This window comes from Flavivirga rizhaonensis (genome assembly GCF_004791695.1).
GTDB classification, from domain to species: domain Bacteria; phylum Bacteroidota; class Bacteroidia; order Flavobacteriales; family Flavobacteriaceae; genus Flavivirga; species Flavivirga rizhaonensis.
The window spans coordinates 1-57,671 of sequence record NZ_SRSO01000029.1 but is presented as its reverse complement, the minus strand read 5'-3'; the positions used below and the strand labels follow the sequence as shown (position 1 = coordinate 57,671).

Sequence of the window (57,671 nt, the reverse complement as noted above, 5' to 3'; positions counted from 1 at the left end):
CCTAAAACCTCAACAACATTCTCATTAGACACTTTAACATTATAATCTTCTTCCATTGCAATATTTTTGGCCGCATAGCGTACCATTTTTGCAATTTGCTTTTCTAAACCACGAACACCCGATTCACGTGTATAACCCTCTACAATTTTTTCTAATTGGGCTTTACCAATCTTCAAATGATCAGCTGATAATCCATGCTCTTTTAATTGCTTGGGTAATAAGTGACGTTTAGCTATTTCTACCTTTTCTTCAATAGTATATCCTGTTACATTAATAATCTCCATACGATCACGTAATGCTGGCTGAATGGTAGACAAACTATTTGATGTCGCTATAAACATAACTTTAGAAAGGTCGTATCCCATTTCCAAAAAATTATCATAGAACTCGCTATTTTGCTCTGGGTCTAAAACCTCAAGCATAGCCGATGATGGATCTCCTTGATGCGAATTGGATAGTTTGTCTATTTCATCTAAAACAAAAACAGGGTTAGATGTCCCAGCTTTCTTCAAACTTTGGATAATACGCCCAGGCATAGCTCCAATATAGGTTTTACGATGCCCTCTAATTTCTGCTTCATCACGTAAACCTCCTAACGAAATACGCACATACTCTCTCCCTAAAGCTTCTGCTATAGACTTACCAAGCGAGGTTTTACCTACTCCTGGAGGTCCGTATAGACATAAAATAGGTGATTTCATATCATTACGCAATTTTAATACCGCTAGATATTCTATGATTCTTCTTTTTACGTCTTCTAATCCAAAATGATCTCTGTCTAGAACCTTTTTAGCATGTTTTAAATCGAATTTATCAGTACTAAACTCATTCCAGGGTAAATCTAAGAACAACTCTAAATAATTACGCTGTATAGAGTATTCTGCAACCTGCGGATTCATACGTTGCATTTTAGCTATTTCTTTATCGAAATGTTTTGCTACTTGCTCATCCCATTGCTTTTCGCTGGCTCGTAACTTCATTTCTTCAAGCTCTTCATCGTGGCTTACGCCTCCCAATTCTTCTTGAATGGTTTTCATTTGTTGATGCAAGAAATACTCCCGTTGCTGCTGGCTCATATCCATTTGAACTTTAGACTGAATATCGTTCTTAAGTTCTAATTTTTGAAACTCAACATTCATGAATTTAAGTGTAGCCAAAGCACGTTTTTTAAGATCATCCATTTCTAAAAGTGACTGCTTTTCAGCTACCGAAAGATTCATGTTAGAAGACACGAAGTTTATTAAAAATGAATTGCTTTCTATATTCTTTATCGCGAAAGAAGCTTCACTGGGAATGTTTGGACTTTCCTTAATAATTTCCAATGCCAGATCTTTTATAGAATCAATAATTGCCGAAAACTCTTCATTATCAACCGTTGGTTTTGCCTCTGCTAAGTCTCTAATAGTTGCATTCATGTATGGTTCTTCAGTAAGAACCTCTGCCACTCTAAAGCGTTTTTTTCCTTGTATAATAACCGTTACGTTTCCATCTGGCATTTTTAAAACACGTAGAATTCTAGCAACTGTACCTGTTTCATTAATATCTTTCGCGGTTGGGTTTTCTATAGACTCATCTTTTTGTGATACTACACCAATAACTTTTCCGCCTTTATTAGCATCATTTATTAGTTTAATTGATTTGTCTCTGCCTGCTGTAATAGGGATAACAACTCCAGGAAACAATACTGTATTCCGCAATGATAATATAGGGAGCGTTTCTGGTAATTCCTCATTATTGATGGCTTCTTCATCTTCTGGTGTCATTAAAGGAATTAATTCTGAGTTTTCATCAAATTCCTGTAATGACAAACTGTCAAGGGCTATAAAATTAGATTTCTTCATGTATATATTTAGGTCAATCTGTCATTAAAACAGAATCGATCATTTATTATATTTATTTTACAAAAAATTAAATCAATGAATATCAAATACTTAAGCATAAAATAAAGATACGCATTACTACTATAAATTCAATAGCTATGCCACAGTATATAATACAGTTAAATATTTTTAATTTCAACAGAAAGTTTGAATTGTTAAATAATGAGATTCGCGTTTGGTAGACAATACTGCCTCTAAAAAATGTAAAGATGATTTTATAACTCGCAAACAAAATTAACATAGACAAATACTACTTCTATGAATAGAAATTTAACGACAGAACCCCCACACTTACATCTTCCCCATTTTCTTTAAAATAAATAATAAAACTATAGGTATTGCCAACAAACCAATCATAAGTAAATTGGTTTTAAACAACCCAGGCGATAATACCAAAGTAATGGCATAACCTCCTATAGCACCACCAAAATGTGCATCATGTCCTATATTACCTATTCTGTTTTTCATTCCATAAATAGAGTATAATAAATAGCCTATCCCAAAAATATATGCTGGTATTGGAAATGGAATAAAAAACATGTACAAGTCCATTTCTGGTCGTAATAAAATAGCAGCGTATAAAACTCCTGTAACGGCACCACTAGCACCAACAGCACTATAGTGATACTCATTTCTATGAAAATACAGTGATAATAAGCTACCTACTAATAAACTGCCCCCGTAAATTAAAATAAAATATAGTGGACTTAAAAGCGTAATAACCACTCCTGCAAAGAAATATAGAGTAAGCATATTAAATAACAAATGCTGTGTATCTACGTGTAAAAAACCAGAACTAAACATTCTAATTTGTTCTCCTCTTTGTACGCCTCCTACATGAAATTTATACTTATCAAAAAAACTGTAATCACCAAAACCTTTATAAGATATGATGATATTTGCAGCTATTATAATTATGGTAACTAAGTCTAATTTGCCCATTTGTGTAAACGTTTAAAATCTATTTAGCATATATTTGCCGCTACAAATCTAAAATTAATTAATGCAATTTCTAATTTATATTATTGTTTATCCTTTTTTATGGAGTATCTCTAGACTTCCTTTTAAATTATTGTATCTAGTTTCGGATGGATTATACATTTTGCTTTATCACATAGTAGGCTACAGAAAAAAGGTGGTCTCTAATAATTTAAAACTTGTTTTCCCTAATAAAGCGGATAAAGAAATTGCTACTATCAGAAAAAAATTCTACAAACATCTATGTGATATGTTTTTAGAAATGGCAAAAACCATGTCTATTTCTGATAAAGAACTAAAAAAACGCTTTAAAATAACGAATCCAGAAGAGTTTAAACGCTTAGAGTCTTTAAATAAAAGTATTATTTTAATTTTCGGCCATTATGCTAGTTGGGAGTGGTCAATAGTGCTTCAAAATTATATAAACTTTAAAGGTTTAGCGGTTTATAAAAAATTGGCAAACCCTCATTTTGATAAGTTGATTAGAGACATTCGATCTAAATTTAACACAACGCTTATTAGTACTAAAGAAATTATAAATATTATAAACCAAAACGAGTCTGAAGGTATTAAAAGCATTACGGGTTTTTTAAGTGATCAATCACCTAAACTAACTAAAGAGGTATACTGGAGCAAATTTATGGGGATTAATACACCATGCTTTACCGGTGCAGAACGCTTAGCAAAAAAATTAGATTTATCTACTGCTTACTTAAAAGTAAACAAAGTAAAACGAGGGTTTTATGAAGCCGAAATTATAACACTTGCAGAAGACTCTAATAAGTATAAAAATTACGAATTAACAGACATGTTTCTTAAAGAAGTAGAAAAGCAAATTCATGAAGCTCCTGAATATTATTTCTGGACTCATAAACGCTGGAAGCATAAAACCAACGAGAGTGTTTAAAAAGTGTTAATCTTGTCATTTTGAGCGCAGTCGAAAAATCTCAACACTGAGATAAATAAGTATTCAATTTTCAAGAGATTCTTCACTACGTTCTGAATGACACTTTTTAGCCCCCTCATTCGTTTTTAATTATTCTTAAAATCACCATCTAAAGACAATTATGCTTTGGCAATGTCTCCAATTTCTTCAATAAATTTATCAGCTAAAGTGTCTGCTTCAGATTGTGATTTTGCCTCAGTATAAATTCTAACAATAGGCTCTGTATTACTTTTACGAAGGTGAACCCAGCTTTCAGAAAAATCTATTTTCACACCATCTATAGTCGTTAATTGTTCATTTTTGTAACGGTTTTCTATGGTGTTTAAAATACCATCAACATCTAAACCTGGTGTTAATTGAATCTTCTTCTTACTCATAAAATAGTTAGGATATGTCTTTCTAAGCTCACTAACGCTTATATTTTTATCGGCTAGTAAACTTAAAAACAAAGCAACTCCCACCAATGCATCGCGACCATAATGAGACTCTGGATAAATAATTCCTCCATTGCCTTCTCCACCAATTACTACGTTGTTCTTTTTCATAAGCTTTACAACGTTCACCTCTCCTACTGCACTTGCTTCATATGTACCACCATATTTTTCAGTTACATCACGCAATGCTCTTGTTGAACTCATATTACTAACAGTATTTCCTGGTGTTCTGCTTAATACGTAATCCGCACAAGCTACTAAAGTATACTCCTCTCCAAACATCTCTCCATTTTCATCCATAAAAGCCAAACGATCCACATCTGGATCTACTACAATTCCAAAATCAGCACCATGTTTTTTTACCGCAGCAGAAAGATCTGTTAAATGTTCTTTTAAAGGCTCTGGATTATGAGGAAACTCCCCATTAGGCTCACAATATAATTTTATAACATCTACACCTAATCGTTCTAAAAGTAATGGAATTGCTATACCGCCCGTTGAATTCACACCATCTACCACAACTCTAAAACGTGCTTGTTCGATGGGCTTTACTGTTACTAATGGCAAATCTAAAACCTCAATAATATGTAAATCTATATAGGCTTTGTTTTTTGTTATTTTTCCTAAACTATCAACATCTGCAAAACTCATATTATCGCTTTCTGCTATATCTAAAATTTTAGCACCTTCAACAGCATCCAGAAACTCTCCTTTTTCGTTTAATAACTTTAAAGCGTTCCATTGTTTTGGATTATGGCTTGCTGTTAATATAATTCCGCCATCTGCATGTTCCATAGGCACCGCAACTTCTACTGTCGGTGTTGTAGAAAGCCCTAAATCAATAACATGAATTCCCATACCTACCAATGTATTCATTACTAAGTTCTGAATCATTTTACCAGAAATACGAGCATCTCTACCAACAACTACACGATAATTTTCTTTTTCTCTATTCTGTTTTAGCCAAGCACCATAAGCTCCTGCAAATTTAACAGCGTCTATAGGTGTAAGGTTTTCACCTACTTGACCACCAATAGTTCCTCTAATTCCCGAAATTGATTTTATAAGTGTCATGTTATTATTTTTCAAAATTTTAGCAAACCTACATATTTTTTTTAGCTTGTATTTTAATTAAACCTAAAAAATGATAAATGGAATAATTTTAAAGTTAAAATACCATTCTAAAATTTGAATTCGTAAATTTCACAAATGAACTACTTAGCACATATTTATCTTTCGGGAGAAAATGATTTAGTTACTATTGGTAATTTCATTGCAGATAGCATTAAAGGAAAAGACTATAAAAAGTACTCCAAAGACATTCAAACTGGCATTTTATTACATCGAAATATAGATACTTATACAGACGCTCATAAGACTGTTAGATTGAGTACAAAAAGATTACACGAAAAATACGGACATTACTCAGGGGTTATTGTAGACATTCTGTACGACCATTTTCTCGCTAAAAACTGGAGCAAATATAGTACAGTTCCTTTAGACGAATATGTAAGTGCTTTTTATGATTCTTTAGAAGAACACTATAACGTACTTCCTTTGCGAATACAAAAAATAATGCCATACATGATGGCCGATAATTGGCTGCTAAGCTATGCTTCCATCCGTGGTATCTCTAGAGTTTTAGATGGTATGAACAGAAGAACTAAAAACAGGTCTGGAATGAATGAAGCCATTGTTGAGCTTAAAGAATTTTATAAAGAATTTGAAGATGAGTTTACAGCATTTTTTAATGAATTGATCACCTTTTCTAAACAAAAACTCAAAGAATTAAACAAAGCATAAATTATGAAACGCTTACTGTATACTCTCTTATTTTTCAATCTTTATGTTTCTTGTAAAAACCCTATAGAAACTAGAAATACAGGCTTAATCACTAAAAATGCCATGGCAGTTTCTGCAAGAGTAGAAGCATCAATAATTGGTAATGACATTCTTAAAAAAGGAGGCAATGCATTTGATGCTATGGCAGCTATGCAATTAGCTTTAGCGGTTGCTTATCCATATGCTGGAAACATAGGAGGTGGCGGGTTTATGGTTTACAGAAAAGCAAACGGAGACATTGGATCATTAGATTATAGAGAAAAAGCACCCTTAGCTGCTACAAAAGATATGTACCTGGATAAAAATGGCAATGTTATACCTGAAAAAAGCACCTTAGGAGCCATGTCGGTAGGCGTACCTGGATCTGTAGCCGGCATTTTTGCTGTTCATGAAAAATTTGGCAGTTTACCTATAGAAGATATTATAAAACCATCTATTAACTTAGCTTATAAAGGTGTGGTAGTCACAAAAAAACAAGAAGCAAAAATAAAAAGATATCAACCTTTTTTTTTAAAAGCTAATAAAGATTCCATCCTATTTAACAAAGTATGGAAAATGGGAGACACCATAAAATATCCTGCGCTTGCAAAAACATTAGAGCGGATTTTAGATCATGGAAAAAATGAATTTTACAAAGGAGAAACCGCCAAAAGGTTGGTGAATTTTATTCAAGAAAACGGTGGTATTTTGACTGAAGAAGATTTAGCAAAATACACCGTTAAATGGCGTACACCTACTACATTTATGTACGATGACTTAAAAATTATTTCTATGTCTCCGCCCTCTAGTGGTGGTGTTTGTTTAGCACAAATAATGACCATGATTGAACCGTATGATTTAGACAATTTTGGACATAATTCAGTTAAATCCATTCAAGTTATTACAGAAGCAGAACGTCGCGCGTATGCAGATAGAAGCTTTTATTTAGGCGACCCAGATTTTGTTAACATTCCTGGTGAAACATTAATTAGCAAAACCTATTTAAACGATAGAATGAGCACTTTTTCTTTCGAAAAAGCTACGGTATCTAGCGACGTATCCCATGGCAATGTGCAAGTAGTTGAAAGCAACGAAACAACTCACTACTCCATTGTTGATCCGTTTGGGAATGCTGTATCCGTAACCACAACCATCAATGGCGCCTATGGCTCAAAACTATACTGCTCAGATTTAGGCTTCTTTTTAAACAATGAAATGGATGATTTTAGCAGCAAGCCCGGAATTCCTAATATGTTTGGACTTATAGGAGGTGATGCCAATAGTATACTGCCAGAAAAACGCATGCTAAGTGCTATGACACCTACTATTGTTGAAAAAAACGGGAAACTTTTTATGACACTTGGAACTCCAGGTGGATCTACCATAATAACGTCTGTTTTACAAACCATCCTCAATGTACACGAATATAATATGACCATGCAAGAGGCTGTAAACGCACCTCGTTTTCATCACCAATGGTTACCCGATGAAATTAGAATGGAACCGAATTCATTTGATACTACGTTAATTTTTCAACTTGAAAAATTAGGATATACCATAAACGAAAAAGATTCTCCTGTAATTGGCAAGGTCGATGGAATACTTGTTTTAGACGATGAATTGTTAGAGGGTGGTGCAGATCATCGAGGTGATGATGCAGCCGTCGGTTTTTAAAGTTTTTCTTTTACTAAGATAATAGTATTTAATAATTTAGGCTTCTAATTCAGAAAAACTACAAGTAAGTTTTATGACTAAGAAATCAAAAAAAATATTAAAAATAATATCTGGGATCGTTGTATTTCTCACCTTACCCAGTTTATTATTCTTTGGTTTTTTATTCTTTAAATTCAATGAAGATTTACCAAATGGTATTCAAGGAGAAGAAGCCGATGCTTTAGCTTATAAAATGCTTGAAGCTTTAGACTACGATGCCTTTAAAAAAACGAATTACATTGAATGGACATTTAAAAAAAGGCATCATTATGAATGGGATAGATCCAAAAACACCTGTGAAGTTTATTGGAAAGAATTCAAAGTAAATTTAGATTTAAATGATCATAGCCAAAGTAAAGCTTTTATACACAGTTTTAAAACCGAAAATGAAATGGGTAAGGAGTTGATAGCTAAAGCCTTCGATTTCTTTAACAACGATTCGTTTTGGTTAGTAGCTCCTTATAAAGTTTTTGACAAAGGTACAGAACGTAGACTTGTAAAACTTGAAAATGGAGACGACGCTCTTTTGATTACTTATACCACTGGTGGATCTACACCCGGAGATTCTTACTTATGGTTGCTTGATAATACAGGTAAACCTACAGCCTGCAAAATGTGGACATCTATATTGCCTATAGAAGGCCTTGAAGCCTCATGGAGTGATTGGACGACTACAGAAAGCGGCGCTCAATTACCAACATTTCATAAACTACTTGTTTTAGGCATAGAGATAAACCATATAAAAGGAACACAATAACTTTTATCACATTGCTCTACTTAAAGGCAAAATCTATGGATTAGCAGGAATACACCATATCATTCAAAAGATAAAATCCACGATTGGGGCATCATATTATACAAGTCCACCTATTGCATAAGAGTCTGTCCTGTAAGAATAGTACCTCAAAAATACACTATTCTCCATAAATGTGAGGGTTTTTATTCAAATAAATCCCTTTAAGATAAGTATTTATCCGTTAGAGACAAATTTTATATCGTATTTTTATTAGTAATAGTTAAGGTTAAAACCTAAAATGAATAGAGTACAATCTAAACTTTTAAATACATTAATCATGAAAACAATTATTAAAACCTTAGGGTTAAAAACAATGATCTTATGTCTATACTTTGTGTGCACAGGAAGCTTAACATCTCAAAATCAAACTATTGAAACCAACAAAACTAATAAATCAACCATCGCAGAGAAAAGTAGTGTTACTTACTCTCTCCAGTCCAACTTAGATTCAGTCAGCCAGGGACAAAGTATCATATTTGTTGTGTTTAATGATGAAAATGGTGGTCCAGCTGAGTTTACAAATTATGACTGGACCGTTTATGATTATGACACTGGTTCTCCATTAGAATATTATTATGATCAAACAAGCCCATATTTTTCAATAAAATTTGATACCCCTGGAACGTTTCTAGTAACAGCAGAATACGGTAATGGAAGTGGTAATGTAGATAAAACCGTTACAATCACCCCTTGATCCAAACCTTTGATTGAAGTTTACAAAAATAACTTCGCAGTATTTCTACATAAAAGAGAAACCACCTTATATGGGTGGTTTTTTATTATGGTAACGATTGTTTAGCCTTAAAATTTTGAATCACATTATCAAATCAAAAAGAATAATTTACATCTGGTCTACACCGTCTAGCTGCTTAATATCCCAAAATTGAATGAATATTAAAGGTACTCAAAAACCTTTAAATAAATGATAGGTATCAAACTAAAGCTATAGAAGTACAGGTTGTTAATAGAAATCATGTTTTCTAACAAGTAATGTTCACAACTTTAAAACCATTTATTTACTCCTCTGCCCTACAAAATTGTGATTCTTCGATTTAAACAACACATTAAAACTCGTTAAACTACCATATATTCTGGTAATATATTGCTGTAAATCTATTTTACCCTGTTCATCCAAATTGCTAGAATTTATACGCTGTTCCATGACACGTAAACGGTCTCTAACCATAGTTATTTTATGAAAAAAAGTGTCTATTGGTAATTCGTAAGACTTTAAACTCTCATCTGCCGGTTCTAAAATGAGTTTGCCTCCTTTGTATTTATCTGCAATAGGTACAATTTCACTGGCATCACTCCACTTTTTTAGAATATTGACTAAGCTACTTTCAACATCAAAAAAGCTAACGGTATCAACATCACCATCCGCAGCCTCAATAATATCAAAATCACTATCTAAATCTATGGTTTCTAATCCTCCTTCTATAAAAGTTACCCAATAATGTTGTGTAGTCACATTGGTTACTACACCTTTACCGTATTCTGAGTGATTTATCCTTGAGCCTATTCCTAATAATTTCATTTTAATATTTTTAATTTTATAAAAGTGTAAACTTTAAATTAATAATGCCATGAAAACAAAATGAAAGATTACACTTAGGTTTATTGATCAAATATGCTAAATATTTTTATAAATTCTTGTTAAAACCGTAATAAAAACAGTTTTCTAATACCCCAAAAAAAAGACAGTATTAAATAATAAAAAATGGATTCATTTAACGTTAACACTTACTAAAAAAACGTCTACCAACACAAACATATACTTTTCTCTAAACACACCCTATTTTGTAGAGGTTTAAGGTAAATTTAAGTACTCAAAAAACATTATAACCTCTAGGGTTATTATTGGCAAAATGGCAATAAACACTTATCTTTATTCTAACCTTTTGTTTAAGCTAAAAAGCGCCTTTATTTATGAGAAATTTAATTTTTGCAATGTTACTTTTATGTTTTTGCTTTTTTGCAAATGCACAAGATATACCTAAAATTGGAGACGAGTTAGTTATAAACACTCCTCATAGTGCAAGCTATAACCATATAGATTTTCCCAGACTCAATTTTTTAGTTAAAAAAGGTAAATTAGCTAACTATAAAAATGTTTATGGCAATAAGGTCATTATTAAGGATGTTATAAATGAAGATAATGGCATCACTTATGTCATTCTTGAAAAAAAGAATGGGAAAAAGTTCTTTGGATTTCTTAGTGATGTAAAAGCGAATTATAATAAATCTATAGAATCTGGAGAATTATCAACAATAAAACCCTAGCCTCACAAGAATTCTAATATTTAAACTCTAACAAACTTAAGAGGCTGTCTAAAAAGTGTCATTCTAAATGGAATGAAGAATCTCTTTAAAATATATAACTCTGATTATGAGTGAAATAAGATTCTTCGCTTTGCTCTGATGACAAGATTAACCACTTTTCAGACAGCCTCTTATTTTTTAAAACAGTATTCTTGAAATTATTTCATATTAACTCAAAAAGAGTACTAAGTCTAACTAGAAGTTTACAAAAATTTAACAACTAAAATCGTAACTTCGCAGTTTTGTGATTTTTATGAGCCAATTTGACGATTTTATTGAAGTAAAAGGTGCCCGCGCACATAACCTTAAAAATATAGATGTATCTATCCCTAGAGAAAAACTGGTAGTCATAACAGGACTATCAGGAAGTGGTAAATCATCTTTAGCCTTTGATACTATTTATGCTGAGGGACAACGACGATACATTGAAACATTTTCAGCTTATGCAAGGCAGTTTTTGGGTGGTTTAGAAAGGCCAGACGTTGACAAAATTGATGGACTCTCCCCTGTCATTGCCATAGAACAAAAAACAACGAGCAAATCACCACGTTCCACAGTAGGCACCATTACCGAGATTTATGACTTTATGCGTTTATTGTTTGCGAGAGCTAGCGATGCTTATAGTTACAACACAGGAGATAAAATGGTAAGCTATAGTGATGAGCAAATTAAAGAACTCATTATTAGTGATTTTAGTGGAAAACGTATTAATATATTAGCTCCTGTGGTTCGTTCGCGTAAAGGGCATTATCGTGAATTATTCGAACAAATAGCAAAGCAAGGTTTTGTAAAAGTAAGAACAGACGGTGAGATCAAAGACATTACGAAAGGAATGAAACTAGATCGTTACAAAACTCATGATATTGAAATCGTTATTGATAGGTTAGTAATAGATACCTCTGCAGATAACGACAAACGTCTTACTGAAACTATTAATACAGCCATGTATCATGGTGAAGACGTACTCTTGGTTATTGACCAGGATACTAACGAAACGCGTTATTTTAGTAGAAATTTAATGTGTCCTTCTTCTGGAATTTCGTATCCAAATCCAGAACCAAATAATTTTTCATTCAATTCACCAAAGGGTGCTTGCTCAAATTGTAATGGTATTGGAGAATTATATCAAGTAAACGAAAATAAAATTATCCCGGATGATAGTTTGTCAATCAAAGCAGGTGCATTAGCGCCCCATGGCCCCGAAAAGAAAAGTTGGATATTCAAACAGTTTGAAACCATTGCACAACGTTTCAATTTTAAATTAACCGATGCCTATAAGGACATTCCCAAGGAAGCCAAACAAATGATTTTATACGGAGGAAATGAAAAGTTTTCTGTAGAAAGCAAATCACTTGGAGTTACCCGAGATTATAAAATAGATTTTGAAGGCGTTGCTAATTTCATCGAAAATCAATACAAAACAGCCGAATCTACTTCATTAAAACGCTGGGCAAAAGATTATATGGATAAAATTAAATGTCCAGAATGTCATGGTACCAGACTAAAAAAAGAATCACTTTATTTCAAACTAAATAATAAAAATATTGCAGAACTTGCCAATACAGATGTTGTAGAATTAGCAACTTGGTTTGGCAGCTTACAAGAGCATTTATCCACCAAACAGCTAAAGATTGCGGAAGAAATTTTAAAAGAAATAAAATCAAGATTACAATTTTTACTGGATGTTGGCTTAGATTACCTATCATTAAATAGAAGCTCTAAATCATTATCTGGGGGAGAAGCACAGCGTATTCGTTTAGCAACTCAAATAGGTTCTCAATTAGTAGGTGTACTATATATACTGGATGAACCTAGCATTGGCCTACATCAACGAGATAATGAAAAATTAATTAATTCTTTAGTATCACTTCGAGATATTGGAAACTCGGTTATAGTTGTAGAACACGACAAAGACATGATTGAACGCGCCGATTATGTTATTGATATAGGGCCAAAAGCAGGAAAACATGGTGGTGAAATAATTAGTATTGGTAATCCAGATGAATTAAAAACACATAATACTTTAACTGCCGATTATTTAAACGGCAAAAAAGAAATTGAAGTTCCTAAAAAACGTAGAAAAGGCAATGGTAAACTTCTAGAACTTAAAGGCTGTACAGGAAACAATTTAAAAAATGTGTCTGTAAAATTTCCTTTAGGAAAAATGATAGGAGTTACTGGTGTTTCAGGTAGTGGAAAATCAACATTAATTAATGAGACCCTATACCCTATTCTAAATGCACATTATTTTAATGGCGTAAAAAAACCCATGCCCTACAAAAGCATTAAAGGCTTAGAACATATCGATAAGGTAATTGATATTAATCAATCTCCTATTGGGAGAACTCCACGTAGTAATCCTGCTACATACACAGGTACTTTTAGCGAAATTAGAGCACTATATGCCAAAATCCCAGAAGCCATGATTCGTGGCTATAAAGCAGGTCGTTTCAGCTTTAATGTAAAAGGCGGGCGTTGCGAAACCTGTCAAGGTGGCGGATTACGAGTTATTGAAATGAATTTTCTACCAGATGTATATGTTGAGTGTGAAACCTGCCAGGGCAAACGTTTTAATAGAGAAACATTAGAGATTCGTTATAAAGGAAAATCGATTAGTGATGTTTTAAACATGACTATTAATGAAGCCGTTGAATTTTTTGCGCACATTCCTAAAATCTATAATAAATTAAAAACTATTAAGGATGTTGGCTTAGGCTATATTACTCTAGGACAACAAAGTACCACATTATCGGGAGGAGAAGCACAACGTATTAAATTGGCGACAGAATTAAGTAAACGCGATACAGGAAATACATTTTATATCCTTGATGAACCTACCACAGGGCTGCATTTTGAAGATATTCGAGTGCTCATGATTGTACTTAACAAACTTGCAAACAAAGGAAATACAGTTCTTATCATTGAACACAATTTAGATGTCATAAAAACCGTTGACCACATTATTGATATTGGTTATGAAGGTGGGCAAGGTGGCGGACAAATTATTGTTGAAGGCTCGCCAGAAGAGGTTATTAAGCATAAAAAAAGCCACACTGCTAAATTCCTTAAAAAAGAATTGAATTAGTAAATAGTATTAATAAAGGCATTCATTAAATCAATTAGAAAATAATTAAATTTGGAAAAGTTGATATTTATGCAAAACTCAAATATGCTAAAAACAGATAAAAACATAAACTAATATACATGAGAAAAGAACAACATCATAAAGGGTGGAATGAAATAAAAACAAACGATTCTTGGGCTATTTTTAAAATAATGGGTGAGTTTGTTAATGGTTTTGAAAAGATGAGCAAAATAGGTCCCTGTGTGTCTATTTTTGGGTCAGCCAGAACAAAACCAGAAAACAAATACTATAAATTAGCAGAAAATGTAGCAAAAAAGATTGTAGAGGCAGGATATGGTGTTATTACTGGAGGTGGCCCTGGAATTATGGAAGCAGGAAATAAAGGAGCCCACTTAGGTGGTGGTACTTCAGTAGGCTTAAATATTGATTTACCTTTCGAGCAACATGACAATCCATATATAGATTCCGATAAAAGCTTAGATTTCGATTACTTCTTTGTTCGTAAAGTTATGTTTGTAAAATACTCACAAGGTTTTGTTGTTATGCCAGGTGGTTTTGGTACATTAGACGAATTATTTGAAGCCATAACACTCATACAAACACATAAAATTGGGAAGTTTCCTATTATTCTTGTAGGTAAAGATTTTTGGGAAGGCTTATTTGATTGGGTAAAAAAAACTTTACTAGATTCCTTCTCAACCATAAGTGCAAAAGACTTAGATTTGATTCATATGGTAGACACCGAAGATGAAGTCATAAACATTCTTGATGCATTCTATAAAGAATCTGGTTTAAGCCCTAATTTCTAAATAGTATAACTTTTTTACGACTAAGTGTTTACACATTGTAAATATTGATAAATTTTAAAACCACGATATTTTGCTATACTGTAATGCCTTGCTTGAATTATTAACCGTTAAATGTTATATAATAAATTGAAATTACATCTCTCTAATTACTTCATTATTGTACTAATAAGCTTTACAAGCTTTAGTCAAAATAAGATTGACGTGAAAGCGGTATTTGATATTGAAAACAAACAAATCAAAATATCGCAAACCATTCAATATCAAAACACGACGCAAGACGAGTTACAAACTATATATTTAAATGATTGGAGCAATAGTTATTCAACAAAAAAAACACCATTAGCGATACGAATTGCCGATGAATATAAAAATGTTTTTCATTTAGCAAAAAACGAAGATAGAGGATTCTCTGCTATTACGTCTATTAAACAAAATAATCAAGACTTAGTATTTCAGCAGCTAAAAGATCAGATAGATGTTATTAAAGTCGAATTAAAAGATCCTTTAAAACCAAATGAATCATACAACATTAAGCTTGAATATATTGTTCAAATTCCAAATGCAAAATTCACAAGTTACGGGATAACAGATTCCGGTAATTTAAATTTAAGATATTGGTACATCACACCAGCCGTTTATGATGGCGAATGGCAATATTACAGCAATAAAAACTTAGATGATTTATTCATACCCAAATCGGATATTACTCTGGAAATTGAACATCCTAACAATTATATTTTAACTTCAGAATTAGATTTAATTAACAAAGAACAATTAACTGACAAACAAATAGTTAAACTTGAAGGAAAGAACAGAAATAGCAACAAGTTATTTTTGAGTAAAGGCTCTGATTTCAAAACTATACAATCTGACCATTTTGCGATAGTTTCTAATATAAGTGATGAAGGACTACCTGTATTGGATAGAGTTTTAATTACAGAAAAAGTAACAAATTTTATTCTAAAAAACTTTGGAGAATATCCACATAAGAGACTCTTGCTAACAGAAATTGACAATGTAAAAGATCCAGTTTACGGTATTAATTTTTTACCAAAACTCATAAAAACATACCCTAGCAATTTTAAATACGAACTTAAATTATTAAAAATTGCATTACATAATTATTTAGAAAATACATTATTTGTAAATCCCAGAAAAGAGCAGTGGCTATTAGATGGTATTCAGATTTATTATTTAATGAACTATGTACAGGAACATCATCCAGACATGAAATTTCTTGGAAATTTAGCGAAAATCTGGGGTGTCAGGTCTTTTCATATTGCAGACATGAAGTTTAACGACAAATATACACTAGCTGCCATGTCTGCGGCAAGAACAAACAGAGACCAACCACTTACCATGCAAAAGGACTCTTTACTTAAGTTTAATACTAATATTGCTAATAAATACAAAGCTGGTATAGGACTTAAGTATTTAGACGACTTTATAAACGAACAGGTATTAGAAAACAGTATCACATCATTTATATTAGATAATAAATTAAAACAAACCTCCACTAAAGACTTTGAAACTTATTTAAAATCTAAAACCAACAAAAACATTGATTGGTTTTTCAAAGATTACTTAACTACGCGAAAACAAATAGATTTCAAAATAAAACAAGTATCTAAAACAGAAGACTCTATTACTCTTACTATTAAGAATAAACGAGATAATAGCATGCCTATATCTTTGTATACTTTAAATAATGACAGTATTATCTCTAAAACATGGATAGAAAATATTACTAAAAGCAAAACGCTCACTATCCCTAGAAACAAAGCAAATAAGCTTGTTTTAAATTACGAAAAAATAGTTCCTGAAATCAATCCAAGAGACAACTGGAAATCATTAAAAGGCTTCTTTTTTAACAACAAACCTTTACAATTTAGACTTTTCAAGGATATTGAAGACCCTTACTATAATCAAATATTCTTCATGCCTACTGCTGAGTTTAATAATATTTATGATGGCTTCACTTTAGGAATGAGAGCCTATAATACTACGGTTTTAAGAAAACTTTTTAAATACAAAATAGAACCATCATATGCTTTTAAATCCAGATCTTTAACAGGTTCTGCTTCTCTTCAAAGAGTACATTATTTCAACAATGATCTATTTGCCATTAATTATGGTATTGTTGGAAGTTATACATCCTATGCAGAAGACTTATTTGTTAGGCAAATAAAACCTTCTGTAACACTATTCTTTAGAAGAAATGATGACTTGCGTTCAAATAAAAGACAAACATTGAAGTTTCGATATTTAGATATTAAAAGAGATGAAGATGTCAATAATATTACGACCGATTTCAGGCCAAACTATAAACTTTTTAATATTCGCTACCGAAATTCAGATGATAATTTAATAAATTTCAATAAGTGGCATGTCGATTTTCAAGTTGGAGAAAAATTCAGCAAAATGTCCTTTAATTATGAATACAGAAAACTGTTTCAAAGCAATAGACAATTAAACTTACGTGTATTTACTGGTGTTTTTCTAAAAAACAAAACGGACATAACTTCAGATTTTTTCAGTTTTGCTTTAGACAGACCAACAGATTACTTGTTTGACCTGCCTTATTTAGGTCGTTCTGAAGCTACTGGAATATTTAGTCAACAATATTTAGATGTTGAAGGAGGCTTTAAATCTAAACTAGAAATACCGTTTGCTAACCAATGGATTAGTACGCTTAATGCAAGTACGACACTATGGAAATACATATTGGCATATGGAGACATCGGATTTCTTAAAAACAAGTTTGATGACCCTCATTTTGTATATGACTCTGGCGTGAGAGTTAATCTAGTTACAGATTATTTCGAAATTTACTTTCCTATATATTCTAACCTTGGTTGGGAAATCGGACAACCAAATTATGATGAAAAAATAAGATTTAAATTTACTGTTGACCCACAAATACTTTTAGGTTTATTTAGAAGAAGATGGTACTAATATTTTATTGAATATTCATTTTTAAACGCTTTTTATTAAATAATCATTATTTTTAAACGCTTTTTTTGACTATTTTTAATAATGCATCAACAATTTAGACGTCTAAAAAATTGGAAAAACGACAAAGTTTTGCTACTTTTGCACGAGCAAAAAGCACAGCTAAATGCAAACTATTCCAAATTTGAAGAACGACATATCATTCGATGATTTTAAAGCAGAAGTAATAAATGACTATAAAATTGCTATTAAAAGTCGTGAATGTAGTTTACTAGGCAGACGAGAGGTATTAACAGGTAAAGCCAAATTTGGAATTTTTGGAGATGGTAAGGAAGTTCCACAATTAGCCATGGCTAAAGCCTTTTTAAAAGGAGATTGGAGGTCTGGTTATTATAGAGATCAAACATTCATGATGGCAATTGGCGAATTAACAATTGAACAGTTTTTCGCTGGTTTATATGCAAATACAGATTTAGAATTAGAACCTATGTCTGCTGGTCGTCAAATGGGAGGTCATTTTGTAACACATAGTTTAAATGAAGATGGCAGCTGGAAAGACCTTACCAAGCAATATAATTCAAGTGCAGACATCTCACCTACCGCAGGACAAATGCCACGTTTGCTAGGTTTGGCACAAGCATCAAAAATCTTTAGAAATGTCGATAACCTTAACAAGAACAACTTTTCTGTAGATGGTAATGAAGTTGCTTGGGGTACTATAGGAAATGCAAGTACCAGTGAAGGTTTGTTTTTTGAAACTATAAATGCTGCAGGCGTTTTACAAGTACCTATGGTTATTAGCGTTTGGGATGACGAATACGGTATTTCTGTACATGCTAAACACCAAACAACTAAAGAAAATATATCGGAAATCTTAAAAGGATTTCAACGAGATAATAAACATAAAGGCTACGAAATACTACGTGTTAAAGGTTGGGATTATGCCAATCTTATAGAAACGTATCAAGAAGCTTCTAATATAGCCAGAACAGAACATGTACCTGTACTTATTCATGTGTTAGAATTAACACAACCACAAGGTCATTCAACTTCTGGATCACATGAAAGATATAAATCTTCAGAGCGTTTACAATGGGAATCCCAGCACGATTGTAATCTAAAAATGCGTGAATGGATCATAGAAAGTGGTATTGCCACAAATGAGACACTTACGGAAATTGAAAGAACTATTAAAAGGGATGTTCGAGAGGCTAAAAAAAAAGCTTGGAATACTTTTTTAAAGCCTATTGTAAAAGAGAAGCAAGAATTAATTTCTATATTAACACAAGTCGCTTCATCTAGCCCTAACAAGGCTTTCATTTCTAAAATTAAAGATGACTTAAATCTTATTGACGAACCTACCAGAAAAGACATTCTTTCTAGTGCCAGGAAAGTTTTAAGATATGTTATAAATGAAACATCCAAAGAAAAGCAACAACTTGGCGATTGGGTTAACAACATCTTTGAAAAGATACAACCTGACTTTAGTTCACATTTATATTCTGAAACTGATAGATCAAACATCCTTATTAAAGAGGTAAAACCAATTTATGATAACGATGCGACCCTAGTAGATGCTCGTATCATTTTACGTGATAACTTCGATTCCATTTTAAACAATCATACAGAAGTGCTTGTTTTTGGAGAGGACACAGGTAACATTGGTGACGTAAATCAAGGTCTAGAAGGCTTACAAGAAAAATACGGTGAATTACGAGTAGCAGATACAGGTATAAGGGAAGCTACCATTATAGGGCAAGGTATTGGTATGTCATTACGTGGTTTAAGACCTATTGCTGAAATTCAATATCTCGATTATATTTTATATGCCCTGCAAATAATCAGTGATGATTTAGCAACTCTACACTATAGAACAAAAGGCAAACAAAAAGCACCTCTAATAATAAGAACCAGAGGACACAGACTTGAAGGTATTTGGCATTCAGGCTCTCAAATGGGAGGTATTCTTAATTTAGTTAGAGGCGTACATGTTTTGGTACCAAGAAATATGACCAAAGCTGCTGGTTTTTATAATACACTTTTACAAGGAGACGATCCTGCCATAGTTATTGAGTGCCTAAATGGCTACAGGTTAAAAGAAAAAATGCCAAACAACTTAAGTGCTATTAAAACGCCTATAGGTGTTGTTGAAACTGTTAAAGAAGGTACAGACATTACATTGGTATCTTACGGGTCTACGTTACGCATCGTTGAGCAAACCGCAAAAGACCTTTTAGCCATTGGTATTGATGCAGAAGTTATAGATGTACAGTCATTACTACCTTTCGATCTAAATCATGACATTGTAAAAAGTATTGCCAAGACAAATCGTGTTATGATAATAGATGAAGATGTTCCAGGAGGAGCTTCGGCCTATATTTTAAACGAAATATTAAATACTCAAAATGGGTATCAGTATCTTGACAGTCAACCAAAAACACTAACAGCAAAAGCGCACAGACCAGCTTATGGAAATGATGGAGACTATTTTTCAAAACCTTCAGCAGAAGACATATTTGAAGCTGTTTACGACGTTATGCACGAATTAAATCCTGCAGATTTTCCTAAATTACGATAAAACAAAAAACAAAATATTTTTTAAAAACCTTTCCTAACCAAATTGGAAAGGTTTTTCTTTTTATATTTATATACGAAACACCTATTGCATGTTAACAAAGCTAGATAAAGAACAATTTCGAGGAACCATTTTTAGGCATCTAGACGGTATTGCAACAGCAACAACCGCCCACTCACTCAACCAAGCAGGTGTACTAGAATATTTGTTAAGTAATGAAAAATCTAGCATTGAAAACCTATCTAAAATGTTTAATGCAAACGAAGGCTATCTAAATGTAGGCCTACGCGTATTATCCTCTCAAGGTTGGCTAAATATGTACATTAACAATACTGATAATACGGTACATTATGAAACAAATCCCAAAAGCGAAAAAGCCTTTAAGTTAGTATCGATATATGCAGATGCAGTAAATTTACTAAACTACTCCGTTAAATTTCCAAAACAAGGTATAGGACCAGATGCATTTAACGCTTTGGATAAAGTATTTATAAAATATGAACAAAATTTTGGTCTTTCTACAGTTAAAAAAAACACTATTGAATATCAAATATTAAAACATATAGAAGGCGTTATAGCAGCCCCTATAATTGTTTTACTAGGTCTTAATGGGTTTTTCCATAAATACTTTATGGAAGCCTCTTTTAGAGCTGAAGAATTTCATAAAGAGCCCGAAAGTTTTAAAAAAATACTAGATTTCTTTTCACTCTTAGGATGGTTCTCTAAAAAAAAAGCCACCTATCAATTTACTGATAAAGGCTTATTTTTTGCAAAACGCGCCAGCGCATATGGCGTAACTATTTCATATTTACCGACATTTATGAAATTAGATGACCTCATTTTTGGAAACCCTTTAGTCTTGAAAACGGAATCTCCCGATGAAAAAGAAAAGCATGTAGATAGAGAAATGAATGTTTGGGGAAGTGGTGGTGCACATGCCACTTACTTTAAAATAATAGACGGTATTATTATCGAATTATTCAATAAACCTATTGAAGATCAGCCAAAAGGAATTTTGGATATGGGCTGCGGAAACGGTGCTTTTATCCAACATGTCTTCGATGTTATTGAATTTAAAACATTAAGAGGTAAAATGCTTGATGAGCACCCATTATTCCTCGTTGGTGCAGATTTTAATCAAGCAGCTTTAAAAGTAACAAGAGCTAATTTAATCAAAGCAGACATCTGGGCAAAAGTCATTTGGGGCAACATTGGCAGACCAGACATTTTGGCTAAAGATTTAAAAGAAGACTACAATATTAATTTAAAGGATTTATTAAATGTTAGAACGTTTTTAGATCACAATCGTATCTGGGAAACACCAAAACAGATTATAAAATCCGTAAGTGATTCAACGGGAGCCTATAGCTACCAAGGGGAACGAATAAGCAATAATTTAGTTGAAAGCTCTTTATTAGAGCATTTACAAAAATGGAAACCCTATGTAGAGCGGTTCGGTTTGCTAATTATAGAATTGCATACCATAGATCCCGAATTAACAGCTAATAATTTGGGTAAAACAGCAGCCACAGCATATGATGCAACACACGGTTATAGCGATCAATTCATCTTAGAAGTTGATGTTTTTAATAAAATTGCTACCAAGGCTGGATTGCATCCCGATCCAAATTATTTCACAACATTCCCCAATAACGAATTAGCTACAGTAAGTGTTAACTTATTAAAAGGTCATTAAAAATGAAGGCTGTTACATTAAGAGAAATCAAACAAGAATTAAATACACTCTCAACACAAGAAATCCAGGAACTTTGCCTTCGTTTATCAAGGTTTAAAAAAGAAAACAAGGAACTATTAACCTATTTACTCTTTGAGTCTCATAACGAATCCGGTTATATTGAAAGTGTAAAAAGCTATATAGATGAGGAGTTTAAATTAATTAATAGAGATAGCTATTTTTACATTAGAAAAAGTGTTCGGAAAATTTTAAGAAACATCAAAAAATACATTCGTTATTCACAAAATAAAGAAACAGAAGTAGAACTCCTACTCTATTTTTGTCAGAAATTAAAAGACTTTTCTCCTAGTATTAATAGAAGTGTACAATTACAGAATATGTATAGCAGACAATTACTACTCTCAAAAAAAATCATTTCAAAATTGCATGAAGATCTACAGTACGATTATAATGTCATGCTGGAAGACTTGTAAATTTTATTATTACTATTTAAAGTTTCCATTTATGACTCCTTCAACCAGATCTAAACAATATAATTTCAAAAATGAAAACGTAATCTTATTCTACTCAATTTTCATGATATTATAATCAAAAACAAATAGTCCTTTCTTGTTTATAATTTTATTTTGAAATTTCATCTTACAAACATTTAAAACTATTCTCACATATTATTTGATATGATTTTATAAGTATTTGATACTCATTTATAAGTTTACGAATAGCGTATAATCTAAATTTGTTAACACAATATTCATGATTTATTAATTTTTGATTTCGTACGTTAAAAAATTTTGATCCTATAATGTTTAAAATCATGAAGTTTTCTGGATTTACCAGAGCAATTATCAATGTAGAAAATGAAGTTTTAACCGCTTCAAAAGTATTATAAAGTAATTATAATGACTACCTGATAAAGCAAACAAAGTTGGTCGATAAAACTAATAAATATAGACCACTTAGATTAGACAAAAATTACTCTTAGATTAGACAAAAATTACTCCACAATGTAATAGTTCCAAAAATTGAGCTCATTGAAAAATAGCTTAGGAACATAGGTTCAAAGAAAACATGTTTGTTTTCCTAAACATTCAATATCATGAACCTATCTATTACTCCAAATAAAAAAAGCCGATAACAAGGCATATATAGTAACTAAAACTAGGTTGTTTTAGAACGTTTGATGTTTTTAATATACAACATCAAACGCTTATCACTCCCTATACTTTTTTACTATGTATTAAACTATTAATTAATCATTTAAATCTACAAAAATGAATTTAAAAAAACTTTTCCCCATTTTATTACTTCTATTTTTTTCATCATCAATCTTTAGTCAAACACTACTCCCTCAACAGAACAATTTAGTTTTAGGAGGCAGAAAGATGATTATAGTTAGGGGCGTAGATACTGCTACACATACCTGGCAAGATACCGATCAACACCTTCAAAACCTTAAAACCGAATTCGATAGTTATCTTCGCAAGGTTTCCTTTGAAAAAACATGGATCGAGACTTATGATATCACACCTGTATATAATTTTACTGTCGACCCTAACAATAATGGATATACCGCATTATCGGATGCGTTGTCTGTTATAGCGACAAATGACGGTTACAATCTAGGTGATTATAATATTGTTATGTACTTGCATTCGTCAAGTATAGACTTTGGCGGTGGCGGAGCATTAGGTACTGGTAATGGTCTTAATGGAACCATTTGGGCCAATAATGCCTTAAGTTGGTATTATGCCGGTAATATCCATGAAGGGTTCCATGCCTTGGGTGTTGGGCATGCTGAAACTATTGAAGGGGGTGCCGATGTATTTCCTGGCAAGGTTACTGGAGGCCATGATCCTTACCATTTTATGGGAAGTCAGGGAGATGCTGGTTTAAATACAGACATACCAAATTACATGCAATATCTTTTAGGATGGATTACGCCTCAAAGTGTTGAACTTGTAACCAGCCAAACTCTAAACACACATACTTTAAAACTATATAAATCTTCACTTGTTAGTAATTATAACAATCAACGTTTATATAGTGCGCAATTAGACGATAATTTGTGGATTAGTTACGAGCCTGATAATTCAAATACACGCATCACTAAAAAAGGGCTTCTTTTTCACTATATACCAGGCCCCAAATCTGGAGTTTGTAGACTTTTAGACACGCGCCCTCAATCTATCACAGAGTTACCTCCAGGCATTGGGACTAATTATTTACCAGTTATTGATTTTTGGGATGCAGCACTCATTGAAAACGAAACATTCAATTGGGGTAATACTGAAATAAAAATAATCAATACCGGAGGTACAGAAGATGATAAATGGGTAGAAATTCAATTCCAAAACTGCATCATTACTTCTGGAGACTCAGATAACGATGGAGTATGCGATGCCATAGATAAATGTCCTGGAGGTGATGATTCAGTAGACACCGATAATGATTCTATCCCTGACTTTTGCGATGCATGCCCACTTGACCCTTTTAACGATTCTAATGGAAATAATATTTGCGACAATGAGGAATGCCTTGTCGAACTAAGTCAAGATGATTTTGATTATGACCCTACCAAACCTTTAAATGAGGCAAACGGAGGCATAGGTTATTCAGGGGCTTGGGAACTCACTCCTCTTAATGGAACTATAGAAATAACTCAAGGATCTTTAGAATTTCCTAACATAAAAAGTCAAGGAAATAAACTAAGGTTAGCACTTCAAGAAGAATCAAGTTCAAAAGCTTGCACTAGGTCTCTTTCTAAAGAGATTACAACCGGAAACACATTATGGTTAAGTGTTTTAATTAGAATAGAAAAACTAGCTGACGGAGGTTTCTGGATAAAACCAAATAGTCTCCAGTCCATAGCCATAGGAAAAAGATGGGGTAATCAATTGAGTATTGATAATAATTATACAACTAAAACAGTGACAGAAGGTGAGGTCGTTAGGTTAGTTGCGAAATTCATTTTAGCACCAACCGAAACACGTGCCTATTTATGGGTAAATAAGCTCAATAACTTTGAAGAAGATCAGGCAGATGCTACAAAAACTGCAGGACCTATAGAACGTATAGATCATATTAGTGTTTCCATGGAAAGATGGGGAAGCGGTATAGCAGAATTAGATGAATTAAAAATGGGGTGTGATGGGTTACCAATCATCGGTGATGTAGATAATGACGGGTTCTTTTCTGACGTAGACTGTAATGATGAAGATCCTTCAATCAACCCAGATGCTACCGAGATACCAAATAACGGTATTGATGAAAACTGTGATGGGCAAGACACGACCTTATCAATTGATAAAGCAGACAAATTAAAAGTGCAAGTGATTCCAAACCCTGCTCGATTAGATATTCAAGTTAAAACTGATAAAAACCTAAATTACAGAGTAGAATTGTTCAACATACTAGGACAACTCAAATTATCAGCCGATAAAAAGGAGTCAATAGATATTCAACACCTTCCAAATGGTATCTATTTTCTAAAAATTTTAGATTTGGAATCAAACAAATCCACAGTTAAAAAAATAGCGATCTCAAAATAATTATTTATTTTCAAAAAGATGTCAGATAGTAATAGCCCCGTAAAGGGGCTATTTTTTTGTATAAAAGTCCTTCTTAATCAATAATATTGTTAAAAACTTTTGCTGTAGAAACAGATAACTGAATCATATCAACTAGATATGACTATTGCCAAAAGGATATTATTAGAAATAACCAATAAAACCTATAGGTCAGGTCTTATAAGCTTTTAAAAGTAATAGGAATTCCATAAGAGACTGTAACTGGTTGGCCATCTTTTTCAGCAGGCTTCATTTTAGGTAATAGCTTAATAATACGTACAGCTTCTTCTTCTAAACTTTTATCTGGCCCTCTTGATCGGATATTAGCAATATCTCCGTTATAATTTATATTGAACAAAACGAATACACGCCCCTCTATATTATTTTCTTGTGCCGTTTTTGGATAACGAAAATTTTCAACTATATGGGATCGCATTTCCTTTTGAAAACATTCTTTAGATTCTTCTTTTGCAACCCGATCGCATCCTGGAAGTGTAGGTGCTTTTTCAATAAGGTTAAAGGGTATGACAATATCTTTATTTATTATGACTTTCTTTTTGGCTATTTTATTCTCAATTTCTGCTTTTTTAGCATCGGCAATAAGTGTTTTTGAACGGTTACCCTCAGAAAACATATTCAAAAATTCTTTATTAGCATACCAATTTTCCATAGCTGTGTTATTAGAATTATCTTTTGACAATACATATCCTACACAATCTTTGAAATGCACATCTGTAATTTTAATTTTTTCTAAGTTTTCTTGATCTATCAGAATTTTATCTTCTAATACAATTGCCGGCTTAAAACCAGAAATCATACTTTTATTTATGCTAACTAAAGTATTATGTCCCACATAAACACCTTCTTTTATCAAACCTGCCTGAATATCAAATTCTAAATCTTTACTATTATTAATAAATTTTAAATTTTCAGCAACTAAAGATGTGCCCTTTTTAGAAAAATCAATATTTTCTTTCTTGTCATAAGACCTTAAATCTAAACATCTTGCGCCTCTACTATTGGATGTGTAAGGAAATCTAATAGCCAATGAATTATCTAACTGAGTTTTAGTACCAAAATTAAGGCTAAAATCATTTCCGCTAGATTTATAAGAAACCATATTCTTTAAATTGACCTCTCCTCCCCAAATTTTAAAAGAGTCTCCGGCAGAATAACTTACCATCACATTTTCTATAATAGTTTCATGACCTACACCTGCCAATAATAAACCGCTAAAACCACCACCAGCTCTATATTCTTTTTTACCCGCATATTCAATTCTTACAAATCTTAAAATACCTGAATTCTTTATTACATTTTCACCTCCATAATTTGTATTTTTGTAAAATTTAGGCTCTAATTTTGAATAAAAAGAAGAAACAGAAGCTCTTCCAAATTTATTTGAAGGTGCATCACCTAATAAAATTATACCGCCCCAATCTCCAGCTTTTTTAACACTGCTATTTGATGTAAAAACGATAGGATCTGTTGCTAAACCATCTGCAATTATGTTTGCTCCTTTGGCTATAGTTAAAGATGCTTTTGTTTCATAATCACCAATTATTACTGTGCCAGGTTCTATAGTAAGCGTAACACCTTCTTTTACAAAAACATGCCCTAATAATAAGTACGTTTCTCTTTTATAAAGTTTAATATCTTCAGTAATTTCTCCTGATAATATCTCCGAAGGTTCATTATTATCGGTCAAATTTGGTTTAAACTCTGTCCAATGTTTTAACCATTCATTCTTTGTTATTATTTCCTCTTCCTGCTGAGCATTTGTATTGTAAATTAGCAAAAAAAAGATCCAGAATATTGTGAAAAATTTTTTCATGTTAAATAATCGTTAATAATAGCACCTGCCAAACTTACAATTTTAATCGATTAAAAGCAAATTTTATCGATTAAAAGCATTATTGATGTGTGTTTTTTGAAACCAAATACATTCAAGATTGCCTAATATATCTATAATACTGGTTACATTTTGATCCGCTTTGTGAAGTCTGTAGCTTTGTAGAAGTTAGGAGCCTATTCTTATAGAAACAATGACGGTAATAGAAAATGCCATGAAAACACTACTAGATAAAACTGCCAAGGTTATGAGATTGAGCATAGAAAAAGTAAGGCAATTATCCACATCTGTCAATGCGGTCAAGGATCACAAATTAAGAGAACTTCTTAGCTTCTTAACTTTTAAATAATTTTTTACGCTGAAAAAACTCTAAACTTTTCATATAAACTTAAATATAACTACAGCCGAGACATGTATTAAGCCCCTTTAAATTATTCACTAAGCAATCCATTAACAAACACCTCAAACAACTCTTTAAACGCCACATACCTATCTTCAGTTGCTGGTCCGTTAAAACCAGTATGAATTTTTCTAACACACCCTTTTTTGTCAATAAAAATAGTAGTAGGATACGATAATACATGATTAAGCATAGGTAATTTCTCTTGCGCTTTTACTTTACTTGAAGAACCGTACTGCGCTAGTAAAACAGGATATGTAATGCCGGTCTTATTCTTTAAACGCCTAATATTGTTAAAAGCAGATTCCTCAGTTTTTGCATACTCAAAAGCCAAAGCTATTATTTCAATATCTTTATCCTTATTGTTTTTATAAAATTCTGAATAAAATTTGCTTTCATCCAAGCAATTTGGACACCAGGTTCCCATAATTTGTACTAAAACGACCTTATCTTTAAAACGTGCATCTTTTAAAGAAACCATGGTTTTGTTTTCATCAGGAAAAGAAAATTCGACTTTATCATAGCCTTCTTTTAAAAAGGTTAGACTGTTAGCATCTGGCAATTCATAAGTATCGTTACGTTTGGCTGTAAAAGGTTCCTGAAAATGATTTCCAGAATAAAACGTACCGACCATAGAACTATCCGTAACTGAGGCAGTGAATAGAAACGCATGCGCGCCATCAAAAGTAGATAGTTTTAATTGTTTACCATTTAACACACCTTCCAGATAACGGTAATCACCTGTAGTTGTTCTGAAAGTTCCTGTAACAACATCCTCTTTCTGGCTAAAAATGCCTTTCGCTATATAAGTATCTTCTTCAGAATCTGGACTAAAAACAGTTTCCCAATGACCAGAAACGTCGTGTTTAGGTTTTTCAGAAGTATTAAAACGTGTTGTATTTTTTTCTGCTGAGAATCCCATGACTCTATTTAAACCAGCCTTAACAAAACTACCAGTTAGTTTATCATTTTCAATCTTTGCAACCAAATACCCTTCAAAAACAGCCATTTTAATATACACAGAATCATTTTTATAAGTGATATCATCAACCTCTATAATCTCTTCAGCATTAAAAATATTTAATTTATTTTTAGAAACCACTTCAAAATTAAATGGTAAGCCCTCAGTCTCATTTACCTTTAATGAGGCTCTGTATATTCCTGTAGTTAACTTATTTATTTCATTATTCTGTTTACAGGCAAAGACAAAAAGAATTAATAGTCCTACGATAATATATCTCATAAAAGTTTATTTCAATTACATTATTCGAAATAACAACATTATACTAACAAATAAAAAGATAATAATTATACTTTTTAAGTCCACAAATTACAAGCAATGTTTGAATGCTAGCTTCAATATTTTATCTTTGCACTCTTAAAATAGTAAATTTTTTATGAAAATTTCTTACAATTGGTTAAAACAGTTTTTAAAAACTGAGTGGACACCAGAACAAACCAGTGAATTACTTACAGATTTAGGACTTGAAGTTGAAGGAGTAGAAACATATCAATCTATTAAAGGTGGCCTGGAAGGTGTTGTTGTTGGTGAAGTATTAACCTGTGTTAAACATCCTAATGCTGATAAACTAAAAATTACCACTGTAAATATAGGGGGCAATACACCTTTACAAATAGTTTGTGGCGCGCCTAATGTAGCTGCTGGACAAAAAGTACTGGTCGCTACTATTGGAACAACTCTATATACTGATGAAGATGAAGCCTGGACTATAAAAAAAGGCAAAATCCGTGGAGAAGCAAGTCACGGTATGATTTGCGCTGAGGATGAATTAGGTTTAGGAAAATCTCATGATGGTATTATGGTTTTAGATGATGCCATTAAAATAGGGACACCAGCTGCTGATATTTTTGATATTGAAAACGATCAGGTATTCGAAATTGGGTTGACTCCCAATAGAGCTGATGCTATGAGTCATTTAGGCGTTGCCCGTGATTTAAAAGCTGGTTTAGTTCAAAAAGATATTAATTTGGAGCTTATTACGCCATCAGCAAGTGCATTTCGCATAGATAATCGCACGCTTAAAATTGATATTGATGTAAAAAATAAAGATTTAGCACCTCGTTATTGTGGCGTTACCATATCTGGATTGAAAGTTAAAGAATCCCCAGAATGGTTACAGCACCGATTAAAAGCTATTGGCCTAAACCCTATAAATAATATTGTTGACGCTACTAATTATGTATTGCATGAGTTAGGGCAACCTTTGCATGCCTTTGATGCTGTGAAAATTTCTGGGAATAAAGTTGAAGTAAAAACGTTAAACAAAGGAACCAAGTTTATAACTTTAGATGGTATAGAACGTGAATTGCATGAAGATGATTTAATGATTTGTGATGCCGAAAAACCAATGTGTATTGCTGGTGTTTTTGGAGGTATCAATTCTGGTGTGACCGAAACCACCACAAGTATTTTTCTAGAAAGTGCCTATTTTAATCCAATTAGTATTCGTAAATCTGCGAAAAGGCACGGCTTAAATACAGATGCTTCTTTTAGATTTGAACGCGGTATCGATCCTAATATTACAGAATACGCATTAAAACGTGCTGCGCTATTGATCCAAGAGATAGCTGGTGGCGAAATTACCAGCGATTTGGTTGATGTGTATCCAAAAAAAATTAAAGATTTTGAGGTTAGATTAAGTTTTGAAAATGCGAAAAAACTAATTGGTGAAGAAATCCCGAAAGAGATCATCAAACGTATTTTAGCATCGTTAGACATAAAAGTAAATAATGTTACCGAAGCTGGTTTGGGTTTAACGGTTCCTGCATATAGAAATGATGTGCAACGAGAAGCCGATATCATTGAAGAAATACTGCGTGTTTATGGGTATAATAATATCAAAACGACAAAAAAGTTAAATGCTTCTATTTCTGGCATATCAAAATTTGAAGATTACAAAATACAAAATATTATAGGAGATCAATTAGTGTCACAAGGTTTCTATGAAATCCTTTCTAACTCATTAACAACTCCAAATTATACGACTTTAAGCGAACAATTAAAAGACGAACACAATATTACCATACTAAACGCCTTAAGTAATGATTTATCTGTTTTAAGACAATCCTTATTATTTTCTGGATTAGAAGCCATATCGTTTAATATCAATAGAAAACGTGCAGATTTAAAGTTTTTTGAATATGGTAAAACATATCATGGTTTTGGTGATAAAAGAGAGGAATTTAAACATTTATCACTTTTTGTAACTGGAAATCAAACATCAGAAAACTGGCATAACTCTAGTAAAAAAAGTGATTTCTTTTTAATTAAAGGCTATATTATTGCTGTATTACAGCGTTTAGGTATTTCAAGATTTAATGAAACCCCAATTAAAAATGATTTGTTTAGTGAAGGAATAGAATTTAGTCAAGGAAAAACTAAATTAGTTGACTTCGGTTTAATTAAAAAACCAATACTAAAGTACTTTGATATTTCTCAAGACGTATTATTTGCCAATTTTAATTGGGATGTTATTTTAAATTTGGTAAAGTATAACACAATTAAATTTAAGGCTATTCCTAAATACCCTGAAGTACGACGCGATTTTGCTTTATTATTAGATGATAAAGTTACTTTTGAATCTATTTATAAAATTGCAAAACAAAGTGAGAAACAATTATTGAAAAATGTTAATTTATTTGATGTTTATCAAGGTAAAAACTTACCTAAAGGGAAAAAGAGCTATGCCGTTAGTTTTACGTTACAAGATGAAAATAAGACCCTTACAGATAAGCAAATAGATAAAATAATGAATACGTTACAAACTAATTTTGAAAAGCAGCTTGGTGCAGAACTTAGATAATATATGACATTGCAAAAAAAGTGCTTTCTAATAGTTATATGCTGTGTATCTTTAAAATTGAGCGCACAGGAAATATCATTAGAAAAAACCAAAGACAGTGCTTCCATAGGTCAATTAGCTATCTATGATGCTAAACAAGCCTTTCTAGGTGTTAAACATGCCTTTACAAGACCTTTTCATTGGAAAAAGAAAGATTTTGCAACTTTAGGGACTATAGCACTTGGATCCCTTGCTCTTTCTACTATAGACGATGAAGGTAGTGCTTTCTTTATTCGCCAGGAGCCCGATGTACCAAATGTTTTTATGGAAGCTGGTACCAGGTTTGGAAGTCCACAAGTCTATTTTATTGCAAATGCTGGATTATATGGTTTTGGTTTGTTGACTAAAAATGAAAAGCTTAGAAAAACTAGTGTATTAATTATTTCCTCTTCATTTACTACCGGAGTAATACAAAGTTTGAGTAAAACTGCTTTTGGTAGGGCTCGCCCAGGAAACGGTCATAAAAGTACAGAATTTAGGTTTTGGTCAAATGAACCTGGATTTCACTCATTTCCATCTGGACATACTGTTTTATCTATCACAATGGCTCATGCTATCGCTAAACAGTTTGACAATATATGGTCTAAAGTTGGTGTTTACACATTAGGCTCGGTAGCTCCAATTTCAAGATTATTTGCTGGATCCCACTGGCTAACAGATATTGTATTAGGAGCCGTAATTAGTATTGCTGTTGTTGATTCTGTAGATAAATTTCTATTCAAAACAAAAGCTTATAACTATCCTGTAAAAGAAAAGAATCGTATTTCTTGGAAACTTCAGTTTACAGGAAATAAAATTGGCGTTATAGGACTGTTTTAAACTGTTTTTTCAATCACCTATACATAAATATTATAGTTACAACCTAAAACAAACTATAGAATACATTAAAAACAGCCTTTTGTGAGTAGAAATAAAAAAGAGGTCTAAAAAGTTAAAAAGACTAGTTAACTTTTTAGACCTCTACTAATAATTTTTACAACTATACTAAAGAAAAGTAATTAATAATTTATTTGACGCTGCATTTAGCTTTTCTTGTGCTGTCATATTATTGCCTCCTGCCCAGGTACCAATATGGCTACCTATTTCGACTCTAGTAGTAGTGCCTAAAAATCTAGCCATATAAACTTTTACTTTTACAGTATAAGTTCCTGCATTAAGAGCAATGGCATGCGAAAATGTAGAATTATTCATTAAAAGTCTAAAACTATCACCTCCTGGATTATGGATCATGGGCAGATAATTAGAAGACGTAACATCATTAGCACCATTAATTTCGAGAATAGTAAACATCTGAGCAAAACCAAAATCAGTTGACGAATTCAATTGACCTGAAAACAATGTCCAATCTATTTTAATGGTTTCATCCTCTAAAATTGTAAACGTCGCACTTAAATCTGGCACATCAAGCCATTGACGATCATTCGATGTATCAATTACCAAAGATGTATTAGACACAATAACCGTAGGTATAGTTGCATTATCTGTTTGATTTAAACACTCCCAATCTGGAGAAAATGGTGTTCCAATGTTTACAGATGTGCATTTATTGGTTATGTCATACACCATAAGTCCTGTTGCCGGACTCGGAATATTATTTTTCTGTGCATTAGTCAGTCGCGGAAGTAGCACACCTTTGTTAGTACTTTGAATGTCAAGTACTGATGAATTATTTGGTGCTACAGTACCAATACCAACTTGAGCATAAGACATAGAAATAAAGGAAAAAAGAATAAAAGTTAGAGTAGGTTTTTTCATTTTAAAATTTTAATTTAATTAGGGTAGAACAAGTATACGTAAAAACGAAATAACCTACAACTAACTGATTACAAATACGTTAAAACACAACCATTCATCTAAAACTATCTGTATTACAAACAATTAAAGAAATTTAATAAGGTGTAAATAAGAATTTTTACATGAAAAAAAATGTTAAAATTTACATCAAAAGCAAGTAAGTTCTTATTGCTAGAATTTTAACCGCGACTTTTACTTAATCTAATGGTTTTTATTTAAAATTTTGTATCTTTAAAAGACACTCTCAAACTTATAACTATGACAGATTCAAATTATATAAAAATATTTACAGGAGATTTTATAATTGTTCAACGAATTATTAGTGAATTAAAAGCAATTAATATTAATGCAGTTGTTAAAGACTCAACAGAATCTGCTCGTTTAGCAGGTTTTGGAGGAGGTATAATTCCGGGGTTTCAAGAAATTTTTGTAAATAAGGATGAACTTGATAAAGCGATACGGATCGTTGAAAACATCTTATATAATCCAATGAAATACAGCTGTTTGTCATGTCGACGGAGCGAAGCATGAGTGACGAGACATCTCATCATGATGAGATTCCTTCTTTAAAACCTTTTAAGTATATGATTATCAATTTATAATATATCGAACTGATGTTAAAAGGATTCGCTTTGATCTATCTTATTAGTTGCAATATCACACCAACTATACCTAAGAAAAGACATAAGGGCGAGTAGAATTTTGTGTCTAATTTCCCAAAAGTTGTAGTCTTAATTTTTTTAAAAAGCCAACATATTTAAATTCGCCAATGGATCTTAAAAAGAATATGACGGGTATAATCCAGCTACCATAGTCTAATACCATTTCTTGTTTGGAATTACTGTAAAATAAAATAATGATTTTTTGCTTTATACAAAAATATAAAAATAAAGCATAGCCTAAGTTACGGTTTCTTTTTCTATTGAAGTAGAAGGCGAAAAAGGGTGTTTTATTACGGTTATTTCAAATGAGAATTGGTATACTAACCGATCTGATAAATTCAAATTTATATAACCCACTTTTAATAAATAGAAAAAGGAAAAAGACATAAGCCCAAGCCCTACAACTACACTATCAAATTTTTTAAGGTTTAAAACACGCTCTCCTGTTTCTTTTGTAGGCAATGATTCAGCAAATCCAAACGTACCTCCTATACTCCAATTTAAATGGATAAGTCCTAAGACAAAGAATACGAAACTCAATATCGATGTTAAAAACTATGTACAGATATAAATTATTAATTATTAAGCGGTAACAGCATACATTTTATTACGCAATTCTTTAATTTTAGAATCTTGCATGTATTCATCAAACGTTGTATATCTATCAATAACCCCATTTGGCGTTAACTCTATAACTCTATTAGCTACTGTTTGTGCAAATTCGTGATCATGTGTAGTGAATAAAATAGTGCCCTTAAAGTTTTTAAGTGAGTTATTAAAAGCCGTTATACTCTCTAAATCTAAATGGTTTGTAGGCTCGTCTAACTGTAATACGTTAGCTCTTGTCATCATCATTCTAGATAACATACAACGTACTTTCTCTCCCCCAGATAATACAGACGATTTTTTAAATGCTTCTTCTCCACTAAAAATCATTTTTCCTAAGAAACCACGAATATTAACTTCTTCCCTTTCCTCTTCAGTTTGAGCCCATTGACGTAGCCAATCGATTAAACTTAAATCATTATTGAAAAACTCGCTGTTATCTAGCGGTAAATATGATTGTGTGGTTGTAATTCCCCAGGCAAATTTACCCGCATCTGCTTTTTCTTTATTGTTTAATATTTGATAAAATGCTGTAGTAGCTCTAGAATCTCTTGAAAACACAACAACCTTATCTCCTTTAGTAAGATTTAAATCTATATCTTTAAATAAAACCTCTCCATCAGCAGAAGCGGCTAAGCCTTCAACATTCAAAATCTGGTCTCCAGCTTCTCTATCACGTTCAAAAATAATAGCTGGATATCTACGCGATGTTGGTTTTATATCGTTAATATTTAATTTATCAATCATCTTTTTTCTACTCGTTGCTTGCTTACTTTTAGCTACGTTAGCAGAAAATCGTCTAATAAATTCTTCCAATTCTTTCTTCTTCTCCTCTGCCTTTTTATTTTGTTGTGCACGCTGACGAGCAGCTAATTGAGATGATTCATACCAAAAAGTATAGTTTCCAGAAAAGTGATTTATTTTTCCAAAATCAATATCAGAAATATGGGTACATACCGCATCTAAAAAGTGACGGTCGTGAGACACAACTATAACACAATTATCATAATTAGCTAAGAAATTTTCAAGCCACGAAATAGTTTCATAATCTAAATCATTTGTTGGCTCATCCATAATTAAAACATCTGGATTACCAAATAACGCCTGCGCTAATAAGACACGTACTTTTTGTTTACCATCCAAATCACTCATTAAAGTATAATGAAATTCTTCCTTAATACCTAAGTTAGATAACATGGCAGCCGCATCACTATCGGCATTCCAACCATTCATTTCTTCAAACTGTACTTGAAGTTCCCCTATTTTTTCAGCATTTTCATCAGAATAATCGGCATAAAGCGCATCCATTTCAGATTTAATCTTGAATAACGGTTTATTTCCCATTAAAACAGTTTCTAAAACAGTATGTTCGTCATATAGGTTATGATTCTGCTCTAGGACAGACATACGTTTTCCAGATTCTAAAGAAACATGACCTGATGTTGCTTCTTGTTTACCGGAAAGGATTTTTAAAAATGTTGATTTTCCTGAACCATTAGCACCAATAATTCCGTAACAATTACCATTATTAAAGGTTGTATTTACTTCATCAAAAAGAATACGTTTTCCAAATTGAACTGAAAGATTTGATACTGATAGCATAAGTGTTGTTTTAATTTTCTCAGATATTTTTATTTATCAATTAGGTACTTAAAAACTCACTATTTAATAAGGTTTACTCCTTGACATACCCTTTTTTAGTAAGTTTTTGCAAAAGTAGAAAATTCAAATGTCACAAAGAAACTTAGATACACTCTTTTTAAATAAAAAAATATCGTTTTTTTCAGTTATGATAATATTTAACAACGCATTAACAGCACTTTATAAATACAACACATATTTTTGTATCATAATTTGTATTAATTTAATACTGTTAGGGGGATTTTATGAAGTTATACTTTTCAATAACATTAGTGATATTGACACTTTTAGGCTGCAAGAATAAAAGTGAAATGGAAGATAATTACGCATACATAGGTGGCGAAATTATTAATCCAGCCGCTAATTATGTCGTGTTATTAAAGTCCGACACTACTATTGATACTATAAAACTTGATGATAGAAACAGGTTTTTATACAAAGTTAATGATTTAGAAGAGGGATTGTACTCATTTAGACATGGCTATGAATATCAAATGGTGCTATTAGAACCAAAAGATAGTGTTTTGTTTAGATTGAATACTTTAGATTTTGATGAATCACTTGTTTTTACAGGAAAAGGATCTAGAAAAAACAATTATCTTATCAATGAGTTTTTAGAAAACGAAGTTGAAGAAAAATATATTTTTAAGCTTTGTCAATTATCACCTACAGTCTATCAAAATCGTATAGATTCATTAAAAAACCTAAAGGTTAAAAAATTCAATACTTTCAAAAGTAAATTTGAAACTTCACCTTTATTTGAAAAAATAGCTCGTGCCAATATAGATTATGGCTATTATTCCAGTAAAGAAGTATACCCGTTTGTGCACTACGGAAATAATAAAGAGGCTATTTTAAAATCACTTCCGGAAGATTTCTATAGCTATAGAAAAGATATTAATTATAATAATGACTTATCTATTCATTATTATAAATACAATAAATTTTTAAGGTATACTTTTAGCAATATTTCTCTAAAAGAACACAATGCCCATTCTAATGGCAAACACTTCAACAGATATTCTTTATGTTATAATTTGGATAGGTTAAATCTTATTGATAGTTTAATAACAAATACTGCTATTAAAGATGAATTATTATATGAGTTGGTAATAAATTATATATCTAAAAACAAGAAGCCAGAGAATAACAATGCCATTTTGAAATCTTATTTAAGTAAAACTAAAAGCGAAAAAGGCAAAAAGGAATTAACAGAATTCACTAATTCTTTGAATAATTTAAAAACTGGTTATAATATTCCCAATATTAAACTTGTTAATTATGATAGTGTTGAAGTTGATATTAACTCAATTATAAATGCCCCCACGGTTATTAGTTTTTGGTCACATACTTATCATGAACATTTTAAAGACAGTCATAAAGAAATTAAAGAGTTACAAATAAAGTATCCCGAAGTTGTTTTTATTACTATTAATGTTGATGATTATGGACTTGAAAAACCAAAAAACTCATTACAAAATAACAAGTTTACCTGTAAAAATGAGTATACTTTTAAAAATCCAAAAGAAGCCTCTAGAACTTTAGCCATTCATCCAATGACAAAAGCTATGATAGTTGATAAAAACAGAAAAATAGTGAATGGCAATGCGAATATTTTTTCTGTAAAATTCGAGAAAGAGCTTTTAGGTTTAATAAATCGATAGGTAAAATCATCTAATAACCAAGACGTACGATTCAGAGGTATTATCGGAACATAACGGACCATTAATCCTTCCATATTCATCATAGTGCGGTGTTACTTCCAGATATACTTCAAGACGAAAACGTCCTGCTTCTTTAGAAATTCCTTTAAAGACAACTTCTCTACGTCTATTATAGAATACTTCTAAGCCTTCTGGTAACCTACCTACAACATCGAAATAATAATTATAATCATTATCATTTACTTCATTTTTAATCTCGGCAGTAATCATTTCAGAATAATACTCATCTACAAATCCTAATGCCAAGGTTTTAGTACGTAATTCTGGTCTTACATTAATAATACAATCCAATGCATCATCACAACTGCTAAAAGAAAAAAGGAACATTAAAAGAATTATAGGTAAATATTGTTTCATAGCATTAAGTTTAAAAACAATAATTATCAAATAATATGCCGAAAATATTTTTAACCCACATTACATATTAGAACTTCGAAATGAAGGTTAAAAATACAACAAAACCTAGTATTTTCTTGATTTCAACATAGCACCACCATGGTTAAATTAAAAAATACAGTAAAGCGATAGATCTTGTAGTAGTTTCAATCTTTAATAATTTTTTTAATACTTAATCACGGATTAAAGCTTATAATGATTCATTAATAATTTTTCATAAACCTTATCTGGTAATATTCGTTTTAAAACGATTGAAAATTTCTGCATAAACGCTCCTATTTTGTAATGTACTTTCGGATCGCCAGTATTTATAATCTTATAAATAGCCTGTGCCATTAGGTTTGGATGACTTCCGCTATCTACATGCTCATCCATTAAGTTTAGCGTATCTCCATATGGCTTTAAATAAGGGGATGTTTCTAGAAGCGGGGCATGATAACGACCCGCAGCAATGTTTGTAGCAAAATCACCCGGAGCAACATTGGTCATTTTTATATTAAAGTCTTTAAGTTCCATTCTAAAAGCCTCAGTTAAAAGTTCTAAAGCCCCTTTACTCGCACTATAAATACCTCGATATGGTAACCCCATATAACCTGCTATAGACGTTATATTTATAATTAACCCAGATTGCTGTTTACGCATTTGTGGCAATACAGTTTTTATAACATTAATGGGGCCAAAAAAATTAGTCTCAAAATTAGTCTTAATTTCTGCTTCTGGTATCTCTTCAATAGGTCCTGTTATACCTGCCCCGGCATTATTTATAACAACATCTAACCTACCCTCTTTTTCTATAATAGTATGAACCGTTTCCAATATGGTGGTATGCTCTTTAACATCTAATGTTAAAATAGGAAACTTACTATCTTTATACTTATCAGGGTTTCTACTAGTACCATAAACTATAAAACTTTTTTGGGTTAAGTATTCTCCAATAGATTTTCCGATTCCTGAGGAACCACCTGTGATTAAAACAACTTTAGACATTTTTTAAAATAATTGAAGTGCTAAAAATACAAATAAAAATTTCTTAAAACCAACAATCCTCAACGCAATAATACGAGGTATTTAGCTAGTTTTAGCTTAAACTCTTAGGGGGTTTTTATTTGGATTCCCGCTTTATTCATTGCTTAATATTTTATGTAAATGAATTCATGAATCTTACGATTTCGCGAAAATGACAATTTCAATGGAACCTTGAGGCAAGCCTCGGAGAATTCTTTTCGATTAAAAATAAAAGATTCCCATCTTTATAGAAATACATAAAACTAAAAAATCTTGATTCGCTAAAGCTTTCAAGATTTAAGTTTATGGTACAAAAAAAGGCAAGCTACCTACATCACACCGCTACAACCGTATACCTTTGCTTCGTTCCCGACCTGGAGGATTCAACAGGAGCTGGTTGTGTAGGACTTGCCAGGTACAAAGATACAATCTTTTAAAAATTTCACAATGATTTTTTAAACTGATTTTAAATAAATATCTTGCTTCAAATTAAAAATTAACAATGAATACATTCAAATATCTATTAATCATATTTTTAGGTGGATTAATTATTTCTTGCGGACCTAATTCCGGTAAAAATAAAAGTGCCTTTTCTATCAAAACAAATACGAATAAGGGAGATATTTCTATTAATACGACCTTATCTCTATCCTTAGAAAACAAAAAAAAGCACATTATAGATTCTGTTTCTTATACTCTGGATGGTATGAAAGTCGGAGAAACTATTCAACTAACCAATTTCAAATTAGGAAAACAAACTATTGAAGCGATTGTATATTTTAATAATAATGAAAAGGAAACAGTTACTACAACCGTTACCATATTAAATGATGTTCCTCCAAAAGTTTACAGTTATAAAATTATTAATGAATATCCGCATGATATTACTTCATACACGCAAGGGATTGAGTTTTTTAATGATACTCTTTATGAAAGCACTGGTCATTATAAAAAGTCTAAACTTAGAAAAATTGATTATAAAACGGGGAAAGTCATCAAAAACGTTGACTTAGCTGATGAATATTTTGGAGAAGGACTGACTATCTTAAATGATAAAATATATCAATTAACCTGGAGGGAAGGTACTGGTTTTGTTTATGACGTAAATTCATTTGATAAAATAAATAGTTTCAAGTATGGAAACAGCAAAGAAGGCTGGGGACTATGTAACAATGAAAACACCATTTATAAGAGTGATGGTACAGAAAAAATATGGTCTTTAAACTCTAATACGTTAGTTGAAGAATCATATATTCAAGTGTATACTAATAAAGGGAAAATTGTGGGGATCAATGAAATGGAATGGATTGATGGAAACATATACACAAACCGTTATCAAAAAGATGGTGTCGCTATCATTAATCCTAAAAATGGGGCTGTTACTGGTGTTATCGATTTTTCTCCTCTTAAAAAATTGGTCACTCAGCATGAAACCTTAGATGTTCTTAATGGTATCGCTTACAACCCAAAAAACAACACCATTTTTGTAACTGGTAAACATTGGGATAAATTATTTGAAGTAGAAGTTATTGAGAAGTAATTCACTAGTCATCATGCGAATGAAGAACGACTAAGGCATTACATAAAGCGTCCCTTCGTTTTGTCAAAAGTCACAATGTGATGTCTCCTACTGTCAACATGACCACTAAACTTAATCTACGTTCCGAGTCATTTCGAACGAATGTGAGAAATCGCATAAAAAATGACAAACAATTAATTGTAACTAAACGCCAATTTCTTTCCCTTTCAAATACACTTTTTCAATCTGATTTGTGCCAAATGAGTACGGTATAAACCCATAAGAATTAATTGGTTTGGTAAGTATTAGATTAGCCTGTTTTCCTTTAGTTATTGAGCCTACTTTATCTTCCAATCCCATGGCATAGGCACCATTTAAAGTAGCTGCATTTAGAGCCTCTTCTGGTGTCATCTTCATTTTTATACAAGCAGTAGAAACCACAAAATTCATATTCCCCGATGGTGTTGAACCTGGGTTATAATCAGTTGCTAATGCCAATGGTAACCCAGCATCAATCATTTTACGAGCTGGTGTATATGGGATACTTAAGAAATAAGAGCAACTTGGTAAAGACACAGGCATGGTATTCGTTTTTTTAAGAGCTTCAATATCTTCATCACGCATGACTTCTAAATGATCTACAGATAAAGCATTATGATTGACTCCTGCCTGAACACCACCGATTGCCGTGAATTGGTTAACATGAATTTTGGGTACCAGTCCATATTTTTTTCCAGCTTCAAGAATTAATTCTGTATCAGCCACAGAAAAATAACCAGTTTCACAAAAAATATCGATATATTCTGCTAAGTGTTCTTCAGCAATTTTTGGAAGCGTGTCTTCTATTAATAATTTTAAATAGGCCTCTTTATGCTCTTTATACTCAGTTGGTACAGCGTGAGCTCCTAAAAAAGTAGATCTAATTTCAATAGGATAATGTTCTCTTAAACGTTTAATAACACGTAACATTTTTAATTCGGCTTCTGTTGTTAAGCCATATCCCGATTTAATTTCAATGGCTCCAGTCCCTAATTGAATGACTTCTTCTAAACGAACCTTACTTTGATTATATAATGCTTCTTCTGATGTTTCTTGTAATTTCTTAGCCGAATTCAATATACCACCACCATTCGCAGCGATGTCTTCATAAGATAATCCTTTTATTCGATCTACAAATTCACTTTCGCGATTTCCTGCATAGACAATATGTGTATGGGAATCGCACCAGGATGGCAAGACCATTTTTCCAGCGGCATCAATAACTTCCGAAAATGCTGTTTTAGGGCAATTTTCCATACTCCCTAAATCAGAAATCAATCCATTCTCTACAATTAAAAAAGCGTTTTTTATGGTAGGTAACTCGTTCATTGCTTTTCCAGAAACAAATGATATAGGTTCTGTTCGAACTTGAATGAGTTCTTTTATATTTTTGAATAAGGTAGTCATTTAAATAAATTATTAAGAATACTATCGGCTACTAAATTAGGGATTGTTACTTTTAAATTAGGTGTTCGTTCCATTTCCCGCTTTATTGCAAAGATAGCTTCATTATTTCGAGCCCAGCTTCTACGAGCAATACCATTATTTACGTCATAAAACAGCATACTTTTTAAACGTGCTCCTGCTTCTGGTGTGCCATCCAGTAGCATTCCGAAACCACCATTTATCACCTCTCCCCAGCCTACGCCACCACCATTGTGTATAGATACCCACGTGGCACCTCTAAAACTATCTCCAATAACATTATGAATAGCCATATCTGCTGTAAATTTACTGCCATCATAAATATTAGAGGTTTCTCTAAAAGGCGAATCTGTTCCGCTTACATCGTGATGATCTCTTCCTAAAACCACAGGGCCTATTTTTCCTGTTGCTATAGCATTATTAAATGCTTCTGCTATCTTAGAACGTCCTTCCGCATCTGCATACAATATACGCGCTTGAGACCCCACGACCATGTTATTCTTTTTAGCATTTTTAATCCAAGTAATATTGTCTTGCATTTGCAGCTGAATTTCTTCAGGTGAGTTTTCCATGATGCTTTGTAAAACAGTTGCTGCGATATCATCAGTATTATCTAAATCTTCTGATTTTCCAGAAGTACAAACCCAACGAAAAGGACCAAAACCATAATCGAAACACATAGGGCCTAAAATATCCTGAACGTAAGACGGGTATTTAAAATCAATGCCATTTTCTGCCATTACATCTGCTCCTGCTCTAGACGATTCCAACAAAAAAGCATTACCATAATCAAAAAAATAAGTTCCTTTCCTTGTGTGTTTATTTATTGCCGCAGCATGTCTACGCAACGATGCTTGTACTTTTTCTTTGAATAACTCTGGTTCTTCACGAATTAATCGATTGGATTCTTCATATGAAATACCTATAGGATAATAACCTCCTGTCCAAGGAATATGTAATGAGGTTTGATCTGATCCTACATGAATAAAAATGTTTTCTTCGTCAAATCGCTCCCACACCTCTACCACATTCCCTATAAACGCTATAGAAACAACCTCTTTTGTTGCTTGGGCTTCTTGAACTCTAATAATTAAATCGTCTATATTGTTAATCAATACATCTACCCATCCTTGCTCATAACGTTTTTTGGCTGCTTTTGGATTCACTTCTGCACAAACAGTAATACAACCTGCAATATTTCCTGCTTTTGGCTGTGCTCCACTCATGCCTCCTAATCCTGCTGTTAAAAATATTTTTCCTTTTGAATCATCTCCTTTTGGTAAAATTTTGCGAAAAGCATTCATAACCGTAATCGTTGTTCCGTGTACAATTCCCTGAGGTCCTATATACATAAATGAACCAGCCGTCATCTGCCCATATTGAGTAACACCCAATGCATTAAATTTTTCCCAATCATCTGGCTGGGAATAATTTGGTATCATCATGCCGTTAGTCACAATAACTCTAGGAGCATTCTTTGAAGATGGAAATAATCCCATGGGATGTCCCGAATACATATGTAAAGTCTGCTCATCTGTCATGGTTGCCAAGTATTTCATCACTAAAAGATATTGTGCCCAATTTTGAAATACGGCACCATTACCTCCATAGGTAATTAATTCCTCTGGATGTTGTGCAACGGCAGGGTCGAGGTTATTTTGAATCATAAGCATGATCGCTGCTGCTTGTGTAGATTTAGCAGGATATTCTATAATTGATCTAGCATATATCTCATAATCTGGTTTGAATCTATACATGTAAATTCTACCATATGCTTTCAACTCTTCAGCAAATTCAATAGCCAACTCCTCATGCCAATCCTTTGGAAAATAACGCAATGCATTTCTAATCGCCAATTGCTTTTCTTCTATTGATAAAATATCTTTTCGTCTTGGCGCTCTGTTTGCATCTTGAGGGTATGCTTTCTTAGCCGGTAATACATTAGGAATACCTTGTAATATTTGATCTTGAAATGTCATTTCTGTGTTTACTTTAAATTGAATGCTTGATCTTTAACTAATCGAATCATAGCATTAATATCGTCTTTTAAAATTCTATCATCTTCTAATCTTGGTACACTTTCTCTAATAATTCTAAAGTTTTCTTCAATAATATCTGAAAATGTATTGGGTCTTCTAAACTCTAAGGCTTGTGCGGCATACATTAATTCTATGGCTAATATTTTATCAACATTTCCTAATATCTCATTGAATTGACGTCCCGATATACTTCCCATAGATACATGGTCTTCTTGTCCTAAGGATGTTGGAATACTATCTGCTGATGGCGGAAAACATAATGATTTATTTTCTGTTACTAAAGCAGCTGTTGTGTATTGCGGAATCATAAAACCAGAATTTAGTCCGCCACCTGTAGTTAATAGTCTAGGGAGTCCAAACTTGCCTTCTAACAATAAATAGCATCTTCTATCTGAAATGTTTCCTAATTCTGATGCTGCTATTGAGGCATAATCTAATGCCATAGCTAGAGGTTGCCCGTGAAAATTCCCTCCCGAAATAGCCTCAATATCACTTAAAACAATAGGATTATCAGTAACAGAATTCATTTCTATTTCTGCTAACTCTTTTAAGTGGTAATAGGCATTTCTGGAAGCTCCGTGTACCTGAGGGATACAACGCATGGAATAAGGATCCTGTACACGTTCACAATTTTCATGAGAATCGACATTCTGAGACTTATAGAGTAGCATAAACATTCTTTCTGCAACTTCAATGGTTCCTTTAAAAGGGCGTATTTTGTGTAATTCATCTCTAAACGGAGAAGAGCTCCCCTGATATCCTTCAATACTCATAGCGCCAGCTACATCTGCCAAATCTAATAAATAGGCCATTTTATCTAAGCCAACAATAGTATGTGCTAAAATAAATTGTGTACCGTTTATTAAACCTAAACCTTCTTTAGCTTGTAGTGTTAAAGGTGTTAATTGATGTTTTTCTAATCCTATTTTTGCATGTTCAATGGTATCACCAGCCCAAAACTCTCCCTCTCCTATCAATGGCAAAAATAAATGTGACAACGGTGCTAAATCTCCAGACGCTCCAACCGAGCCTTGCTTTGGAACTACTGGTAATAAGTCATTTTCTATGAAATATAAAATTCTTTCAATTAATTCTAGTCGAACTCCGGAATACCCTTGACATAAAGCATGAACCTTGCAAATCATCATGATTTTCGAGAGTTCTTTATCTATAGGAGTTCCTACGCCAACGGCATGGGTAATCAACAGGTTTTCTTGTAATTTATTAGTCTCTTCAACTGTGATCTGTACATCGCACAAGGGTCCAAACCCAGTATTAATACCATATACAGCTTTATTTCCTGCAGCCATGGTTTCAACCTTTTTTCTGCATGCAATAACTTGTTCTTTTGCTTCTGAAGTAATAACAGCATTTAATTCGCCTTTGGAAATAGCTAATACCTTTTTAACTGTTAAATTATCTATACCGTATTTAAATGACATGCTATAAAAATTGGTGAATAACAAAGTTATTTTTAATTTTGATAACTAACAAGATTATTTAGAATACAAAATAATAACCATGAGTTATCAAATAGAATTAAGACATATTAGATATTTTCTAGCAGTTGCTAAAGATTTACACTTCAGAAAAGCTGCTGAACGTTTATTCATCTCTCAACCAGGATTGAGTAAACAGATTAAACAAATGGAAGATGATTTAGGAGTTCTTTTATTTGAAAGGCATAATAGAAAAGTAATACTTACCAAGGCTGGCGAATATCTTAAAGAAGAATTAGCCTTAAACTTAAAAAGCCTGGAACATACTTTTTATCATGCCAAATTATTGAATGATGGTAAAAAAGGTGATTTGAAATTTGGATATGTAGGGTCTGCCATGCAAGAAATAATTCCCAATTTATTAATAGCATTTGAGAAGGAACACCCTAATCTACTTTTTAGCTTAAAAGAAATGGGAAATCATAAGCAAATAGAAGAGTTACTTTCTTACGATATAGATTTAGGCTTTGTACGTTTAGACAGAGTCCCAAAAGAATTGGAAATTAAGCCTATTTTAAAGGAAAATTTTTGTCTGGTACTACCACATAGTCATATATTAAATAAAGAAACCTTTAAGGGCTTACAGCAGTTGAAAGAGGAATCATTTATCTTATTTGATCCTAAATATAGTACTACTTATTTTGAAAAAGTGATGCAAATTTTCGATGATAGCGGTTTTTCTCCTATCATTTCTCATAATACCATTCACGCCAGCTCTATATATAAACTTGTTGAGAATAATTTTGGCGTTTCTATTGTCCCTAAGTCTCTAATAGATATCAATAATAAAGAAGTGAAGTTTATTGAATTATCTAAAATAAAGCAAAAGACGACACTTTCAATGGTATGGAATAAACACAATAGAAACCCTATTTTGAATAGGGTTTTTGATTTTATTTAGGAACTATCGAATAAGGTTTAAAACAACATTAAGCCTTGTCATTCCTGCGGCTTGTGCTGAACTTGTTTCAGTAAGCTACGGTGTACCCACAAATATTGCCCTAAACAGTAACTATAATAATATTAAAGAAAAGCTGTATTGTGATAATATGTTATATCTATCAGGTAGAAACCACAAAACCTCCAACCAAAGGCGTGGCACTTAGCCCTCTTTTGAACAAGTCGTCCCCCCTGAATAGAGGATTATAAGATTTAAAAAAAGGATTAAGGTGCTCGTTGAAAAATGACCATCAGGCAATCCCCGACCCTTCGTAAGAATAAAGTACAAAAGCTTCGAAACCCAGGAGCATAGTATTGGATGGCGCATGGGCGCGACGTCGAAGTTTTGTGCTTGGTTCTTCTCAGGCGTAAGCCAAGAGAAGAAATTCCTATCGAAGGAGCGTCTTTTCTTTTGTTACTTTTCTTTGGACGCGCAAAGAAAAGTAAATAATGAATCTTTTTTTAAGATGCGGGTACACCGCAGTTCAGTAAGGCAGAAACCTACTCGCTATTAAATATTTCTGTTATTCAAGTGGATTCCTGCCTTTCGCAGGAATGACAACACAACTTTAAAACTAAAAATGGCTTATAAATTAAACCAATCTTTGGTTATCTCTTTTTCAATATCATGATTTCCTTTATGAATAAACTCATTTTTAATAGCGTTGTACTCATAATCTTTTCCCCAAACTTCATAATGCTCAGCAACCTCTTTAATAGCGTCACAAATAAAGTGGATGTCATCATTAGTCATGGTAGGATGAATAGACATTCTTACCCAACCTGGACGCTCTATTAAACAGCCTTCCAATATTTTTTGTTCTATAGATTTAGATGTTGTCTCGTCTACATTTAATAAATAATGGCCATAAGTTCCAGCGCAAGAGCAACCTCCTCTGGTTTGTACCCCAAAACGGTCATTTAATAGTTTAACAATTAAATTGAAATGTGCGTCTTCAATATAAAAAGAGAACACCCCTAGCCTATCTGTATGCTCTGGCGCCAGTATGGTTAGATTTTCTATGGCTCTCAGTTTTTCAAAAATGATAGCATTCAACTCATGTTCTCTATCCAGAATATTTTGCACTCCCATTTTCTCTTTAAGTTGAATGGATAGTGCAATTTTTATAGCCTGTAAAAACCCTGGTGTTCCACCGTCTTCTCTAGTTTCGATATCATCTATATAATCATGGTCTCCCCAAGGATTGGTGTAAGACACCGTACCGCCTCCTGGATTGTCTGGCACTAAATTTTTATATAATTTTTTATTAAAAATTAATACGCCTGAAGAACCTGGTCCCCCCAAGAATTTGTGAGGAGAAAATGTAATAGCATCTAAATACATGTCTTCATCTTCCGGATGCATATTAATATCTACATAAGGGGCTGAACATGCAAAATCCACAAAACACAAGCCATTATTCTGATGCATAATTTTTGCGACTTCATGGTAATTGGTTCTAATACCTGTTACGTTAGAACACCCAGTAATAGCTGCTATTTTTATTGGACAATCTTTATACTTAGTAATAAGCTTTTTTAAACTTTTAACACATGGTAAACCCGCCTCATTCGAAGGGATCACTTCAACATTTGCAATCGTTTCTAACCAGGATGTTTGATTAGAATGATGCTCCATATGAGACACAAAAATAATGGGTCTTAAAGCCTCTGGAACAACCGTATGTTCTTTTAAGTTCTCGTTTAATTTTAAACCTAAAATACGTTGAAACTTATTAATGGCTCCTGTCATGCCTGTTCCAACTGTTATAAGCACATCTTCTTTTGAAGCATTTACATGCTTTTTAATGATATTTCTAGCATCATGATAAGCTAATGTCATTGCAGAACCAGTTATAGATGTTTCTGTATGTGTATTAGCTACAAAAGGACCTATTTGATTAAGTAATTTTTGTTCTATAGGCTTATATAGTCTCCCACTAGCTGTCCAATCTGCATAAATAATTTTCTGCTTACCATAAGGAGATTCAAAAGATTCGTTTACACCAACTATATTATTCCGAAAGTATTTAAAATAGTCTTCTAGGCTTGAATCTTTATCTTTAGACTTAGAAGTTAATTTATTCTTTATAGTCTTTATCATAATTTTATTCCAATATCTATAAATTTTTATTTGAACTTAGAAACACCCGCTTTTAACCATGTGTAATATTCATCAACATCTGGTGTATACGCCACTGGATCTATTAGATTGCCTTCATTATGATCCATAAGAACATAAAACGGTTGAGAATTAGTTTTATATTTAATGGTTTGCAATTCACTCCATTTCTGTCCTATATACTTTAATTTTTTACCTGGTCGTAGTTTTGAATCAATAACTTCACTAGCTTTTAATTTGCGTTTGTCATCCACATATAATGAAATAAGAACCACATCGTTTTTAAGAATATCTAATACCTTAGGTTTTACCCAAACGTTTTGTTCCATTTTTCTACAATTCACACAAGCATGTCCTGTAAAGTCAATCATGACTGGTTTTCCTATTTTTTTAGCATATGCCAAACCTTTATCATAATCATTAAAAGCTAAGATATTATGAGGTGGCATTAGGTGGGCGCCTTCTGGAACCTCTATATGATTATTTGCAGAACCACCAGAACCAACTTTGTTAAACCCAACGCCGTATGGAGATTCACTATAATGTTGTGGTGGCGGGAAAGCACTGATTAAGTTTAAAGGTGCTCCCCAAAGTCCTGGAATCATATAAATAGTAAATGAGAGTGTTAAAAGACCAAGACATAACCGTCCAACCGAAACATGGGTTAAAGGAGAGTCATGCGGTAACTGTATTTTCCCAAAAAGATAGAAGGCTAATGCTCCAAATATAGCAATCCAAATGGCAATAAATACTTCACGTTCTAACCAATGCAATTGTAATACTAAATCGGCATTTGACAAGAATTTAAATGCTAAAGCTAACTCTAAAAAACCTAAAACGACTTTTACTGTATTTAACCAGCCTCCAGATTTTGGTAATGAATTTAACCAGCCTGGGAATGCTGCAAACAATGCAAAGGGTAATGCTATAGCAAGTGAAAATCCTAACATGCCTATAATTGGACCTACCTGGCTACCTCCAGCCGCTGCTTCAACTAGTAATGTTCCTACTATGGGACCAGTACAAGAAAAAGACACTATGGCTAAAGCTAAAGCCATAAAGAAAATACCAATTAAGCCTCCTCTATCTGCCTGACTATCCACTTTATTTGCCCAAGAATTCGGAAGCATAATTTCAAAAGCTCCTAAAAAGGATACTGCAAATATTATTAGTAATAAGAAGAAAGCAATATTAAACCAAACATTGGTTGATAAAGCGTTAAGTGCATCGGGGCCAAAAATTAAACTAACTATAACTCCTAGCAATACGTAAATAACCATAATTGAAACACCATAAATAATAGCATTTCTAATCCCTGCTGCTTTATTTTTACTTTGCTTGGTAAAGAAACTTACCGTCATTGGAATCATAGGAAACACACATGGTGTCAACAATGCTGCGAAACCAGATAAAAAGGCAATAAAAAATATGGTCCAAAGTCCTTTCTTTGACCCTGAATTTGAAGAAGGTTTTTCTGTTTCTGTTTTTTCTGAAATAACTGCTGCATTATCATTTTCCTCTATTTTTACTCCTTCTAATTCTGATTCTGAAGAAGGTGTGTCTGAATGCCCTTCTGTAACTGAAGCTTTTTCAGTAATTACAGGTTTTTCTTCAACTGCTTTTGGTTCCGATTTGGTTAAAGCTGGTAAATTAAAAACCAAATCAACCTCTTTAGGCGGTAAACACTTGGTATCATCGCATACCATAAATTCAACAGTAGCATTCACTGTTTTTTTATCACCTAAAACCTCTATTTTTTGTTCAAAAGCAGCTTGATTCTCAAAAAACTTAATCTTCATTTCAAAAACAGGATCATTAACAGTATGCCCCTCTTCTTCAATGGTGTTGCCTATTGACTTAAAAGCACCATTCGCTTCATCAAAAGTAAAGGTTGTAGCTATTGGCCCTCCTTCAGGCACATCTTGAGAATACAAGTGCCAACCTGGTTCTATACTTGCTTTAGAAATTAACTTATATTCGGTATCAGATATTTTCTCTACAGAGGTTGACCACTTAACTGGATCAAAAACTTGAGAATTTCCTATAACTAAAGAAAATAAGGCTAACAGTAGAATAAGTTTTTTCATAATATCACTTAATGTATTTATTAAAAAGGGTTATTTATAAAAATAACCCTTTTGTTATCTTTCTTCACTTATTATATTTCAACGGACTAACTCGAATATAATTAACACAAAAACAAAAGTATTAAGAAAGATGTTGCTATATTTTAATTTTATATTTTATTTATTATAATTGATACTTTAAACCTTAGGCTTGAATACAATTTCATAAGACTTTGCGTCTTTTAAAAGCGTCTTAGCAAATTTTTGAATATCCTTTGTTGTAATGTTATTAACAATGTCTTCAAAATTCTTTGAATCATTCATATTGTAACCTTCACGATAATAACGCGTTAACAAACTCATTTCATAACTATTATAATCTTTTTGTTGCTTTCTTTCCTTTAAATAGTTTGTTAATGTTTTATCTAAATCTAACTGAAGAATATGTCCTTCTGCCATTTTATTTATTTCTTCGTGTACTATAGCTATTAAGGTTTCTACCTTGTCTGGGTTACAATCAAAATTAACAGAGATAGATGCTTTTTGTAATGGGCGTTTAGACAAACTAGCATTCGTACTGGCTCCATATGTTCCACCTTCTTCCTCTCTTAAAGTTTCGGTATACCTTAAATCCAGTATATCTCCTAATGCACGAGCTATTAAAGCATTTTTCAAACTATATTTATAGTCATTTTTATATGAAATCCTTACAGAACTTTTTGGATCTTCCATTTTTAGATAAATATCTTTATCTATTTTCCCACTTAACCAAGGCGTAGAATTATCCTTCCAGATTTCTTTTGTATCTTTTGTAGGTATACTTGCTATGTATCTTTCTAATAAAGGCTTTAAAGCCTCTTTTTCTATATCTCCTACAATAAAAAACTCGAAATCTGCAGCATTATCAAATCTATCATTGTAGATAGCCTTTATTTTATCAAAAGAAATATCCTTAATAAAAGCATCATTAAATATGCGCTTCTTTGGACTGTTAGCCCCATACAAAGTAATAGTCATACTATCCTTCATTTTCTCAGCAATATTCTCCTTTCTTCTTATTTTGTAGTTTTCTACATTTTGCATGATGACATTATATCCATTTTCATCGAAACGGGGTTTTACAAAACGAAGATATACCATCTGTAACATCGTTTCTGTATCTTTTGTTACAGATGACCCTGAGATACTTTCTGATAAATCTGAAATACCAATAGAAGTACTTGCCGTTTTACCTGCTAATACTTTTGGTAAATCTGTAGCAGAATAATCTCCTAACCCTGAATATTGAATAACATTAGTCAATATAGCTGTTGAGGGTAGATCGGTATCTTTTAATAAGGATGTACCGCCCTTGCTCAAAGCTTTTAATTTTACATCATTAGCATTTTTGTTAGCATATTTGTAATGTACTTTTATACCATTACTTAAAGTGAACGTTGTCGATTCTAAAGCCTTATTGGTTTCTTCTGAAGTAACCGCACCATTTTTTATTGTCATACCAGAAATTAATGTTTTGCCTCCAAACTCATCTGTATAAGCTTCTAAGGATGCATCATTTTCTACGTCATTAATTATATTTAATGCATCTTCTTTAGTCAAATTATTATTACCTTTTACTCCTGTTAGTGTTAAAAACCTATTTTTATCTGTGTATAATTTTTTAAGTGCTAAATGAATTTCATCTGCTTTTAATGTATTAAATATGGCTTTAGCAATCTCAAATTCCTTTTCAACATCTATAATAGCTACATTCTCTAAATAATCAGCTTGTATTAATTGAACGATACGTCCATGAGACATATCATCTTTTTTACTAATCTGATTTTCGTAATAACTAGTAAAATCTGTAATAGTTCTTTCTATTTCTGCTTTAGCAAAACCAAACTTCACCGCCCTGTTCACTTCTGTTAAAACAGATTTAAATGCCGCATGTTGTTGATTTGGTTTCGGATATATCGACATATTCAATGCTTTTGTTGACCTAGAATGGTCTCCATAACTTATTCTAGCATTTAAAAAAGTGGCTTCTGGCTTTCTCGAAAGTTCTTTTATTCTTGAAGATAACATACTGGTTATCATATTATTTAATAATGATTCTTTTAAACTTGAAATGGTTTCTTCTTTTAATGGCTTTGGGTGTCTAATTCCAAAAGAGATATTAGATGTAGAAACCTCCTCATCCATCGCCATAGAATATAGCATTTTTTCATTTTCGGGAATCGTTACTACGAAACGCTCTTTGGGGCTTTCTACTGCTGGGATGGTAGAGAATATTTTTTTTATCTTCGCTTCAATCTCATCAACATTTATATCTCCAACAATAGCAATGGCTTGCAAATCGGTTCTGTACCAATCATGATAAAAATCGCGCAACGCTTTGTATTCAAAATTATCAACAACCTCCATTAAACCAATGGGCATACGTTGTGCATATTTTGAATGATTAAACATGGTGCCAATATTTTTTTGAAAAATTCGCATGCCTCCACTTTGTCGCGTACGCCATTCTTCCTTAATAACACCACGTTCTGCATCTATCTCTTCATCGGTTAACAATAGATAATTGGACCAATCTTTTAAAATTAAAAGTCCAGTATCGATGAGTTCTGGTGTGGTGGGAATATTGTTGATATTATAAACGGTTTCATCAAAAGAGGTGTATGCATTAATATCTCTTCCAAAAACAAGACCATGTTTTTGCATGGTATTTAAAATACCTTTGCCTTCAAAATTCTCGGTACCATTAAATGCCATGTGCTCTAAAAAGTGTGCAAGACCTTGTTGGTCATCATTCTCTAAAACAGAACCTACATTTTGAATGATGTAATAACTGGCAACATCTTTGGTTACATCGGTACTTTTTAGATAATAGGTTAAACCGTTTTCTAAAACACCCTTTTTAAAACTTTTATCTATTGGTAATTTTAAGTCTATATTTTGGGCATAAAAATTTAATGATGAGATTCCTATGAAAAGGAAAAATAAAATAGGGTTAAACTGTGGTTTTTTTATCATTTTTGATTTTATGTTTTTTGTGTTTATAATGAAGAGTCTTTTTTTATGGTTCTCCCCTATTAATAAAATGTTAAAGTTTTAAACGATTAAAAATTAAATCCCTAATTCATTGAATAATTCAACCAATTTTTCATCTGAAGGTCTTGGCGCATTAGCTTGAACAATATTACCTTTTGGATCTAAAAGGATAAATCTAGGGATCCCCATAATTTTGTAACCGCTTACAAATGGCGTATTAAAGTCATTATCGGATATTATTTGAATACCACCTAACGCTTTATCTGCAATCATTTTTTTCCATTTGTCTTTATCCTTTTGTTTGTCAACAGAAAGGCTCACAAAATGTATATTTTTGTCATGATATTGTTTTTCAACTTTCTGTAAAAATGGAATTTCGTATTTACAAGGTCCGCACCACGTAGCCCAAACATCTATATAAACGTATTTGCCTTTTAAATCATCTAAAGAGGTAGTCCCACCTGCATAATTTTCGTAATTCTCAAACTTAGGAGAAGGTTGTCCTGCATCCAATACCTTTAAAGATTCAAACAATTCTTTAATACGAGTTTTATGTTTTTCATTAGTAGATGCATTTAAGAAATCATTGAAGTCTTTATCTTTATCTTTAGACATTGCTAAGAACGTTGTAATATTTTTATACAATTCTGCATTTTTAATAACTTCATTTTTTATCTCAGAAATGGCCTTGCTTTGTGCTTCTGGGTAAGGCAATGAATCTTTTTCATAGAAATTATAAGTTTTTTGCTGAATTTTATCGGACACCATACGTTGGTAATCTGAAGAGTATAAATAATCTTCGCTATTATCAAAAGTCATTTCTGATAATTCTTTTTTAAAGGCATCAGAAGCTTTAAACTCTTTATTTTTGTTTAAATAGCCGTACATTCTTTCATAATTTCCTTTCTTAGCTAATCTAGAATAATTGATAGCACGTATTTCTTTAGCCTTAATGTCTTCAGGAATATTTTTAATGGCCTCTAAATTTTGTTCTAGGTCTTTTTGGAAATCATTTATTTTAATTTCAAACGTACTTTCATCTACATTATAACTTCCTTCTCTATCCATCGCAAATTCATATTCTTTTGAGTATTTGTATGCAAAATAGTTATTCAGTTCAGCATGGTCTCCAGTAAGGTTTAATGTACTTGCGGGTTCTTTTGCATCAATATTTAATTGAATCTTAGCCCCTTTGGATAAATATGGAAAAAAGTTAATCCGCTCATAGCGTAAACCATATAATCCATCTTCCTCGATAAACAAAGTGTCTTGAAAAACACCTGTTTCTTTTACATTGATTGTTTTTGTAAAGCCATTTAGGGATCTAATTATTAATTCTCCTCCCTTGGTATTATTTATATTTCCTGAAAAAATAACATAGTTTATTGGTGTTTCTTTTTTGCAAGACCAAAGGACTAAAAGTGTTATGACAATTATTATATGTTTCTTCATCTTTACTATTTTATTAACGTTATATATATTGATTAATTAGTTTTTCCAAATCTCCTGAAGAAGGTAAAGGCGCGAATACATCTACGACATTAAATTCTTTATCGATCACAAAAAACCTTGGTATTCCAGAAACTTTATAATCGGTAAGTTGGCTTCTGTTTATTTGTAGTTGATCACCTTTCACTTCATTTTTTTCGAAATAACCACGCCAGACTTTTTCGGTATCTATAGACAGTGAAATAAGTGCGACACTTTCGTTTCCATGATATTTCTTGTCTAGGGCTTCGAAAAAGGGTTTTTCTTTCATACAAGGTCCGCACCAGGTTGCCCATAAATCCAAAACGATTACTTTACCTTTATAATCACTCAATTTAACGGTATTGCCATCCAGTTTTGTGAAAGTTAAATCTGATGCAGGATTTCCCCTTGTTAGGGTAGCATATTCGGTTAGAATGTTTTGTAGTACAGCCGAATAATTTTTGTTTTTTATCTTTTGCGCTCCTTCTTTTAATTCGTCTCCCAACTCATTTGAATACCCACCAAACTTTATTTTACTTGTTAAATCGCTAGTTGTGAGATACTCTTGTAAGGTATCATTCAGCTCGGGAAGTTCATGATCCGTTCTAAAATCTTCCTTTCTCAATGCAGAGAGCACCGATTGAAATACTTCTAATTGCAAATAGTCGGTGTTGTTGAAATCGTCTAGAAAGGGCTTTCTGTAAGGAATAAAATATTGGTCTGCCTCCTTCATTTTCTCCTTCATTTCCTCTTGGGTCATTTCTTCTTTTCTCATTTTTCCAAAATATAAATAGAACACGCCACTGCCCAACGTATTAACATAATCAAACTTGATACGTGCTGTTTCCAAACGTTTAAAGGTTTCTGAAACATGGGTTAAACTATTAAGTTCATCTGTACGTTTCTTAACCGACACCTTAAAGGCTTCCGGCATATCTTTATACGTCTCAACTTTTGAGGATATATCTCTATCATACCAAAAAGAACCACTTTTAGGATACGTTACATTTCTTAAATAGTTATTCGCCTGCGCTCCTTTACCCGCAAATGAGGCATAGGTTCTATCTCTGGTATCTAAATTGGCGACCAGACTATCGCCAGGAGATAGATATAAAAAGGTCCTTCCTATGCTAAAATAGGTAGGTTTCTCTAGCTCGAAACGATACTCAAAGTTTGTTTTATCTTGTAAAGTCATCGTATGAATATCCTCTTTAAAAAGCATGGACTTCGAAGACACGTTATTCATATATAATGTGTCTTGGTCATAATTAGCTATGGAGCCTTTTAAGACTACAGTTTTATTTTCCTTTACGGGAGCTTCCTTACAGCTAACGGTTATTAAAATGATAAGCAGTGGATAGATAAATTTTTTCATAGTGTCTTTGTGTTATTTAAGTAGTTCTTTCAGTTTTTCGTCCAATTTCTCTTGTCGTAAATCTTTGGCTATAATAGTTCCTGATTTATCAACCAAAAAATTTCTGGGTATTCCCTGTACCCCATACATTTTAACCACAGGGCTTTTATAGGCTTGTAAGTCGCCTACATTAATCCAAGGAAGGGCTTCTTCTTCGCTGGCCCCGACCCATCTTTCTCTTTCATGGTCTAGCGAAAAGGATACTATTTCAAAACCCTTTTTGTTATAGTGCTTATATGCTTTTTTCATGTGCGGTATTTCAGCTCTACAGGGACCGCACCAGCTCGCCCAAAATTCGACCAATACGTATTTGTTTTCTTTTAAAACATTGGAAAGTTTGAATTCTTTTCCGTTTAAATTTTTGGAAGAAAAATCCTTTACGGTACTTCCAACATCTATCACCTTAACCTTCTTATGCTCCCTGATATTTTTGTAGGTATTGCGTACGGTATAAATCTCTGGATGATCCTTCCCAAACTGGTTTTCGAAGGCATCCAATCTAGGCTCAATGGCATCTTTATATCCCAGTTTATGGAATACCAAAAGTTGTGCCAGTGTATCCTTGGGGCTATTGAAAATACGTTGGTAAT

39 protein-coding genes and 1 other RNA gene (1 of these 40 running past the window's edge) are annotated in these 57,671 nt (G+C 32.5%); 19 read left to right on the top strand and 21 right to left on the bottom strand.

Annotation, left to right across the window (positions count from 1 at the left end):
* Positions 1–1,841: the 5' portion of an endopeptidase La gene (gene lon / locus EM932_RS17340; RefSeq protein ID WP_135878472.1), read on the bottom strand. Its footprint begins 610 nt before the window's first position; only the first 1,841 of its 2,451 coding nucleotides appear in the window; the start codon lies at positions 1,839–1,841; the stop codon falls past the left edge of the window.
* Between the two features lie 330 nt (positions 1,842–2,171).
* Positions 2,172–2,822, bottom strand: coding sequence for a rhomboid family intramembrane serine protease (locus tag EM932_RS17335; protein ID WP_135878471.1), 651 nt, complete (start codon positions 2,820–2,822; stop codon positions 2,172–2,174).
* 61 nt (positions 2,823–2,883) lie between these two features.
* On the opposite strand from EM932_RS17335, the gene EM932_RS17330 reads away from it, so the two are divergent.
* Positions 2,884–3,765 (top strand): lysophospholipid acyltransferase family protein, encoded by an 882-nt coding sequence (locus EM932_RS17330; protein WP_135878470.1) that lies wholly within the window; start codon positions 2,884–2,886, stop codon positions 3,763–3,765.
* Positions 3,766–3,923: 158 nt separating this feature from the next.
* On the opposite strand, the gene glmM is transcribed toward EM932_RS17330, so the two are convergent.
* Positions 3,924–5,312, bottom strand: coding sequence for a phosphoglucosamine mutase (glmM, locus tag EM932_RS17325; protein ID WP_135878469.1), 1,389 nt, complete (start codon positions 5,310–5,312; stop codon positions 3,924–3,926).
* Positions 5,313–5,447: 135 nt separating this feature from the next.
* Between glmM and EM932_RS17320 the strand changes: the two genes are divergently transcribed.
* The 4 genes from EM932_RS17320 (at position 5,448) to EM932_RS17305 (ending at position 9,262) form a co-directional block, all read left to right on the top strand.
* Positions 5,448–6,041: an acyl carrier protein phosphodiesterase gene (locus EM932_RS17320; RefSeq protein WP_135878468.1), complete on the top strand. Its 594-nt coding sequence runs from the start codon at positions 5,448–5,450 to the stop codon at positions 6,039–6,041.
* Positions 6,042–6,044: 3 nt separating this feature from the next.
* Positions 6,045–7,733 carry a gamma-glutamyltransferase gene (gene ggt, locus EM932_RS17315; protein ID WP_135878467.1) on the top strand — a complete coding sequence of 563 codons (1,689 nt, stop codon included), beginning with the start codon at positions 6,045–6,047 and terminating at the stop codon, positions 7,731–7,733.
* Between the two features lie 73 nt (positions 7,734–7,806).
* Positions 7,807–8,529: a hypothetical protein gene (locus tag EM932_RS17310; protein ID WP_135878466.1), complete on the top strand. Its 723-nt coding sequence runs from the start codon at positions 7,807–7,809 to the stop codon at positions 8,527–8,529.
* A 316-nt stretch (positions 8,530–8,845) separates the two neighbouring features.
* Complete coding sequence (locus tag EM932_RS17305; RefSeq protein WP_135878465.1) at positions 8,846–9,262, top strand: hypothetical protein; 417 nt, start codon at positions 8,846–8,848, stop codon at positions 9,260–9,262.
* 318 nt (positions 9,263–9,580) lie between these two features.
* Here EM932_RS17305 and EM932_RS17300 read toward each other — a convergent pair whose 3' ends face one another.
* Entirely contained in the window at positions 9,581–10,105 is a 525-nt protein-coding gene (locus EM932_RS17300; protein WP_135878464.1) for a hypothetical protein, read from the bottom strand.
* 392 nt (positions 10,106–10,497) lie between these two features.
* Between EM932_RS17300 and EM932_RS17295 the strand changes: the two genes are divergently transcribed.
* The 8 genes from EM932_RS17295 (at position 10,498) to EM932_RS17260 (ending at position 25,555) form a co-directional block, all read left to right on the top strand.
* Entirely contained in the window at positions 10,498–10,851 is a 354-nt protein-coding gene (locus EM932_RS17295) for a hypothetical protein (RefSeq protein ID WP_135878463.1), read from the top strand.
* A gap of 292 nt (positions 10,852–11,143) precedes the next feature.
* Positions 11,144–13,975 (top strand): excinuclease ABC subunit UvrA, encoded by a 2,832-nt coding sequence (gene uvrA / locus EM932_RS17290; RefSeq protein ID WP_135878462.1) that lies wholly within the window; start codon positions 11,144–11,146, stop codon positions 13,973–13,975.
* A gap of 119 nt (positions 13,976–14,094) precedes the next feature.
* Positions 14,095–14,784 carry an LOG family protein gene (locus EM932_RS17285; RefSeq protein ID WP_135878461.1) on the top strand — a complete coding sequence of 230 codons (690 nt, stop codon included), beginning with the start codon at positions 14,095–14,097 and terminating at the stop codon, positions 14,782–14,784.
* A 201-nt stretch (positions 14,785–14,985) separates the two neighbouring features.
* Entirely contained in the window at positions 14,986–17,739 is a 2,754-nt protein-coding gene (locus tag EM932_RS17280) for a gluzincin family metallopeptidase (protein ID WP_246041127.1), read from the top strand.
* A gap of 163 nt (positions 17,740–17,902) precedes the next feature.
* Positions 17,903–20,314: an alpha-ketoacid dehydrogenase subunit alpha/beta gene (locus EM932_RS17275; RefSeq protein WP_135878459.1), complete on the top strand. Its 2,412-nt coding sequence runs from the start codon at positions 17,903–17,905 to the stop codon at positions 20,312–20,314.
* 88 nt (positions 20,315–20,402) lie between these two features.
* On the top strand, positions 20,403–22,007 hold the full coding sequence (locus EM932_RS17270) for a class I SAM-dependent methyltransferase (protein WP_135878458.1): 1,605 nt from the start codon (positions 20,403–20,405) through the stop codon (positions 22,005–22,007).
* A 2-nt stretch (positions 22,008–22,009) separates the two neighbouring features.
* Complete coding sequence (locus EM932_RS17265; RefSeq protein ID WP_135878457.1) at positions 22,010–22,480, top strand: hypothetical protein; 471 nt, start codon at positions 22,010–22,012, stop codon at positions 22,478–22,480.
* A 798-nt stretch (positions 22,481–23,278) separates the two neighbouring features.
* Positions 23,279–25,555 carry a T9SS type A sorting domain-containing protein gene (locus tag EM932_RS17260; RefSeq protein ID WP_135878456.1) on the top strand — a complete coding sequence of 759 codons (2,277 nt, stop codon included), beginning with the start codon at positions 23,279–23,281 and terminating at the stop codon, positions 25,553–25,555.
* A gap of 196 nt (positions 25,556–25,751) precedes the next feature.
* On the opposite strand, the gene EM932_RS17255 is transcribed toward EM932_RS17260, so the two are convergent.
* Together EM932_RS17255 and EM932_RS17250 are read right to left on the bottom strand one after the other, a co-directional pair.
* A complete protein-coding gene (locus EM932_RS17255; RefSeq protein WP_170179835.1) occupies positions 25,752–27,407 on the bottom strand; it encodes an energy transducer TonB in 1,656 nt (551 codons plus the stop codon).
* 449 nt (positions 27,408–27,856) lie between these two features.
* Positions 27,857–29,068, bottom strand: a complete 1,212-nt coding sequence (locus EM932_RS17250; RefSeq protein WP_135878455.1) for a TlpA disulfide reductase family protein — start codon at positions 29,066–29,068, stop codon at positions 27,857–27,859.
* A 154-nt stretch (positions 29,069–29,222) separates the two neighbouring features.
* Here EM932_RS17250 and pheT point away from each other — a divergent pair, with 154 nt between their 5' ends.
* Positions 29,223–31,649 (top strand): phenylalanine--tRNA ligase subunit beta, encoded by a 2,427-nt coding sequence (gene pheT, locus EM932_RS17245; RefSeq protein WP_135878454.1) that lies wholly within the window; start codon positions 29,223–29,225, stop codon positions 31,647–31,649.
* A gap of 57 nt (positions 31,650–31,706) precedes the next feature.
* Positions 31,707–32,507: a phosphatase PAP2 family protein gene (locus EM932_RS17240; RefSeq protein ID WP_170179834.1), complete on the top strand. Its 801-nt coding sequence runs from the start codon at positions 31,707–31,709 to the stop codon at positions 32,505–32,507.
* Between the two features lie 165 nt (positions 32,508–32,672).
* Here EM932_RS17240 and EM932_RS17235 read toward each other — a convergent pair whose 3' ends face one another.
* Complete coding sequence (locus tag EM932_RS17235; RefSeq protein ID WP_135878452.1) at positions 32,673–33,443, bottom strand: hypothetical protein; 771 nt, start codon at positions 33,441–33,443, stop codon at positions 32,673–32,675.
* Between the two features lie 297 nt (positions 33,444–33,740).
* On the opposite strand from EM932_RS17235, the gene EM932_RS17230 reads away from it, so the two are divergent.
* Positions 33,741–34,013, top strand: a complete 273-nt coding sequence (locus tag EM932_RS17230; protein WP_135878451.1) for a putative signal transducing protein — start codon at positions 33,741–33,743, stop codon at positions 34,011–34,013.
* 368 nt (positions 34,014–34,381) lie between these two features.
* Here EM932_RS17230 and EM932_RS17220 read toward each other — a convergent pair whose 3' ends face one another.
* Both EM932_RS17220 and EM932_RS17215 read right to left on the bottom strand, forming a co-directional pair.
* On the bottom strand, positions 34,382–34,684 hold the full coding sequence (locus EM932_RS17220; protein WP_170179833.1) for a DUF3995 domain-containing protein: 303 nt from the start codon (positions 34,682–34,684) through the stop codon (positions 34,382–34,384).
* A gap of 42 nt (positions 34,685–34,726) precedes the next feature.
* Complete coding sequence (locus EM932_RS17215) at positions 34,727–36,352, bottom strand: ABC-F family ATP-binding cassette domain-containing protein (RefSeq protein WP_135878449.1); 1,626 nt, start codon at positions 36,350–36,352, stop codon at positions 34,727–34,729.
* 350 nt (positions 36,353–36,702) lie between these two features.
* Between EM932_RS17215 and EM932_RS17210 the strand changes: the two genes are divergently transcribed.
* The gene (locus EM932_RS17210; protein WP_135878448.1) at positions 36,703–38,055 is read left to right on the top strand and encodes a TlpA family protein disulfide reductase; all 1,353 of its coding nucleotides are present in this window, start codon (positions 36,703–36,705) and stop codon (positions 38,053–38,055) included.
* A gap of 6 nt (positions 38,056–38,061) precedes the next feature.
* Here the strand turns inward: EM932_RS17210 and EM932_RS17205 are convergent, their stop codons facing one another.
* From EM932_RS17205 to ffs, 3 genes are all read right to left on the bottom strand, one after another.
* Positions 38,062–38,472: a hypothetical protein gene (locus EM932_RS17205; RefSeq protein WP_135878447.1), complete on the bottom strand. Its 411-nt coding sequence runs from the start codon at positions 38,470–38,472 to the stop codon at positions 38,062–38,064.
* A 222-nt stretch (positions 38,473–38,694) separates the two neighbouring features.
* Entirely contained in the window at positions 38,695–39,498 is an 804-nt protein-coding gene (locus EM932_RS17200) for an SDR family oxidoreductase (protein WP_135878446.1), read from the bottom strand.
* A 333-nt stretch (positions 39,499–39,831) separates the two neighbouring features.
* Positions 39,832–39,930: signal recognition particle sRNA small type (gene ffs, locus EM932_RS17195), an RNA gene on the bottom strand.
* A gap of 88 nt (positions 39,931–40,018) precedes the next feature.
* Here ffs and EM932_RS17190 point away from each other — a divergent pair.
* Positions 40,019–41,056, top strand: coding sequence for a glutaminyl-peptide cyclotransferase (locus tag EM932_RS17190; RefSeq protein WP_135878445.1), 1,038 nt, complete (start codon positions 40,019–40,021; stop codon positions 41,054–41,056).
* A gap of 183 nt (positions 41,057–41,239) precedes the next feature.
* On the opposite strand, the gene hutI is transcribed toward EM932_RS17190, so the two are convergent.
* The 3 genes from hutI to hutH are packed head-to-tail and all read right to left on the bottom strand — an operon-like array spanning position 41,240 to position 45,980.
* A complete protein-coding gene (gene hutI / locus EM932_RS17185; RefSeq protein ID WP_135878444.1) occupies positions 41,240–42,481 on the bottom strand; it encodes an imidazolonepropionase in 1,242 nt (413 codons plus the stop codon).
* Complete coding sequence (locus EM932_RS17180; RefSeq protein ID WP_135878443.1) at positions 42,478–44,478, bottom strand: urocanate hydratase; 2,001 nt, start codon at positions 44,476–44,478, stop codon at positions 42,478–42,480. The genes hutI and EM932_RS17180 overlap by 4 nt, the downstream gene beginning before the upstream one ends.
* 8 nt (positions 44,479–44,486) lie before the next feature.
* Positions 44,487–45,980, bottom strand: a complete 1,494-nt coding sequence (gene hutH / locus EM932_RS17175; protein ID WP_135878442.1) for a histidine ammonia-lyase — start codon at positions 45,978–45,980, stop codon at positions 44,487–44,489.
* Between the two features lie 79 nt (positions 45,981–46,059).
* On the opposite strand from hutH, the gene EM932_RS17170 reads away from it, so the two are divergent.
* Positions 46,060–46,938, top strand: coding sequence for a LysR family transcriptional regulator (locus tag EM932_RS17170; protein ID WP_135878441.1), 879 nt, complete (start codon positions 46,060–46,062; stop codon positions 46,936–46,938).
* Between the two features lie 624 nt (positions 46,939–47,562).
* Here the strand turns inward: EM932_RS17170 and EM932_RS17165 are convergent.
* The 6 genes from EM932_RS17165 to EM932_RS17140 all read right to left on the bottom strand — a co-directional run.
* A complete protein-coding gene (locus tag EM932_RS17165) occupies positions 47,563–49,080 on the bottom strand; it encodes an aminotransferase class V-fold PLP-dependent enzyme (protein ID WP_135878440.1) in 1,518 nt (505 codons plus the stop codon).
* A gap of 26 nt (positions 49,081–49,106) precedes the next feature.
* A complete protein-coding gene (locus tag EM932_RS17160) occupies positions 49,107–51,185 on the bottom strand; it encodes a protein-disulfide reductase DsbD family protein (protein ID WP_135878439.1) in 2,079 nt (692 codons plus the stop codon).
* A 177-nt stretch (positions 51,186–51,362) separates the two neighbouring features.
* Positions 51,363–54,179 (bottom strand): M16 family metallopeptidase, encoded by a 2,817-nt coding sequence (locus EM932_RS17155; protein WP_135878438.1) that lies wholly within the window; start codon positions 54,177–54,179, stop codon positions 51,363–51,365.
* A 93-nt stretch (positions 54,180–54,272) separates the two neighbouring features.
* Entirely contained in the window at positions 54,273–55,649 is a 1,377-nt protein-coding gene (locus EM932_RS17150) for a TlpA family protein disulfide reductase (protein WP_135878437.1), read from the bottom strand.
* Between the two features lie 19 nt (positions 55,650–55,668).
* The gene (locus EM932_RS17145) at positions 55,669–57,042 is read right to left on the bottom strand and encodes a TlpA family protein disulfide reductase (RefSeq protein ID WP_135878436.1); all 1,374 of its coding nucleotides are present in this window, start codon (positions 57,040–57,042) and stop codon (positions 55,669–55,671) included.
* Between the two features lie 12 nt (positions 57,043–57,054).
* On the bottom strand, positions 57,055–57,671 hold a 617-nt coding region (locus EM932_RS17140; RefSeq protein WP_135878435.1), incomplete at its 5' end, for a TlpA family protein disulfide reductase.

Excerpts from the sequence above, each read along its gene's own strand:
- EM932_RS17335 (WP_135878471.1), bottom strand. The coding sequence starts at position 2,822 with ATGGGCAAATTAGACTTAGTTACCATAATTATAATAGCTGCAAATATC.
- EM932_RS17330 (WP_135878470.1), top strand. The coding sequence starts at position 2,884 with ATGCAATTTCTAATTTATATTATTGTTTATCCTTTTTTATGGAGTATC.
- glmM (WP_135878469.1), bottom strand. The coding sequence starts at position 5,312 with ATGACACTTATAAAATCAATTTCGGGAATTAGAGGAACTATTGGTGGT.
- EM932_RS17320 (WP_135878468.1), top strand. The coding sequence starts at position 5,448 with ATGAACTACTTAGCACATATTTATCTTTCGGGAGAAAATGATTTAGTT.
- ggt (WP_135878467.1), top strand. The coding sequence starts at position 6,045 with ATGAAACGCTTACTGTATACTCTCTTATTTTTCAATCTTTATGTTTCT.
- EM932_RS17310 (WP_135878466.1), top strand. The coding sequence starts at position 7,807 with ATGACTAAGAAATCAAAAAAAATATTAAAAATAATATCTGGGATCGTT.
- EM932_RS17305 (WP_135878465.1), top strand. The coding sequence starts at position 8,846 with ATGAAAACAATTATTAAAACCTTAGGGTTAAAAACAATGATCTTATGT.
- EM932_RS17300 (WP_135878464.1), bottom strand. The coding sequence starts at position 10,105 with ATGAAATTATTAGGAATAGGCTCAAGGATAAATCACTCAGAATACGGT.
- EM932_RS17295 (WP_135878463.1), top strand. The coding sequence starts at position 10,498 with ATGAGAAATTTAATTTTTGCAATGTTACTTTTATGTTTTTGCTTTTTT.
- uvrA (WP_135878462.1), top strand. The coding sequence starts at position 11,144 with ATGAGCCAATTTGACGATTTTATTGAAGTAAAAGGTGCCCGCGCACAT.
- EM932_RS17285 (WP_135878461.1), top strand. The coding sequence starts at position 14,095 with ATGAGAAAAGAACAACATCATAAAGGGTGGAATGAAATAAAAACAAAC.
- EM932_RS17275 (WP_135878459.1), top strand. The coding sequence starts at position 17,903 with ATGCAAACTATTCCAAATTTGAAGAACGACATATCATTCGATGATTTT.
- EM932_RS17270 (WP_135878458.1), top strand. The coding sequence starts at position 20,403 with ATGTTAACAAAGCTAGATAAAGAACAATTTCGAGGAACCATTTTTAGG.
- EM932_RS17265 (WP_135878457.1), top strand. The coding sequence starts at position 22,010 with ATGAAGGCTGTTACATTAAGAGAAATCAAACAAGAATTAAATACACTC.
- EM932_RS17260 (WP_135878456.1), top strand. The coding sequence starts at position 23,279 with ATGAATTTAAAAAAACTTTTCCCCATTTTATTACTTCTATTTTTTTCA.
- EM932_RS17255 (WP_170179835.1), bottom strand. The coding sequence starts at position 27,407 with ATGAAAAAATTTTTCACAATATTCTGGATCTTTTTTTTGCTAATTTAC.
- EM932_RS17250 (WP_135878455.1), bottom strand. The coding sequence starts at position 29,068 with ATGAGATATATTATCGTAGGACTATTAATTCTTTTTGTCTTTGCCTGT.
- pheT (WP_135878454.1), top strand. The coding sequence starts at position 29,223 with ATGAAAATTTCTTACAATTGGTTAAAACAGTTTTTAAAAACTGAGTGG.
- EM932_RS17235 (WP_135878452.1), bottom strand. The coding sequence starts at position 33,443 with ATGAAAAAACCTACTCTAACTTTTATTCTTTTTTCCTTTATTTCTATG.
- EM932_RS17230 (WP_135878451.1), top strand. The coding sequence starts at position 33,741 with ATGACAGATTCAAATTATATAAAAATATTTACAGGAGATTTTATAATT.
- EM932_RS17215 (WP_135878449.1), bottom strand. The coding sequence starts at position 36,352 with ATGCTATCAGTATCAAATCTTTCAGTTCAATTTGGAAAACGTATTCTT.
- EM932_RS17210 (WP_135878448.1), top strand. The coding sequence starts at position 36,703 with ATGGAAGATAATTACGCATACATAGGTGGCGAAATTATTAATCCAGCC.
- EM932_RS17205 (WP_135878447.1), bottom strand. The coding sequence starts at position 38,472 with ATGAAACAATATTTACCTATAATTCTTTTAATGTTCCTTTTTTCTTTT.
- EM932_RS17200 (WP_135878446.1), bottom strand. The coding sequence starts at position 39,498 with ATGTCTAAAGTTGTTTTAATCACAGGTGGTTCCTCAGGAATCGGAAAA.
- EM932_RS17190 (WP_135878445.1), top strand. The coding sequence starts at position 40,019 with ATGAATACATTCAAATATCTATTAATCATATTTTTAGGTGGATTAATT.
- hutI (WP_135878444.1), bottom strand. The coding sequence starts at position 42,481 with ATGACTACCTTATTCAAAAATATAAAAGAACTCATTCAAGTTCGAACA.
- EM932_RS17180 (WP_135878443.1), bottom strand. The coding sequence starts at position 44,478 with ATGACATTTCAAGATCAAATATTACAAGGTATTCCTAATGTATTACCG.
- hutH (WP_135878442.1), bottom strand. The coding sequence starts at position 45,980 with ATGTCATTTAAATACGGTATAGATAATTTAACAGTTAAAAAGGTATTA.
- EM932_RS17170 (WP_135878441.1), top strand. The coding sequence starts at position 46,060 with ATGAGTTATCAAATAGAATTAAGACATATTAGATATTTTCTAGCAGTT.
- EM932_RS17165 (WP_135878440.1), bottom strand. The coding sequence starts at position 49,080 with ATGATAAAGACTATAAAGAATAAATTAACTTCTAAGTCTAAAGATAAA.
- EM932_RS17160 (WP_135878439.1), bottom strand. The coding sequence starts at position 51,185 with ATGAAAAAACTTATTCTACTGTTAGCCTTATTTTCTTTAGTTATAGGA.
- EM932_RS17155 (WP_135878438.1), bottom strand. The coding sequence starts at position 54,179 with ATGATAAAAAAACCACAGTTTAACCCTATTTTATTTTTCCTTTTCATA.
- EM932_RS17150 (WP_135878437.1), bottom strand. The coding sequence starts at position 55,649 with ATGAAGAAACATATAATAATTGTCATAACACTTTTAGTCCTTTGGTCT.
- EM932_RS17145 (WP_135878436.1), bottom strand. The coding sequence starts at position 57,042 with ATGAAAAAATTTATCTATCCACTGCTTATCATTTTAATAACCGTTAGC.